Below are 55,228 nucleotides of genomic sequence, written 5' to 3'. Positions count from 1 at the left end.
CTGCGGCACGACGTCGTCGTCCTCGGCGGCGCCGTCGCGTCCGCGTCCGTCAGGCCCCTCTCCGCGCTGCCCCCCGGACCGGGCTTCACCAGCGCGTGCGTGCACCCGGACCTCGGCCCCCGGCCCGCGGCCGCCCCCTTCGTGGGCCGGAGCGAGGAGAGCGCGCAGTTGGCGGCCCTGCTGTCCGCCGCGGCCGCGGGGCGGCCCGGGTGGGCCGTGGTGAGCGGGGAGCAGGGGTCGGGCAAGACCCGGCTGCTGGAGGAGCTGGCCGAGCGGGCCGCGGCCGCCGGGTTCACCGTCGCCCGCACCCGGGCGGGTCAGGCGCTCAGCGGGAACCGCGGGATCGTCCAGACCTGCCCCACCGTCCAACTCCTGGACGCGCTACGGCAGGACGGCTCCGACTCCGCCCAGGACGACGTGGCGCAGAAGGATCCGCTCGGCACGGTCGTCCAGGAGCTCACGCAGGGGCCCACGCTGTGCGTCGTCGACGATCTCGACCAGGCGCCGCAGGGCTTCCACCGGCTGCTGAGGCGGCTCGCCAAGGTGCTGCGGGAGGGCCCGGTCCTGTTCGTGTGCGCCCTGCGCGACGGCGACAGCCCGGCGTCCAGCATGCTGCTCGCGGAGTTGGCGCTGCTCGGCGCGACCTGGCTGCCCCTGGAGCCGCTGACCGTCGACGACGTGGCCGAACTGCTCGCCGCGGGCGGCGCTTCCGAGGACGCGGCGGTCGAGAAAGCGGCGCACGAGGAGGCGGCGTCCGAGGAGGCGGTGGCGCTGCACCGGCGCGCCGAGGGGCATCCGTTCGCCCTGGCCGAGCTGCTCAAGCTGCCGCCCGGCCGGCGCACCGGACCGGAGGCGCAGGTGCCGGCCGCGGTGCGCAACGTCCTGCAGGCGAGACTCGTCGAGTTGCCCAGCGCGGCGCGCTCCATGCTCACCTACGCCGCGGCGGACGGCGAGTGGCTGGACGTCGGTCTGCTCGCCGCTGTGCAGGGCCTGGCGCCGGACGAGCTGCTGCCGTTGGTCGACGCCGCCGTGACGGCCCGGATCCTCGTCTGGGACCCGGACACGGGTGCGGACCTGGGCGCGGACCTGGGCGGGGACCTCGGCGGGGGCGGCCGCTACCGGTTGCCCGAGCTTGCTCGCGATGTGATGCTGAGCACACAGACTCCATCCTCCCGACAGCTTCGGCACGCGGCACTCGCCCGCGAACTGGCGGGGCGTGAGGACGCCGATCCGGCGCGTCTGGCGCGGCATCTGCGCGCGGCGGGCCCCATGGCGCCGGCCGCGGCCCCTATCCGCGCCCCAGGGCACTGATCCCCCTTTCGCACCCCCTTTTCCACCCCTTTCACCACCCCCTTTTTCCACCTCTCCTTCTTTCTCTCTGTCGTTGTCTACTCGTTCGCTTTTCTCCACGTAAGGAGTCTGTGATGAGCACCAAGACCGGACCTCAGCGATACCCCGGCGCGAGTCGGGCCAACTGGTACCAGGACGACTTCGGGGGTGACCCGATGCAGGTCGACGTCGTCGTCCTGCACACCACCGAGGGCCCCACCCTGCCCGGCTACGGCGGCGGCAGCTCCGCGCCGAACCTGACCGCGGTCCCCGACCTCGCCGCCAAGAAGCTGAAGTGGTACCAGCACTTCGACGTGGAGACCTCCTCCCGGGCGCTGGTCAATCTGAGCGGCGGCGTCGAGACGAACACCCAGAACGTGTGCCAGGTCGAGCTCGTCGGCACCTGCGACCCCAAGACGCACAAGAAGTGGACGACCGCGGGCAAGGCGCACATCTACTGGCCGGACGCCCCCGACTGGGCGCTGCAGGGCGTCGCCGCCTTCCTGGGCTGGATGCACGAGGAGCACGGCGTGCCGCTGGTCGGCGCGAAGAGCTGGCCCGCGTACCCGACGTCGTACGAGAACGGCGGCGGTCAGCGGATGACGGCCGCGCAGTGGAAGGCGTTCAAGGGGGTCTGCGGGCATATGCACGTGCCCGAGAACGTGCACGGCGACCCCGGCGCGATCGACTTCGCCAGGATCATCAAGTACGCGAAGGCCGACCTGGACCTGGACGACGACACCCCCGAGGCGACCACACCGCCCGCCAAGCCGACGGTCCCGGCGTTCCCCGGACGCAAGTACTTCGTGACCGGGGCCACGAACGCGCATGTCCTGAAACTCGGCAAGCAGTTGGTGAAGCGCGGCTTCGGCGACCACTACAAGGTCGGCCCGAGCAAGTCCTGGGGCGAGGCGGACCGGCTGAACGTGCGGGACTTCCAGAAGTCGCGCCCGGAGCTCCGCGGCGACGCCGACGGCAACCCCGGCCCGCTGACCTGGCGCCTGCTGTTCACCTGAGCCCAACTGAACCCAACTGAACCGAGCCTCCGTCGGGCGCCCGCCCGACAGAGGCTCGGTCACGTCAGCCCGAGCGGCCGCCGCGTGCTCCGGCGCCACCGCCGCCGTTGAGCAACTGGGCGCGCAGGGCGTTGAGTTGGTGGGAGTGCTCGACCGCCGAGGTCTCGTCCAAGGCGGTGAGGGCGAGGACGAGGACATCGGCGACGACGAGGCCAGTCAGGGACTCGTTGGTGTTGCCGGTGGGGGTGTAGGGGGCGAGGAGGACCGCCTCGACGCGGTCCGCGAACGCCTCGGCGAGATCAGACAGGAGACCGGCGTCGCCCTCGTCTTCGTCAGCCATGACCTGTCCGTCGTGCAGCACATCACCGACGAGACCCTGGTGATGCGCCGGGGCACGGTTGTCGAACAGGGCCCGACCGGACGGGTGCTGACCGCGCCCGAGCACCCGTACACCCGGCTGCTCCTCGACTCCGTGCCGCACGAGGGCTGGGACCCCGGGGAGGTGGCCGCAGCAGCGCGATCCGGCCCCGGAATGTGATCCCCGTCTCACCGAAAACGGCCCGAGGGTGATTGGCTGGCGGTCATGAGCCATGCCTACGCGTTCGAGTACAAGGTCGTCACCTTCCGGGAGTCGCTGATCGGCGACGCGCTGGACAGCGACAAGCTGGAGAAGGTCCTCAACAAGCACGCCGAGGACGGTTGGGCCCTCAAGGCCATCACCTCCGCCGACGTCAAGGGCCGCATCGGCCCCGGAGCCGTCGAGGGCCTGCTGCTGACCTTCGAGCGCCCTCGCGGCTGAGCCCCTGAGCCCCTGAGTCTTAGAGGTAGTCCTCCAGGCGGGCGACCGTGAAGCCCTGTTCCTGGATGTGACGGAGCATGTTCGCCGTCATCTCGGTCATCGTCGTGCCCTTGAGCTCGGACGGTCCGCGGAAGTGGGCCAGGATGACGTCGCCCGGGTGGAGCTTCTTGTCGCCGCGCTGGTACTGCATGTTCTTGATCTGCATGGACTCGCGCCACAGGACGATCGCCTCGGCGCCGCAGGACGCCGCGGCGGCCCGGGTGTTCTCGTCCCAGTTGCCGTAGGGCGGACGCATCAGCCGGGGCGTGGTGCCGTACTCGGCCTTCAGCTTGGTCTGCTGCCCGCAGATCTCCTGCTTCTGGGCCGCCGCGCCCAGGGTGCGCAGGTTCGGGTGGGTCAGCGTGTGGTTCTGGACGCCGGCGCCGAGTCCCTGGAGTTCCTTGAAGTAGCCGTAGTCGGAGCGTATGGCGGCGTCCGTCAGGAACATCGTGAAGGGGATCTTCAGCTCCTTCATCATCGTCACGAACTCCGGGTCCTTCTCGGCCCCGTCGTCGAACGTGAGGAAGACGATCTTCTCCTTGGTCGGTATGTCGCTGATCACCGGCACCGTGCCGTCGGCCGCCGGCAGCGTCACCGGCTTGGTCGCGGGCGGGGCGGGCGGAGCGGCCAGCGGTTCGAGGCCCCACTTGCGGTAGGCGGCCGCGGCGGCGACCTGCGCACCCGCGTCACCACGGGGAATCTGCGCCCCCGGCGCGGAGGAGGTCGGCGTGGCGGACGGGGACTTCCCGGAGCCGGCCTTCCCTGAATCGGCCTTCGCGGAGTCGGCGGAGTCCGCGGCGGATTCGGCCGCGCAGCCCGTCGCGAGGCTCGTCAAGAGAAGGAGACAGGCCAGGGCCGCCCTCCTGGACCGTGTGTTCAACGCGCGCCGCCCCTGTGCCGTCAATGTGTCTGAGCTGTTCACCCTCCTTGATGCCGAACGGGCGTCCGAGGTTGCACTCCTGTTCGGCATCCCCTTGTTCGACATCCCCGTTGTTTGACATCCCCGGGACCCCTCCACCATGCTTGTATTAATTCATTAATGGAAGCATGCTTGAACCTGGAAGGTGACGTGGTCGAGTACCGGATCGACCGGGGCAGTGGCGTACCCGCCTACGTGCAGATCGTCGAGCAGACCGAACGGGCGCTCCGGATGGGCACGTTGCAGATCGGGGACAAGCTGCCCACGGCCAGGGAAGTGGTGGCGGCGACCGCCATCAACCCCAACACCGTGCTCCGCGCCTACCGCGACATGGAGCAGGCCGGCCTGGTCGAACTGCGCCGCGGGCTGGGGACGTTCGTGACGCGGTCGCTCGCCCGGCCCGGCGCGGAGGACGACTCCCCGCTGCGCGCCGACCTCGCCGAGTGGACGGCACGCGCACGGACGGCCGGCCTCGAACGGGCCGACATCCTCGCGCTGGTCACAGCCGCCCTGGACAGCTACGACAACCACACAGAGGAGGACGCATGACCGGGCCTGACGCCCCGGCCGCCGCACTGCGCGCCACGGGACTCGGATTCCGGTACCGGGCACGGGGCGGCTGGGCCCTGCGGGACTGCGAGTTCACGGTGCCCGGCGGCCGGGTCACCGCCATCGTCGGACGCAACGGGGCCGGCAAGAGCACCCTGCTGCACCTGGCCGGCGGCCTGCTGCGGGCCCGCAGCGGGGAACTGCGCGTGCTGGGCGCCCTACCGGGCACGCCCGAGGCCCGCGCCCGGGTCGCCCTGCTCACCCAGGACAAGCCGCTCTACCCCCGCTTCACCGTGGCGGACACCCTGTTGCTGGGCGAGAAGCTGAACTCCTCGTGGGACCGGGCGACCGCCGAGCGGACCGTCGACGAGGGCGACATAGCGCACACCGCCCGGGTCGGCGAGCTGTCCCCCGGCCAACGCACCCGCGTCGCCCTCGCCCTGGCCCTCGGCAAACGGCCCGACCTGCTGCTGCTCGACGAGCCGATGGCCGACCTCGACCCCGTGGCCCGCGGCGAGATCATGGCGGCGCTGATGACCGACGCCGCCGAACGCGGCACGAGCATCGTGCTGTCCTCGCACGTCCTGCCGGAGCTGGAGCAGACCTGCGACTGGGTGCTGCTGCTGCGCGACGGCCGGGTCGAGCTGAGCGAGGACGCCGAAGCGCTGCGCGAGAGCCACGCCCTGCTGACCGGCCACGCCGACCGGGCCGACGCCCTGGCCGGGCAGCACGACGTCGTGCACAGCCGGGTCAGCGGCAGACAGCTGACCGCCCTGGTCCGCCGGCGCGGTCCGGTGCGCGGCGACTGGCACGTCGAGCGGCCCAGCCTGGAGGCCATCCTGATCGGCCACCTCCAGACCCCGGCCGCCGAGTCCTCCGACGCCTCCGCCGAGCCGACGGAGGTGGCCGCGTGAAGGGCTCCCTCTGGCTCGCCTGGCGGCAGCAGCGACTGCTGGTCGGCGTCGGCGCGGCCGTCCTCGTCGCCGCCGCCGCGATCGCCGCGTACTACCGCTCCGGCATGCTGGACGCGCTGCACAGCGGACTGTTCGACCACTGCGACCCCGGTCCGCTGTCCTGCACGCAGGGCGACACCGGCCCGCTCCTGCTGCTGGACGTCGAGCCGCTCCAGTACCTCGGCACGCTGAACCTCGTCCTGCCCGTCCTGATCGGCGTCTTCTGGGGCGCCCCGCTGCTGGGCCGCGACCGGGAACTGGGCACCCACCGCATGGTCCTCGCGCAGGGCGTGAGCCGCGGCCAGTGGTTCGCGTCCCGGTTCGCCCTCGCCGCGGCGGCCACGACGGCCGTCTCCGGCGTGCTCGCGGGGGTCTTCGCGTGGTGGTGGCGACCGGCCGCCGACCGGAGCTACGGCCTGTTCTGGTACGAGAACGCGGCCCTGAGCGGCTCGGGCCCGCGGGTCGTCGCGGCCGCCCTGTTCGGCCTGGCGGCCGGCACGCTGCTGGGTCTGCTGGCCCGCCGCGTCCTGTCCGCGATGGGCCTGGCCCTGCTGGTGACCGGGGCGACGACACTCCTGCTGGAGTGGGCGCACCGGACCCGACTGCTGGTCCCGCCGCACCGCTACGTCAGCGCCGGCGGCGTCCCCAAGGAGCCCATGGGCGACAAGTGGTCGACCGGCCACTACGGCCTGATCACCGCCTCCGGCCGCCGTGACGACGTACTGAGCTGCCCCTACCCGTCAGGCGCCGAGCTCGAGGCCTGCATGGCCCGGCACGGGTATGTGGCCCGCTTCTACGAGGCCAACCCGGTCGGCGACTACTGGGCCTTCCAGTGGACCGACACCGCCGTCCTCGGCGGGCTCGCCGTCCTGCTCACGGTCGCCACCGTGCTGGTCCTGCGCCGCCGCGTCTGACCTACTTCCCTCACTTCCTTCATTCCCTTCATCCGGGGTCCCCCCATGTCCGGGGTCCCGCTCTGCACGGAGGTCGATTCGTCATGCCTTCAGACGCCAAGTCGCCGAAGAAGCTGCGCAACAACCGCGCCGCCCTCACCCACAAGATCGGGTACGCGCTGCGCAACCCCGGCCGCGTCTCCCCGTATCTGCGCCGGGCCGGACGGGACGCCTGGCTGCGGCTGAGGCACCCCGACCACGTCGGCTACTACCGGGCCGTGATGGCCTCGGACACCCGCCGCAACCCCGAGGCCGCGGTCGGCAGCCAGACCCATGACCGCTGGCTGGCGCTCGGGCAGATGCAGTTCGAGTACCTCATGGAGCACGGGCTGCGCCCCGAGCACCGCATGCTCGACATCGGCTGCGGCAACCTGCGCGGCGGCTGGCGCTTCATCAGCCACCTCGACGCCGGCAACTACTACGGCATCGACATCTCGCCCGACATCCTGATCGCCGCCAAGAAGACGCTCACCGAGCGCGGGCTCCAGGACAAGCTGCCGCACCTCACCATCAGCGGCGACCTCACCCTGGACTTCCTGCCCGACGACCACTTCGACGTCATCCACGCGCACAGCGTCTTCTCCCACTCGCCGCTGGACGTCATCGACGAGTGCCTCGCGCACGTCGGCCGGGTGCTGACCGAGACCGGGTTCTTCGACTTCACCTTCGACCGCACCGAGGGCGCCGAACACCAGGTGCTGCGCGAGGACTTCTACTACCGCACCGAGACCCTGCTGGCCCTGGCGGCCGAGCACGGCCTGTACGCGCGCTTCATGGAGGACTGGGAGGAGCGCCCGCACGGCCAGTCGAAGATACGGGTCAGCCGCTCGCCGCTGCCCGCCACCGTCTGAGCAGGCCGTCCCCCATGGCACCCACGGCACCCACGATGACGTCCACCACGGTGTCCACCGGCATCCGGCCCCGGCCGCCCGTGCCACCGCGCGTCGCACGACGGCCGGGGCCGGGTCCGGGCCGGGCGGTCACGGCGGCCGTGCCCGCGGGCCTCGTGCTCGTCCTGGGCCTGTGGGGGATCACCCGGCAGGACAGCATGTGGCGCGACGAGGCCGCCACCTGGCAGGTCGCCCACCGCAGCCTGCCCGAGATCTGGCGGATGCTCGGCACCGTGGACGTCGTCCACGGCCTGTACTACGCGGTCATGCACCTGCTGTTCGAGGTCTTCGGCGACAGCCTGCTGACGCTGCGGGCGCCCTCCGTCGTCGCGATGGCCGCGGCGGCCGCCCTCACCGCCGACCTCGGCGCCCGGCTCGCGGGCCGCTGGAGCGGGCTCGGGGCCGGTCTCGCCGTCGCCCTGCTGCCCTTGTGCCAGGTGTTCGCGCAGGAAGGCCGCCCGTACGCGATGGTCACCGCGACTGTCGCGTACGCGACCTGGCTGCTGGTGGCCGCGATGCGCCGCCCGCGCGCCCGGACCTGGAGCGGATACGCGGTCGCCGTCCTGCTCGGGGCGCTGCTGAACTGGTTCTCGCTGCTCGCGCTCGCCGCCCACGCCGTCACGGTCGCCGTCGCCCGGCCGCACCGCGCGGTCCGGGCGGGCTGGCTGCTCGCCGCGGGCGCCGCCGTGCTCGGCGCGCTGCCCCTGATCCTGGCCAGCCGGGGCCAGTCCCGGCAGGTGTCCTGGATACCGCCCGTCTCCCCCGGGACGCTGGCCGTCGTCGTGGCCGGGGTGCTGGCGGCCGGCGGCTGCGCGCTCCTGCGCGGCGCGCGCGAACCCGCCCGTGCGCACCTGGTCCCGGCGGGGCGGCTGAGCCCGGCCGCGGTCGCCGTCCCGCTGTGCGTCCTCCCGCAGGTGACGCTCCTCGTGGTCTCGCTCACCGTGCAGCCCCTCTACGTCGGCCGTTATGTGCTGTTCTCCCACCTCGGCCTGGCCCTTCTCCTCGGGGTGGCGTCGGCCACGCTCGCCGGACGCGTGTCCGTCCGTCTCCGCCTCCGCCCGGCGGTCGCGCTCACGCTCGTGACCGCGCTCGCGTTCCTCGCCCTGCTCCCCGTCGAGCTGGACGTCCGCGCCGCCGACAGTCGCGTCGACGACGTGCTGACCGCGGCCGATGTGGTGGCGGCGGTGCGCGGACAGGGCGGCGCGGTCGTCTTCATCCCCTCCGCCCGGCGCGACACCGCCACGGTCACCCCGGGCGCCTTCCACGGACTGCGTGACATCGCCCTCGTCCACAGCCCGGCCGCCGCCGGCACCCTGCACGGCGTCGAGGCGGATCCGGCGGCCATCGCCCGCGCCCTGCTGCGGGAGAAACGTGTCATCGTCGTCGGCGACGCGGTGCGGCGACCCGCCCGCAACGCCCGCGACCGCGCGAAACAACGTGTCCTGCGCGAACACTTCACCGAGCGCTCCACGACGGTCCGCCGCGGACGCAGCGTCACCGTCTACGAACGGGTGCGGTAGCGGGCGGTGCGCCGGGGTTCCGTACCAGGTCAGCGGTGCCGTCCGGGCGGCCGGCGACCTGCGGATCGGCCCTCTCGCCGTGCCGGACACGGCCCGCGGCGGTGATCGTTCGTCCGAGCCGGTGCCGAACAGTGATGCGGACGGCCGCAGCGAACGGCCCCAAGCGGGCGCATACTGGTGGCAATGACAAAGCCAGCTGCACCGAAGCGTTATTTGCCTTCCAGCCCGTTCAAGGCACCGGTCGCGCCGCCGCCCAAGCACTTCGAGGTCGGTGACCAGGTCACACACGACATGTACGGCCTCGGCCGGGTCATCGGTATCGAGGAGGGGATCGCGGCGCTCGTGGATTTCGGTTCGGCGCAACAGCGGATCCTGAGTCCTTACTCGAAGATGAGCAAGCTGTAGGACCGCTGTGCCCGGTCACGGCACGCCAGGCGCCCTCACGGCCCTGTAACGATAGGGAGACCTCTCATCGAATCGACCTCGCTGTTCTCCGCCCCGGAGGGTGCGATCCGCTCCGCCACGGCAGCGTCGCCCCCTCCGACGACGAACCCCTTCCAGGCCCCGGACTTCGGAGAGATCGAGACCGAGTCCTTCCTTTCGGACTTGGACGAGGATCAGCTCAGGGCAAGCTAGCGCGACCAGCGACGTCCCCCGTCCGCCGCTTCCGTCCCCATCTCGATCACGTTCATCCCCGTACGAGCCCGTTCACCGCCGTACAGCCACCGCCCGGCGTACGGCGGTGATCGGTGTGACCCCTCAGGCTTCCTGCGCGGGCAGTCGGCCGGCGCTCACCGCGTCGAGGAGCGCCTGGTGGTCACGCTCGTTCTGGTCGGCGTACAGCTCGGCGAACGTCACCAGCGCCCGGTCGAAGGAGTCGCCGCCGCCGAGATAGGCGGCGATGGCGATCCGGTCGCCGGAGCGCGCATGGGCCCGGGCCAGCGTCGCGCCGCAGAGCTCGCCGAAGGTGCGCATGCCCCGCGGCACCATGTCCTCGGCCTCGGCGACGCCCTTCCAGTCGCGCAGCTGGCGCACATAGAAGTCGCGCCGTCGGCCGTCGATGCCCTCGACCCGCTCCCAGCCCAGGAAGATGTCGCTGGTCGCCTGCATCAGCCGCTGTCCGGAGACGACCCGCTCGCCCTGCGTCCGGTACTCGGAGGCGCCGACGTGGGGGGCCAGCACCGACTCGTCGGCCTCCTTGGCCTGGAGGAACAGCGGATCCTCGTCGTCCCGGCCGAGCAGCAGCACGATCCAGCAGCGGGTGCCCACGCTGCCGACCCCGACGACCTTGCGCGCCATGTCGGCGACCCGGTACTGGTCCAGCAGGAACCGCCGGTCCGACTGCACGGTCCGGCCGTAGCGTTCGAGCAGCCCGCGCAACGGCTGCTCCACCTCGCGGTACCCGGTGCCCGGCAGCAGGTCGCGGATCGGGACGATGAGCGGCGGGTCGGGGGCGATCTTGCGCTCACCGTCCACGACCCGGGTGAGCTTGTCGAACGCCTGGAGCGTGTCGTGCGAACGCGCCTTGGTCGCGGCCTTCGACCAGCGGTCACGGCCCCGCGCGGACAGGTCGGCACCGAACCGGTCACGCACCCAGTCCACGTCGAACCGGGTGTACCAGACCTCCAGGTTGCCGCTGCCGGCGAAGGTGCGCATGTGCTCGCGGTAGGACCGCACGGTCGCCAGGACGATCGTCCTGCGCTCCTTGGTGCTGAAGCCGTTCAGCCGGCCCGCGATGACCAGGCTGGCGGCCAGCCGCTTGACGTCCCACTCCCAGGGGCCCGGCAGCGTCTCGTCGAAGTCGTTGATGTCGAACATCAGCCGCCGCTCGGGAGACGCCAGCAGCCGGAAGTTCAGCATGTGGGCGTCGCCGCAGAGCTGGGTCCTGAACCCCGACCTCGGAGTGTCCGCGAGGTCCGACGCCATGATGGCGGCGGCCCCCCGGTAGAACCGGAACGGCGACTCGGACATCCTCCCGTAGCGAATCGGCACGAGGTCGGGCAGCCGCGTGGCCGACTGCTTCTCGATGATCTCCAGCGCGTCGGGCCGCTTCGGCCCGGGTGCGAACTCTGCGTGACTGGACCGGGGCACCGCGCTGCGCGCGGCCTTGCCGAGAGAGGCCCGCTCCTGCGGGGTGCGGTTGCGTATCTCGTGCCCGTCCGGGTGACGGCTCTGGGTCATGACGGCGGCTCCGGGAAGCTCATTGAACACCCGATTTGCTCATCAAATACTCAATTCAGCCTAGCCTCGGGGCGGGTTTCGAGCGAGCTCAGAACTTCCTCTCCTCCCCCTGTAAGAAATCACGGCTCCCGACCATTTCCAGGTGAGAGAGCCGAGACGAGGAGACGGTGCGTGACCGAAGTCCAACGCTTCCGTGACCTGTACGAGGAGTGCCAGCCCCGGGTGCTCGCCTATGTGTCGAGCCTGGTGGGCCGTCAGGTCGGGGAGGACATCGCCAGCGAGACCTTCACGGTCGCCTGGCGGCGGATGCGGGACATACCGTCGCCGCCGCTGCCGTGGCTGCTGGGCGTGGCCCGCAATCTGACCCATGAACTGCGGCGCCGCGACGGCAGACAGTACGCGGCGGCCGTCGAGGAGGCCCAGCGCATCATCACCTCGGGCGGCCAGGTCGACGACGTCGCCGCCGATGTGACCGAACGGGCGGCGGCGCTGCAGGCGCTGGCCGGGCTGTCGGCCGCCGACCGCGAGGTGCTGACGCTGGTCGCCTGGAACGGGCTCGCCCCGAGACAGGCCGCACGCGTCCTCGGCTGTTCCACCGCCACCTTCCAGGTGCGGCTGCACCGGGCGAGACGGCGGCTGGAACGAGCCGTCGACGAGGTCGCGGCCGGGCTCTCTCGTGACTCCCGCCCCAAGGTGACTGCGACTGTGAATGTGAAGGAGCACTGACATGGCACGCAAGCGGCCCGATGTCATGAAGACACTGGCCCAGGCGCGGCCCGCGGAGTTCGATCCGGCCCGGCTGGCCGGTTCCGAGCGCGCCCGGGACGACCTGATCGGCATCCTGGCGAGCACCCAGGACGAGCCCGAGACCCGAAGGGCGGTCCGCCCGGTCCGGCCCGTGCGCCCGTTCAGCTGGAGCTGGGCGCTGCCCGCCGCGGCGACCGCGGTGGTCGCGGCCGTGGTCGTCGGCACCCTGGCCGACAGCGGCGCGGGCACCGGCGTGGACGTCGGCGGCTCCCGGGCGAGTGCCGGGGCCTCGACGGACGGCACCGGATCCGGGCAGACCCCGGCGAACGGCCGCCTCGCGCTGCTGAACGTCGCCGCCCAGCTGGACCGCACGGCGCAGGACGGCACGTACTGGCAGCTGACCACGCGCTCGGCCTGGATCGGCGTGATCGCCGAGCCCGCGTCCGGCTTCTCCGTCGTCTCCACCGAGACGCAGGAGTGGTCCTACGGCGTGAAGTCCGGCGCCGAGAGCCTGTGGGTGTCGGGGATCGACGACTCCACCCAGCCCCGCACCGCACGCGACAGGCAGCGCTGGCAGGCGGCCGGTTCGCCGAAGGAGCTGACCCTCGCCGGCGGCGGCGTCTCGGGCGGCAGGCTCGGGCTGCGCATCGAGTCGGCGTCCGAGAGCCGGCCGACGACGACCCGGATCAACGACGGCGACGAGATCGCCGCGCTCGGCGCCGACAACGTCACCTACGCCGACCTGCAGAAGCTCCCCGGCGACAGCACGAAGCTGAAGGCCTACCTCGCCGACCTATACAAGGAGGACGGCGGCAGCGAGATCTCCGACCGCACCGAATGGATGTGGCAGCAGGCGGCCGGACTGATCGGGCTGCCGGTCAAGGCCGAGGTCAGGGCCGCCGCGTACCGCGTGATCGCGGACCTGCCCGGCATCCGGTCGCTCGGCGAGGTGACCGACCCGCTGGGCCGCAAGGGCGTCGGCTTCGCCCTGCCCGCCATCGACACGCCCGACTACGGGGCCGTGCGGTCCGAGCTGATCGTCGACCCGGACACCGGCGCCCTGCTCTCCGAGCAGCAGACGGTGACCGAGCCGAACGCCGCGGCCGCCGAGGCGGGCGTCACCGCGGGAACGCTGGTGAACTACACCGCCACGGAAAAGGCGGAGTGGAGCGACCGACAGCTGGAGACCCGCAAGTAGTCCGGTTCACGCAGACCGGGCCCGCGTAGACCGGGCTCACGCGCCGCGTCGCAGTGCACGCGCGCACCAGCCGATGACCGTGGCGTTGACCAGCGCCCCGACGACCACGGTGACGACGAACATCGCGTAGTGGTCCCCGAACGGCAGCAGGAGAAGGCTGACCGGGGCGGTGGCGAGCAGCGGGACGACCCCCGCCATGGACTCGCCCGAGTCGTCGACGACGGCCACCACGAACGCCCACCCGAGCAGGACGGCGCAGATCGCCAGATAGCCGAGGGCGAAGACGCTGCCGAGGACATGGCGCAGACGGGTCACGGGACAGGCTCCTTGATCGCGGTCTCAGTGGTGGTCGGTGATGGTCAGTGGTGGGTCGGATCAGAGGTGGGTCGGATCAGAGGTGGGCGCCCGGCGGGTTCGGGCGGGCGAGGCCCAGGTCGTAGGCGAGGATCGTGGCCTGCACCCGGTCGCGCAGCCCGAGTTTGCGCAGCAGCGCGTTCACATGGGACTTCACCGTGCCGACGGTGATGCCCAACTCCGCCGCGATCTCCGCGTTGTTGAGTCCGGTGGCGAGCAGTTCGAGGACGCCTCGCTGGCTGCCGGTCAGGCTGTCCAGCTCGCGGGGGTTGCTGCCGTCCCCGGTGTCGGCGACCGCCGTCCCCGACGCGTAGTGGCCGATGAGCCGGCGCGTCGCGGACGGCGCGAGCACGCTCTCGCCGGCGGCCACCACCCGGATGCCGTCCAGCAGTTCGGCGGGGCGGACGTCCTTGAGCAGGAAACCCGAGGCCCCGGCGCGCAGCGCGTCGAAGACATACACGTCGAGGTCGAAGGTGGTCAGCACCAGCACCCGGGGCGCGTTCTCCCGGCCGGTGATGATCCGGGTGGCGGCGATGCCGTCCAGTTCGGGCATCCGGACGTCCATGAGAACGACGTCCGGGGCCAGTTCGGCGGCCAGCCGCACCGCTTCCGCGCCGTCGCCGGCCTCGCCGACGACCGTCATGTCGTCCTCGGCGTCGATCACGGCGGCGAACCCCGCTCGCACGATGCCCTGGTCGTCGACGACCAGCACTCTGAGGCTCATGGCTGCCGCTCCTTCTTGTTCTCGTCGACCGGCGTGAGCGGAGCGAGCGGCAGCCGGAGGCTGACCGTGCCCTGCGGACCGGTGGTCAGGATGCCGCCGAGCGCCTCGACCCGCGCCGCCAGCCGCTCCTGTACGGCGGGACCGGCGGCGCGGGGCACTCCGGTGGCCGTGAGCGTCAACGTACTCGCGTCCGCGTCGAGTTCGAGCATCGCGGGCTCCTCGCCGCCGGCCGCGAGGATCGTCTCGGCGGCATGGTAGGCGGCCAGGTCCACCTCGGTGGGCAGTCGGCTCGGCACCCGGTCGGTCAGCCGTATCTCGACTTCGCGGCCGGTGGCCCGGAGCTGGTGGGCGAGCAGGTCGAGGGCCTGGAGGGTGGGCTGTGGCCGCAGTTCGGGGCCCGTGCCGCCCTTGCCCTCCTCCTCCCGGACCGCGTCGAGCAGGGCGCGCATCGCGGCGAGGGCCTCGCGGGCCCGTTCGGCGGTCTCGTCGAGCCGGCCCGCCTCCGCCTCCGTGACCATGTCGGCGGTGCGCGCCAGCACGGTCGTCTCCAGCCCGGCGGCGATACGACGGCGCTCGGCCCACGCGTCCCGGACGGCCTCCTCGGTCCAGCCGGCGAGACGTTCCTCCCGCGTGCCCCGTGCGGCCCGTTCGCGCCGCCCCCGCAGGACACCGCCCCACTGCGCCGCAGCCGCCGCCAGCCCCGCCCCGGCCGTCGCCGCACCGGCCACCGCCCAGAGGGGGACCGTCGTCCCCCGGTCCAGGACCGCGGCGGTCGCGGCCACCGCGTGCACGGCCGCCGCCAGGACGGGGAGCGCCGGCGTCGGCCTGCGCGCTGCCGTCGAGGCGAGCATCGCGCAGGTGGCGAGCATGCTCAGGGCGGGCGGCAGGGCGACCGGGCCGGTGTAGTCGCCCGCGGCCATCGCGACCGGCCAGAGCAGCGGCAGCCCGAGCAGGACGGTGTGCGCGGCGCGGGGCGCGCGGCGCAGCCACAGCAGCGCGACGGCCTGGGCCGCGGCCAGCAGCGCGAAGAGCACGCCCGCGGAGACCTGGGAGCCCGTCGACGCGCCGGCCGAGGTGGGCTCCGCCCGGATGACCAGCGCCGGGAGCAGCGGCTGAAGGACGAGGCCGAGGGCGGCCGTCAGCTGTGCCGGGCGGTAGCCGCGCGGCACGGTCCGCCGCACCTCGGCGGAGGTCCGGCCGGGCAGTTCCGCGCGCACCTGCCAACCGCCGTCCGCGGTGGGTCCGCTGGTCAGGGTGCCGCCCGCCTCCCGGGCCCGGGACCGCAGGAAGCCGGTTCCGCGTCCGCCGCCGAGGCCCGCGGCGTGCGCCGTCGCACCGGTCGGCGGGGCCGCGCTGGTGACCACGACCTCGGTGTGGCTGTCGCCGTACCGGCAGAGCACGCTCGTCGGCGCGCCCGGTGCGTGCCGGGCCACGTTGGTGAGCGCCTCGCGCACGATGCCGTACGCCGCGTCCGCGACGGCGCCGTCCGGCAGCGCGTCGATCTCGCACTCCACCCGCTGGTCCAGCCGCCGGAACCCCGCGACGAGGTCCAGCAACCGCTCCTGCGGCGAGGGCAGTTCCTCCCGTGAGGGCGTCGGAGCCCGTACCGCGCCGAGCGCCCGCGTCACCTCCCGCCCGGTCCCGACGGCGAACTCCAGGGCCTCCGCGGCGAGTTCGGGACGGCGCTCACGCAACCCGAGCGCGGCGCCCGCCGTGACCACCACGGCCGTCAGATGATGGGCGCTGACATCGTGCAACTCCCGTTCCATCCGGCGGCGTTCGGCCGCCGGAAGCCGGTGCCGCTCGGCCTCGGCCCGCTTCAGCAGCCGCTCGGCCGCGCGTCGGGCGCGCCTGGTGCGCCGGACGAGGAAGCCGGCGCCGCACGCGGCCGCGTACAGCAGGGCGGTCAGGACGAGGTCGAGGCCGTTGCGGTCGCTGAGTCCGTGCAGGGTGATGCCCTGCAGGAGTTGCCAGCCGGCGAGGGCCACGACGCACAGCACGGCGGTGAAGGGGTCGCGTTCGGTCGCCACGGTGAACAGCGCCAGCGCCACCCCGGCGGTCCCCAGCACCGCCACCGCCCCCACGGGCAGCGGCCCCGCGCCCAGCGCGCAGGCGGCGGCCACCACGACGACGGTCGTCACCGGGCGGGTCCGGCGCAGCGCGAGCGCGGCCGTCACCGGCCCGGCGACCAGGAGGGCCACGAGCAGCGCGGACGCGGCGGGGACGTCCCCGCGCACCAGCGCCGCCCCCGGCCACACCACGGCCTGGACGCAGATCAGCAGGACCGGGAGCAGCCGGTCGTCGGTTCGATTCATGGCTGATCCAGGCTAGGGCCGCAGGTGAGCGGCCCGATTCCCGCTGGAGGCTGATTCGCCTCTCTTACTTTGGTTGCAGACGCTCCACCTGTGGTGAGAGGCCGTGATCGTCCCTCAGCGCGAGGACTGCGCGGGGCCCCCGACCCTAGGCTCGTTCACATCAACTCGACCCAGTTCAGGGGGAATTCCCATGTCCAAGCGCATTGTCGTCTCCTCGCTCGTCGGCGCCGTCGTCCTCGGCGGAGTGGTCGCGGGCGGCCTCGCGATGGCCTCGGCGGCCACGAAGCTCACCGTGGAGAACGGCTCGGCCCGCTACGTCGCGCCGTCCGCCGGGGCCGCCGGTTCGCTCACCTTCACCGTGGACGTCAGCGACGACTCGGGCGTCCGTGACCTCAAGGTCGTGGCGTGGCCCGCGAGTTCGAAGCTCGACCCGACCGCGGCGGAGCTGCGGGACGCCGAGAGCGCCGAGTGCCGGAGCACCTCGGACGAGTCGTCCCGCTGCACCTACACCCTGAAGGTCACGCAGCAGGACGCCGCCGAGCCGGCCCAGGGCGCCTGGCATGTCTCGGCCCTGGCCACGGCCACGGACGGGGACACGCTGTTCGTGCCCCGCGCGGCCGCCTTCGACGTCGCCGGGTGACGTCAGCCGCTGACGTGAGCGGCTGACGTCCACCGCGGTCGTCAGCCGGCCTGTGACGGCGTCTGCTTGATGCCGTCGACGATGGCCCGGGTGATGACGGCGCTGGTGAAGGTGACCGTGCCGGGCTTGATCAGGACGCCTTCTTCCGTATAGCCCTTGACCTGGACCGAGCGGCCGCCGAGGAACACATGGGTCTTCTCGTTGAAGATCCACTCCTCGCGCTGCCCGCTCGTCTCGTCCAGCCGGGCCACCGCCACGCCGTGCCGGCCGATCGCGTCCACCGCGTCGTTCACGATCACCACACCGGGGATCTTCGCGGCGGTCTTGAACAGCGCCGAGTACAGCTCCGCCGGCGGATAGCTCTCGTTCAGCAGGTCGCCGATGGTGCTGAACGCCTGCTGGTCGGGGGTGTTGCCCTGCCCCTTCGTCTCCTTGTAGATCTTGGCGAGGAGTGCGTCGGGGTCGGTGGGCAGCTTGGTCAGGTAGTCGTAGGACGGCGCGCCCAGGTGCGCGGTGGGGGTGTTGCCCAGCTCGTCGGGGAGGCTCAGGGTCTCGCCCTCGGAGCTGTCGTTGACGGCGGGATCGATCAGCCAGCCCTGGGTGCCGTCCGCGGAGTCCCAGATCTGACGGCGGTGCAGCTCGTGGCTGGCCAGGGACGACTTGTCGTCGACCGTCCGCACGAAGGTGTCGGCCGTCTTCGACTCGATGTAGACGAACTGGCCGGGCTCGAGGTCCGGGTGGGGCGCCTCGGCCGCCGCGAGCGCGATCTGGTCGAGCAGCTGCGGCACTCCCTTGGTGGTCGGGGTGCCGAGGGTCGTGGTCAGGGCGGGCCCGGTGGCGAGACCGCCGTCCCTGACCCCGGAGCCGCCGTTGGTCACCACTCCGGCGACGACCGCCGCGGCCACGGCGGCGGCCATCGCGGGCAGTGCGATCGCCAGGCGCGGCATCCGGAACCGCCGGACCTTGGCGGGGGCCGGGGTCTCTTCTGCCTGCCGCATGTCGTGGATCTGGGCCATCAGACGCTCCTTGTGGAACTGGTGACGGCCCGTAGGCAGGTCACGTGCCGTCGCGGCGAAGAGCTCTGCGGCGTCGTCCGTGTTCGCGTTCATCGGTTTCCTCCCTGCGCGGGCCGGACCACGTTTGTGTGATCGCCTCTTGTCTGTCGGGCCGGACGCCCGCCTTCCCGAATTCCGCCAACTCTTTTGAATTCTCTGCCGGATTCCCGGCGGGCCTCATGGCCGGACTCACGGCCGGACTCTCGGGTGGGCTCGTCCCCGGCGAGCGCGCGCAGCTTCTTGCGTGCCCGGGAGAGACGGGAGGCGACGGTGCCGACCGGGATCCCGAGCGCTTCGGCCGCGGCCTCGTAGTCGAGCCCCTCCCCCAGGCAGAGCGCGACGACCTCGCGCTCCGGTCTGCGCAGGGTGGCGAGGGCGGTGAGAGCCTTCGCGAGGCGCTGCCGGTCGTCGATCCGGTCGGCGACCTCGTCGGCGTGGTCGGGCACGGCCGACTCGGCGGCCGCGGCGGCGCCGGCCGCGGCCCGGTAGCGCCGGTTGCTCCGGAACTGGTTGCGCGCGGTGTTGGTGGCGATGCCCAGCAGCCAGGGCCGCAGCGAGCCGCCCTCGGGCTCCACCCGGTCACGCAGCCGCCACGCCTCCATGAAGGTCGCGGCCATCACGTCCTCGGCCGTCGACCAGTCCGCCGTCAGCCGGAAGGCGTGGTTGTAGACCGCGCGGGAGTAGCTGTCGAACAGCTCCGCGAACGCGCCCGACTCCCCGGCCCGTACCCGGGTACGCATATGTGTGCTCACCTCCATGAGCTGTCCGGCACCCCACCCCGCCTTCCCGTGACCTGCGTCACAGGACTTTCGGCAGTGTTCGGCGGCGGCAGGCAGTGTAGGGCTGAGCATGGCGAGCCGGTTCAGGCCAGGAGCAGATCGGCCCCCGTCCGCCTCCGATGATCGTCGGGCTTGACACCACTCTCGACACCCCTACGGATTGAGGACGACCTTCCCGACGACCGTGCCGGACTCGGCCAGCCGTACCGCGTCCGCGACCTCGGCGAGCGGCAGCCGGCCGGCGATCCGAGGGGTGACGTCGCCACGCTGCAGGGCGGCGAAGACCTGCGTGAGGTCGGCGCGCAGCCGGGCCCGGAACCGGTCCTTGGCCAGGGCCCGACCCGCCCAGACGTTGAAGAAGTAGGCGCGGCGACGGTTGGGCAGGGCGTTCCACAGCCACAGTCGGCCGAGCAGCTTGAGCACGGGCCACTGCTTGGACCCTTCGTCGTCCCGCGTCGAGGCGGTGCCGTAGGACACGAGCGTGCCGCCGGGTGCGAGGAGCCTCCAGGAGTCGACGATGCCCCGCCCGCCGACATGGTCGAAGACGGCGTCCGCACCGGCGGCCGGGGCGAGTTCGCGAATCCGCGCGGCGAGGTCCTGGGCGCGGTAGTCGACCGGGACGACCCCCTGCTCGCGGAGGGCGTCGTGATGGCGGGCGGAGGCGGTGCCGATCACCGTCGCACCGGCCGCCAGCGCCAGCTGAACGAGCACCGAGCCGACGCCCCCGTTGGCGCCGTGCACCACGACGGTCTGGCCCGCGCGGATCCGCGCCTTGCGGTACAGCATCTGCCAGGCGGTGATGCCGTTGAGGATCAGGGTCTCCGCCTCCGCCGCGTCGATCCCGTCGGGCACCGGCACCGCGTCGGCCGCGTCGACGAGCACATGGCTGGCCCAGCCGCCGACCTTGACCAGCGCGGCCACCCGGGTGCCGGCCAGGCCGGGGTCGACGCCCTCGCCGGTCGTCAGCACCGTGCCGACCAGGTCGTAGCCGGGCACGAAGGGGAAGGGCGGCTGATCGTAGTACCGGCCGCGGCGCATCTGCTGCTCGGCGAAGGAGACTCCGGTCGCCTCCATCCGGACCAGCACCTGCCCGGGCCCCGGGACGGGCACGACCCCGTACCGGATCCGCAGCCCTTCGGGCTCGACCTTCCCCGGCAGGACGACCTCGACGAGTTCGGTGGATCCTTCGGCGTTCATGATGACCTCCAGCGGTCGCTACTTGCGCTTGCGTTCGTTAGAAGTTGTAACGCAACCGAATGGAGGGTGTCAATAACCTTCGTGATAGCCTCTAACTAAATCTTGGGGATATAGGCACCCCTGCGGAGAGGTGGCGGCAGGCCATGGCGGAGACGGGCACGACGACCCCGCGCGAGCGCTATCGCGCCCAGGTGCGGGCGGAGGTCAAGGAACGGGCGTGGGAGCAGATCGCCACGGCGGGGGCCTCGGCCCTCTCCCTCAACGCGATCGCCAAGCAGATGGGGATGAGCGGGCCCGCGCTGTACCGGTACTTCGCCGGCCGCGACGAGCTGATCACCGAGCTGGTCCGGGACGCGTACCGAAGCCTCGCCGACACCTTCCGCGCCACCTCGGCCGCAGGCGGCGGCCTGACCGAGCTCGCGCACGCGCTACGCGCCTGGGCCCTGGCCGACCCCCACCGCTACTTCCTCGTCTACGGCACACCCGTCCCCGGCTACCACGCGCCCGACGACGTCACCACGATCGCGTCCGAGATCATGACGTCCCTGCTCGACGCCTGCGCCGACCTGCCCGCGGACGGTCCGCCGACCCCGCTCACCGCCCGACTCGAAGGCCTCGGCGACCAGTGGACCGCCGGCCACCCCGCCCCACCCGCCACCCTCCACAGGGCCCTGACCTGCTGGACCCGCCTCCACGGCGTCCTCTCCCTCGAACTGGCGGGCCACTTCACAGACATGGGCTTCGACCCCGCGCTGCTCTACACCGCCGAACTGAACACCCTGACGAGCCAGTCCCCGAACTGACCGCCGCCCCGGCGAGCCGACACTCGGGCCGCCACCCCACCGTTCCCGTCCCTACCGTCCCCACCGCGTGATCGCTAGCATCCCTGCCATGCCCTTACCCCGGAGTCAGGAAGACAGCCTCTCGGGGCTTCCCCGTGATCCGCGTGCGGACGTGTATCCGATGCCGGTCGTGCCGTTCGGGTGGTATGCCGTGTTGCGGAGCGTCGAGCTTCGGCGGGGCAAGGTCGTCAGCCTGCACTACTTCGGGCGGGCGCTCATCGCCTTCCGCGGGGCCGACGGGCAGGCGGCCGTACGGGACGCGCACTGCCCGCACTACGGCGCACACCTGGGCGCCGGCGGGAAGGTCGTGGACGGGACGGTGCAGTGCCCGTTCCACGGGTGGCGGTTCGGGACCGACGGGCGGTGCGTGGAAGCTCCCTTCGCGGTCCGCACCCCCAAAGCGGTCCTCGGCGGCTTCCCGGTCCGCGAGCACAGCGGGCTCGTCTTCGTGTACGTCGGACCCGACGAGCCCTCCTGGGAAGTCCCCGACATCCCGGAGGCCACCTCCCGGGACTTCGCCAGCCCGGTCGACGACACCTGCCGCGCCCGGATCCACATCCAGGAGATGCGCGAGAACATCGTCGACGAGTCCCACTTCCACTTCATCCACGGTCAGAGCGAACCCCCCGTCCAGGACTGGCAGGTGGACGGCCCCTTCGCCGAGGTGCGCGGGCGGATCCGGCGGCGCGTCCTCGGCTGGGACATCGACAACACCTTCGACGCGTTCATGTACGGCCCGGGGGTCATGGTGGTCCGCACCCATGGACCCGTGCTCTCCGTGACCGCCGTCGCCCTCTCCACCCCCGTCGACGACCACACCAGCGAACTGCGGATGCTCTACTACCTGCGCAAACCGTCCCGGGCCCGCTTCCTGACCCCCGCGCTCAAACTCGTGTTCCGCGCGGAGGCGCTGGGCGAGGTGCGCGAGGAGGTCCGGATCTGGGACCACAAGATCCATCAGTCGCGGCCGGTCCTGCTCCCGCACGAGAAGGGCATCAGAGCGCTGCGCCGCTGGTACGCGCAGTTCTATCCCCCGGCGTGACGAAGACGGCCCGGGTCGGAATCTCCGAGACCCGGGCCTTCCTCACTTCAGTACTTCCGTCGGGTCCGACCTCAGGTCGGCTAGAGCGTCACCACCTTGCCTCCCAGCGTCACCACCAGCTTCCCGTCCGTGGCGAAGGACCAGGCCAGCGCGCCCGAGTACGAGGCGCAGCGGGAGCCGTTGGCGCCGGTCCAGAACTGGTTCGTGGTGTCGGCGTCGCCGATCGTCTTGTCGTTCGAACCGGTCACCGAGAAGCGGCACGACGTGTTGGTGCGGAAGACCGAAGTCCCCGCGTCCCACGAGTAGTTGCGGGTGGTGTTGTCGATGCTCAGGTTGTTCGACACCGCCATGGAGCCGGGGTTGCTGTTGTACGTGAAGCCGTGTTTGCCGTTGTGGTAGGCGATGCTGCGCCGCACGACGTGGTTGACGGCGATGTCGTCGCCGCCGAGCTTGTAGCCGTTGCGGTCGCCGTTGGAGTTCACGGTGCCGTCGCTGAGGGTGCCGTTGCCGTAGGAGAGGGAGTCCTCGATCGTCACCGGGCCGATCGCGCCCGTGTCGGTCTTCGTGTAGAGGTCCCAGCCGTCGTCGATGTTGTTGTGGGCGACGGCGTAACGGAAGACGTTGCCCGTGCCGGTGGTGAGCTTCGCGGCGAAGCCGTCCGCGTCCTCGCCGTCGGAGTCGGCGTTGTCGTGCGACTCGGCCGAGACGATCAGGTTGTCGGACGGCCACTGCGCGACCGGGGTGCTGGAGGAGATCCGGCCCAGTTGCAGCCCCGTGTCGTGGTTGTAGCGGGTCACCGTGCGCTCGATGACGTTGTCGCTGCCGCCGACGTAGATCCCGTTGTCACCGGCTCGTTCGACGACGATGCCGTACACATGCCAGTACGAGCCGAACAGCTGGAGCCCGCGGTTCGACGAACTCTCGCTCTGCGCCGAGAAGTTGAGGACCGGCGTCTCACCCGGGTAGGCGGACAGGGTGGTGCGCGCGCTCGCCGTGCCGCTGCTGGTCGCCGGGACGGTGACCGTCGACGACTGCGCGTACGTCCCGCCGCGCAGGTAGATCGTGCCGCCGGCCGTCACCCTGCTGATCGCCGACGTGAGCGTCGTCGGGGCGGACTGGGTGCCCGCCGCGCCGTCCGTGCCGCTCGGCGAGACGTAGATCGCGCCGGTCGTGGGGGGTGTGGTGCCGCCGTCGGCGGTCGTCGCCTCGAGGTGGTCGACGTTGGGCAGGCCCTCCGCCGTGGTCGGGCTCAGGCGGACGGTGTTGCTGCCCGCGTTCAGCGTCACGGTGAGCGTCTTGGTGACCCAGGTCGACCAGGCGCCGGTGGCCTCGAAGGACGGCGTCTGCACCGTCGTGCCGTTGACGACGAGCGAGGCCGGGCGGGCCGTGGCAGTGCCGTTCGCGAAGCGGACGTCGATCGTCGCCGTGCCGGCCGTCGCCGCGTTCACGGTGAACTGGGCGTATCCGCCGGTCGAGTTGGTGCCGTTGCAGAATCCGGTGCCGGAGTAACCGGTCCAGTCGGAGTCGATGGTGCCGGTGCAGACCGCCGGGGACGTCTCCGCCTCGTAGCGGACGGTGGCGGCCTGCGCCGTGGTGCCGGACAACGCGACGAGCGCGCCTGCCACCAGGCCGACGCATGCGATGACGGGTCTCAGAAGCATCCTTGACATCGTTGATCTCTCCATCTCCAGGACGGTGCGGGTCGTCTGCCAGAGGTGCGGAAAGCGCTTTCTAGCGGAAGCTAGGGGTACGGCCCCGAGCGCGTCAATAGTCACGTACTTGATTCATATTCATGTGGATGGACGAACGGGGTCGCGGAGGCGGCCTCCGCCCACACCCCTCAAGGGATTCGCGACGGATCTACGACGGATCCGCGCAGGAGCATCACACAGGCTGCACACAGTCGTTCGAAGGACTCGTTAGCGTGCCGCAGATGGACTACTGCTCCTCGTGTCGTCGGCATCTCAACGGCGCCCTGGTGTGTCCCGGGTGCGGCGCCTACGCCCCGGACATCGCCCCGGTCGCGCTCCGGCCCGCGCAGACGACGACGTACGCCACCGTGGAGGCCGTTGCGTACATCGAGCCGCCCACGCCGCCGGTGCGGCCCGATGTGCCCGAGCTGCCCGAGCTGTCCGACCCGTATGCGCCGCCCGTGGCGTCCGCGCCGCCGGGGCGGGCCGCACGGCGACGGCAGTTGGCGCGCTGGAAGAAGAACCAGCGCCGGGCCGTGGTCGCGACGGCCGTCGCCCTCGTCGGCGGCGGTCTGACCGTCGCCGCGCTGGACCGGCAGGGCGGGGACCGCGCCCAGGCCGCCACCGCGCCGGAGAACCCCACCACGTACGGGGGCGAGGTACCGACCTCGGAGCACACCCGCCCGACGGTCGACCGGTCCGACGCGCACCGGCCCTCGACCGCCCCCACCGCCCCGACGCAGCCGCAGTCCCCGGCGACCGAACTCGGGGGCGAGCGCTACACCCCGTCCAACGCCGACCCGGACGCCGCCGCGCCCTCCGCGCCCCGTACGAGCGCCTCGCTCACCGCCGCACAACAGGCAACCGGCACCTCCTCGTACGCGGGAGCCGTCACCACCCCCACCGACACGTCGGCCACATCCGACACATCGTCCGGACAGCAGTCGTCCACGTCCGCCGCGAGCGACAGCGCCACCGACTCGTCGAGTTCGACATCTACGTCTACGTCTACGTCTACGTCGGGTTCGACGTCCGGGAGCAGCTCCGCAGCCGCGTCGACCTCGCCGTCGGACGTCTGTCTGCTGGGCCTGATCTGCCTCGGCTGAGCCGAGTTCCAGGAACGGAGAACGGAACGGAAAACGGAGCGGAGTACGGAGCCGAAACGGAACCGGCGGGAACCAATCCGGACGATCGTTAGTTCCAACTTCGGATCCGTACCGACCTTCTGGAGTTCTCATGGCCCTGTGGGATCGCATCAAAGAGTCCGCGTCGACGATGCAGACCCAGCTCGAGGCGAAGAAGAACGACCTCAAGAGCGGCGCCTTCCGCGACGCGAGCATGGCCATGTGCGCCCTGGTCGCCGCGGCGGACGGCAGCATCGACCCGGCCGAACGGCAGCGGGTGGCCCAGTTGATCGCCACCAACGAGGTGCTGAAGAACTTCGACGCCACGGACCTTCAGCGGCGCTTCGACGCCAACCTCGACAAGCTGACGGCCGACTTCGCGTTCGGCAAGGTCAGCGTGTTGCAGGAGATCGCCAAGGCGAAGAAGAAGCCTGCCGAGGCGCGGGCCGTCATCCAGATCGGCATCGTCATCGGCGGCGCGGACGGCGACTTCGACAAGACCGAGCAGGCCGTGGTCCGCGAAGCCTGCTTCACCCTCGAACTGCCCCCGCACGAGTTCGACCTCTGACGAGTCCGGCCTTCTGGCAAGGGCAAGTCACCTCTGCCAAGTCACCTCTGGCAAGTCCGAAGGGCGCACCGGGGCACCGCACCTGCGGTGCGTCGGTGCGCCCTTCGGCTCAGCGACGGTCCGTCAGGCCGACGGCGCGGCCCTCCGCGTCCCAGCGGACCTCCAGGACGCGGGCCACGGCGTCACGGTCGAGCGGTCCGAAGACATGCGGGAACAGCGTGCCCTCGGCGACCCCGGGCGGCGGGGCGGGGGCGGCGGCCTCCCACTCGCACCTCGCGGTGAGCCGCTCCTCGTCGATGACCAGCGCCAGCAGCGGCCGGGGCGTGCTCCGGTAGAACGCGTTGACGACGGCGAGCGTGGTCGCCTCGTCGGGTGAACAGTGGACGAACCCCTCCTGTACGAGGGAGGCGGGCGCGTAGGGCCGGTCGGGGCCGGCGGCGTGCGCCGCGTCCCATTCCGCGAGCGTTACGACGTGATAAATCATCATCGGATCATCATCAGGTCGGCCGGACGTGAGGGCGCCCGCAGGGGTTGCCTCCCTGCTCCACGGGCCCCTCCTGCGTTCCTGTGCTACCGTGATAAAAGTGGCAGTTTCGGTTACCAGAGGCTTGTGAGTGCTCTTCGACCATCCGTCGACGAGCACTCTTTTTGTTTCCGGGGCTTTCTGATCCTGCGACGCCGGGTCCGCAAGGTGCGGACACCGGGCACTGCCCCAAGGGAGATTCAATATGGCATCTGGCACCGTGAAGTGGTTCAACGCGGAAAAGGGCTTCGGCTTCATCGAGCAGGAGGGTGGCGGCCCGGACGTCTTCGCCCACTACTCCAACATCGCCACCCAGGGCTTCCGCGAGCTTCAGGAAGGCCAGAAGGTGACCTTCGACGTCACGCAGGGCCAGAAGGGCCCGCAGGCCGAGAACATCGTTCCCGCCTGAACCGCCTGACGTCCACGAGACGCTGAGATCCGCGCGCTTTTCACGCGGATCCCGTGGCCGGGGCCCGTACTCCTGAGTACGGGCCCCGGCTCATGGCTTTTTGCCCTTTCGAGGAAGGTTCCGAATGAACCGCAACAGCTCCGTCCGCTCCCGTTCGGACAGGCGCCAGGGCGCCCCCGCCCGTTCGGCCAAGCCAGGGCGGAGCGGACGCGGGAGTCGTCCCGCCGCGTCCGGCGGTGAATTCGCGCTGCCCGTCACCCTCACCCCTGGGCTGCCGGCCGTCGAGGCGTTCACCGAACTCGACATGCCCAAGCCGCTGCTGGCCGCCCTCGGCGCCGAAGGCGTCACCACCCCCTTTCCCATCCAGGCCGCGACGCTGCCGAACTCGCTGGCCGGCCGGGACGTCCTGGGCCGTGGCCGCACCGGCTCCGGCAAGACCCTCGCCTTCGGCCTCGCCATGCTGGCCCGTACGGCGGGACAGCGCGCCGAACCCCGGCAGCCGCTGGCCCTGGTCCTCGTCCCCACCCGGGAACTGGCCCAGCAGGTCAACGACGCCCTCTCTCCTTACGCCCGCGCGCTGCGGCTGCGGATCGCCACGGTCGTCGGCGGACTGTCGATCGGCCGACAGGCGAGCGCCCTGCGCGGCGGCGCCGAGGTCGTCGTGGCCACGCCCGGCCGGCTGAAGGACCTCATCGACCGCGGCGACTGCCGACTGGACCGGGTCGAGATCACCGTCCTCGACGAGGCCGACCAGATGGCCGACATGGGCTTCATGCCGCAGGTGACACAGCTGCTCGACCAGGTGCGTCCCGACGGCCAGCGCATGCTGTTCTCGGCGACCCTGGACCGTAACGTCGACCGGCTGGTGCGCAACTATCTGCACGACCCCGTCGTCCACTCGGTCGACCCGTCCGCGGGTGCGGTCACCACGATGGAGCACCACGTGCTGCATGTGGAGGACGAGGACAAGCAGGCCACGACCACGGAGATCGCCGCCCGCGACGGACGCGTGATCATGTTCCTGGACACCAAGCACGCGGCGGACCGGCTGGCCAAGAAGCTGCTGGCCGTCGGGGTGCGCGCCGCGTCCCTGCACGGCGGCAAGTCCCAGAACCAGCGCACCCGCACCCTGGCCCAGTTCAAGGACGGCCATGTCACGGTGCTGGTGGCGACCAACGTCGCGGCCCGCGGCATCCACGTCGACAACCTCGACCTCGTGGTCAACGTCGACCCGCCCGCCGACCACAAGGACTATCTGCACCGGGGCGGCCGCACGGCGCGCGCCGGCGAGTCCGGCACGGTCGTCACCCTCGTCCTGCCGAACCAGCGCCGGGAGATGACGCGTCTGATGGCGGACGCCGGCATCACCCCGCAGACCACCCGGGTCCGCTCGGGCGGCGCCGAGCTGAGCCGTATCACCGGTGCGCAGGCGCCGTCGGGAGTGCCCGTCGTCCTGGCCCCTCCGGTCCCCGCCGAGAGCCGTCCCGCACGCGGTGGCTCGGGGCGTGGCGGCGGCGAGCGCAACGGCTCCGCCTCTCGCGCCCGGCGCGGCCGTCCCGCCGCCGCTGCCGCCTCCGGCTCCGGCTCCGGGCAGGGCCGTCGCCGGACCCCCGCCAAGGGCAACGGCACGACCGGCGGCCGCTAGGACAGGTCCTAAGGGCCAAGGCTCACGCGCCGGCGGTCTCCGCCAGCGTGTGGGCCACCAGGGCGTTGGCGTGGCCGTGGCCCAGGCCGTGCTCGGTCTTCAGCCAGGCGACGAGCTCCATGTGCCGGGTCAGCGGCGAGGCGCGGATCAGCGTCTTCCACTCGTCGATCGGGCGGCCGTACTTCTTCTCGATCGACGGGAAGTAACTGGCGGGGCCCTTCACAGGTGCGGTCATCTCGGTCGTTCCCCTTGGTCTCGGTCCTCGGCCGCCTTCGGCTTCCGTCGGCTTCCATGGCTTCCGTCTGCTTCCTTCGGCTTTCTGACCGGCCGAGGGGAGGGAACTGATCGGTCGCAGACGTGATCTGCGTCACCGTCCGGCGACCGCCGCGCACACCCCTCCGTCGACGAGGACGTCGATGCCGTTCAGGAAGCTCGCGTCGTCCGACAGGATGAAGGCGGCGACCGCGGCGACCTCCTCCGAACGGCCGGTGCGGCCCAGCGGGGTCGCCTCGACGAGCTTGCGCATCGACTCGTGCTCGGTCGCCTCCTGACGGCCCTGCGGGGTGTCGATGACGCCCGGGGCGAGCGAGCACACCCGGCCGCCGACCGGCCCCAGCCGTACCGCCTCCCGGCGGGCGAAGCGGGCCACACCGTGCTTGGCCCACGGGTAGGCGAGCGTGGACTCCTCGAGGCCCGGGCCGATCGCCGCCCGGATCCGGTCGAGGAACCCCGCCCGCAGCGGGTCCTCGAGCAGTTCGGCGACGTCCGGGTCGGGGTCGACGCCGGCGAGCAGCGGGGCCATCGACGAGAAGTACACGTGCGCCGTCCCGGCGGTGGCCAGCGGGCGCAACGCCTCGGCGAGGAGCGCGGTCCCGATCAGGTCGACCTCGAAGATGCGCCGCCAGTCGGCCATGGTCGGCGAGATGCCGGCGGCGTGGGCGACCGCGCGGAGCGTGCCGAGCTCCTCGACCCGGTCGGCGAGCCGGGCCAGTCCGTCGCGGTCGGTGACGTCGAGGGCGAAGGGCTGGGCGACGGCCCGGGCGGTGGAGGCGTTCAGGTCGTCGGCGACCGCCGTCACGCTGTCCTCGTCCAGGTCGACGAGCAGCAGCACGTCCACCATGTCGGCCATCCGCCGCGCGCAGGCCTCCCCCATCCCGCGCCCGGCGCCGGTGACGACGCCGACGGTGCGTGCGCCACGGCCTGCGGGGCTTGGGCTTGCAGTCGTCATGTGGTGCTCCTTGTCTCGGTTCACACGTACTCGGTTCACGCGTACTCGGTCCATACGCGTGGGGAATGCGGGCTCACTGCGCGGACCAGAGCCGCTCCAGGGTCGGCCGGACCGCGCTGCTGACCAGCTCGACCCGGAAGCCGGTCACCTCGCCGGCGCGCAGGAACGCGAAGAACGGTGTGCCGTCGGGGCCCCTGCGGGTCGCCTCGACCACGTAGCCGTCGCATTCGAGGTCGGCCGTGTCGGCGGCCACGTCGTCGGACCAGTAGCCGATGTGGTGGATCCCGGAGCCGGGCGTCGGCTCCCAGAGGGTGCCGGGAAGGGGCCGTACGACCTCGATCCTGGGCGTCGACTTCGAGTACGCGCAGCGGAAGTCGAGGACGGCGGTGCCGGTGGGCAGCTCCACCTCGACGGGGCCGCCCATCTCGTCGTGCCACTCCAGGCCGAACGACCGGGAGAGCCGGTCCGTCGTCGCCCGGAGGTCCTCCGCGACGATACCCACGTGGAACTGGTCCTCGGGCTTCAGCATGGCGTCTCCTCATAAGTCGGCGCGGCCCAGCCAGTAGCCGAAGCCGCGGCGGGTGTGGATGAGCGCGGGTCCCTCCCGGTCCACCAGCAGCACGGCGACCCGGGCGAGCAGCTCGGCGATCCGGAGCGGCTTGGTGACGTAGTCCTCCTGCTCGGCCGCGAGTTCGGGCACGAGCCGGGGGAGCGCGTCGCAGGTGGCGAGGAAGAGCAGCGGCGGACCGTCGGCGGGGGCCGCGCGGCGGCGCCGGGCCGGGTACGCGTTCTCGCGCAGGGCGGCGTCCCACACCAGGAGGTCGAACCGCTGGCTGTCGAGCCGGACCATGCCCTCGGCGCCGCTGCCCGCCGTGCCGACCCGGTAGCCGGCCAACTCCAGGGCGGTGCTGACCAGTTCGCTGTCTGCGGGGTCGGCGACGACCAGGACCTGCTGCCCGTCCCCGCGGGGCGGGGACACGGGCGGGGACACGGACATGACGGCACCCTTCGTGCGGGACTCCCCCACGGTAGCAGCTACTTGCCTAAGTTAAGCAAGGTTCCTGCGAGTGGGCGGTGCGGACGTCGCTCCGTCGTCGCCCCGGCCGGGATGTGCACCAGGAACGACGGCAGGCAGCCGCGCAGGGCGCCGAGTGCGGTGCTCATCCGGCCACTGCACCAGGAGGGTGATCATCCGGCCGGGACGGAAGCCACACCTCCGGTCACGGGCCTGTCACACCTGCCTCCGCCCGTGCTCTGCCGGGAACAGCGCGCGGACCCGCCATCCGTGGGCGGGCAGCTGGGTGCCGCCGGGGAGAGCTCGCCACGTCAGTCCTCCCCCAGCGAGCCCCGCAGCTCCGCCCGCCGTCGGATCCCCAGCTTGCGATAGGTGCTGGTCAGGTGGGTTTCCACGGTGCGGCGGGCCACATGCAGAAGTTCCGCTATCTCCGTGTTGGTACGGCCCGCCGCCGCGAGGTCCGCTATCCGGCGTTCGCTGCCGGTGAGGGACCCGGAGCCGGTGTGGGCGGGGGTGGTGCGGCGGGCCCCGGCCGTGCGCAGGACCTGCTCGGCGTGGGTCAACAGGCGGACGCTGCCCAGGCGTTCGGCGCGTTCGGCGCCCTCGCGCAGATGCTCGCGGCCCCGGCTGCGTTCGCCGGCGTCGATCAACTGGCGGCCGTGCGCGAGGAGCGAGGCCACCAGTTCCGCCTCGGCCGGGGAGTCCCGCAGGACGGCCACCGCCTCCTCGCCCAGCTCCAGACCCCGCCGCCCGCGGGTCGCCCGGCCCAGGACACGCAGCGCCCGTCCCTTCGTGCGCGGGGTGTCCCACACCTGGGCCAGCCGGAGTTCCTCCGTCGCCAGCGCCAGCGCCTCCTGCGGGTTGCCCAGCTCCAGCCGGCACTCCGCGGCCGCCGTCCGCCACGGGGTGACGACCGGGCTGAGGACGGCGCGCGCGGACTGCCGGCGGCCGCACTCCAGGAAGTCGTGGAGGGCGCCGGCGACGTCCCCCTCGGTGAACCGCAGCACGCCCCGCGCGTAGAGGAAGCGGTTGAGTGCCCAGGAGTCCGGGGCGTCGCGCAGGTCGAAGCTGTCGGCTAGGCGTCGTGCGTCGGGTGTGCGGCCCGTCTCGACCAGGGCGAGCAGGGCGTGCGCGTCGACGTTGGCGGGGCCGCAGCCGGTGTGCCGCGCCCGGGCCCCGGGGTGCGCGGCGAGCAGGGTCCCGTAGGCGCCGCGCGCCGCCGCGATGTCCCAGTCGGTGTCCATCAGCGCCTGTTCCATCGGGTGCAGCAGCGCCGGGTGCTGACCGGCCAGGCCGCGCTCCACCAGGCGTTCCGCCTCGTCGAGTTCGTCGGCCCACTGGGCCACCGCCGCGGCCGTGCCCAGCAGGAACGGCTCGGCGAGGGAGTCGGCGGGCTCGGTCAGCAGGGTGCGCATCCGGCGCATCGCCTCCCGGGCCGCGATGTCCCCCGCGGTCGCCGCGTAGCGGACCAGGAGCGCCCGGCCGGACGCGCCCACCAGCTCCGGGGTGCGTTCGGCGGTGTCGGTGAGCCAGCGGTAGGCCTCCCGGCGGACCGCCTGGTCCTGGTCGGACAGGAGCGCGGACGCGGTCTGCAGGGTGCGGGCCAGGTCGGGGTGGCCGGACAGCCGGGTCTCCAGGCCGCGCAGCGCCTCCACCGCCGTCCGGACCTCGCCGCGGCCGGCGAGCGCGGTGCCCAGCGCGATGGCCGTGCGGACCTGGTCGCGGGGCTGGGCCGGCAGGTCGAGCGCCTCGGCGAGCCGTGGGATGCCCGCCGGGGCGTCGGTGGAGGCGTACTCCAGGGAGCCGAGCTCGGTGAGGAGGCGCTGGCGCAGATCGTCGGGCAGCGGTTCCTGGAGGGCCCGGCGCAGATAGCGGACGGCGTCGCCCTGGCGGCCGTCCCGGACGGCGACGGTGCCGGCGTCGCGCAGCACGCGCAGCGCCCAGGGCAGGCCGGCGGGCGCGCTGCCCAGCAACTGCCGGGCCACCGCGTCGACATGGTCGCCCCGGCGCAGCATCGCCTGGGCCACCGCCCGGTGCGCGTCCTGACGGCGGGCGGTGGACCAGCCGCCGAGCACGGCGTCGCGCAGGAGCGGGTGGGCGTAGCGGGGGCGGCCGGCGGGGTCGGGACGCAGCACGCCGAGCCGTGTCATCGCGGTGAACCAGCCGGAGACACGGACGGGGTCGGCGCCGGAGGCCTCGGCGACGAGGGCGGCGAGACCGTCGACGGTGGCAGGGACGCCGGGGCCGTCAGGGGTGGCAAGGCTGTCATCAGGGGCGTCTGCGGTGTCGAAACCGTCTGCGCTGTCGGCGGTGTCCGGGGCCGTCGGGGTTTCCAGGGGGGTTTCCAGGGCGGCGAGCGTCCGGGCCACCTCCGCGGTCGCCGCTCCCGCGCTGTCCAGCCACCAGGACACGGCCGCCGGGTAGGAGCCCGGGTACAGCGCGGCGCACGTCCTCGGGACGACCGTCGGCCGTGGGGCGCCGTCGAGGTCGTCGAGGAGGGCGTGCAGAAGCAGCGGGCTGCCGGCGCTCGCGCGCACGCAGTCCGCGACAGCCTGGTCGGAGGCCTTCGGGAGGGCGGTCCGGACCAGGTCGGCCGAGGCGTCGTCGGTGAGGGGGGCGAGGGTGTGGGTGCGGAACAGGGACGGGGTGAGGGCGTGGGTGAGACCGGTGGGGCGCGGGGCGATGTCGTACTGACTGCGCTCGGTGGCCACCAGCAGTACCGGTAATCGGTCGATACGGCGGGCCGCCTCCACGAACCAGCGGCGCGAGGCCTCGTCGGCGAGGTGGACGTCGTCCACGGCGACCATGAGCGGCGTCTCGTCCGTGTACGAACGCAGCAGCCGCCACAGCCGGGCCGCGCTGCCGCGGTCCTCGCCGCCCGGCGAGAAGTCGGCGAACTCCGGTACGGGGCCGAGGAGATGGAGGACGGCGGAGAACGGCAGCGCGGTGTCCTCGGGGGAGCAGCGGGCACGCAGGACGCGCAGCCCGAGATGGGTCGCGTGGGCGGCGGCGGCCTCCAGGACGGCGGAGCGGCCGGTGCCCGTGGCCCCGCGCAGCAGTACGAGCCGGCCGGCTCCGGCCCGGGCCCGCTCGGCCTCCGCGGCAAGGAGTGCGCTCGCGTCCTCGCGTTCCCGCAACGGTCCGGTCATCCCAGTTTCCTGCTTTCGCGGTCGGGTACGTCGGACATCTGGTCGGGTATGTACAGGTAGAGGCCGTGCTGTGGGGCACGGGTCCGCGCGGCCGTTGTGGCGAGGCTCACGAAAGCGCGGCGCGCACCGATCATCACGCCTCTGACTTGCAAAAATGTTGGCGAACTGTGGTGCCGGAGGGCTTGCTCTCGTGGTCCGCCTCGTGGTGCTCCACGATTGCGCGAGCCCCAGGAGTCGCAGAAGTGTGGACCGTACCCACCCGTCACGGCTCCCCGCCGAGCGGCGGGCCCGTGAACATGGGGGAAACGGTTGCTCAGCACACCTCGGACACCAGAGACCGCCGCCGCAGGCACGGCAGGCGTCACCGCAGTCGGCGCGGCCGCGGCGGGCAGCTCTGCCGCGGGCAGCTCCCTCGCCGCCCGGCGACGGGTTCCGGTGGCCGTCCAGGCGCCGGACCCGATCTCCCGCGAGGGCGCGGTCAGCCAGTTGCGCGGGCGTCCGGAGATCGAGGTCCGCGAGGAGCTCTCGGCCGCCGCGGGCACGGTGGCGCTGCTGATCGAGGACACCCTCGACGAAGCGGCGCTGACCCGGCTGCGGCGGATCGTGCGCAGCGAGGGGGCGCAGGCGGTCCTCGTCGTGAACACGATCCGCGAGACCGAGCTGCTGGACGTCATCGAGTGCGGGGTCGGGGCCATCGTCTGGCGTCGCGAGGCGACCGCGCACCGGCTGGTGCAGGCGGTGCTCGCCGCCCACCGCGGCGACGGCGACCTGCCCTCCGACCTGCTCGGCCGGCTGATCAGCCAGGTGGGCACACTGCATCGCGGTGCGGCGGGCAGGCCCGGCGCCCCCTCCCTGGGTCTCACCCCGAGGGAGGTCGACGTGCTGCGGCTGGTGGCCGAGGGCCTGGACACCGGAGAGATCGCCAGCAAGCTGTCCTACTCCGAACGAACCGTCAAGAACGTCATGCACGGACTCACGACGCGGTTGCATCTGCGCAACCGGGCGCACGCGGTGGCATATGCCCTCCGGGAAGGCTACATCTGACCGAACGGGCAATCGAAGGAGGACACGCGGGCAGCATGCGCTGCCCGTCCACAGGTCCCGCGGCGCGTGCGCAAACCGGCCCGCGACGGGCAGGATGAACAGGCGACCGCTGTCGCCGACCACGCGATCGCCAGGTAAACGCAAGGCAATTGAGGAGCACGACGGTGATCCACGAGGTGGACGAGGTCCTCAAGAGCCTGCTCGAAGGCGGCGCGCTCGCCGGCTCCGGCATCGACGTCTCCTTCGAGGCGCCCACCCGGGACTGGGCCGCCCGCCGCAACGCCCCTGTGATCAACACCTACTTGTACGACATCCGCGAGGACGTGTCCCGTCGGCAGCGCGGCCAGATGGCGGTGCGCGACGAACGTGACGTCGTCGTCAAGCGCCGTCAACCCCCGCGCTGGTTCCGGCTGTCGTACCTGGTGACCGCCTGGACGCGGACCCCGCAGGACGAACACCGGCTGCTGTCGGCCGTGCTGGCGACGCTGCTGCCCCGCGAGATGCTCGCGGCCGACGAACTCCCCGGTTCTCTCGGCGCGTTGGGCTTCGCGGTGCCGGTGACCGTGGCCGGCATCCAGACCGAGTCCCGTTCCCTCGCCGAGATCTGGTCCGCCCTGGGCGGCGAGCTCAAGCCCTCCCTGGACCTGGTGGTGACGGCGCCCTTCCCGGCGTACCCCGAGTACGACGCCGGGCCGCCGGTCACGGAGGGCGCGGCGGTCCGGCTGCGCGGGATGGACGGCGACCCGCCGGAGTCCGGCGAGCGCGCCCACCGCCCCCACCAGGTGGCCGCGGCCCGCGCCGCCCGTGAGGCCGCGACCCGCCCGCCGGGCAAGCGGTGACCGGCGCGTACACCGGGGAATCCGCGATCGTCGCCGAGTCGGCGGGGCTGCTCACCCGCCTCGCCGGGCTGCGCGAGCGGGTCGCCGCCCTCGTCGACCGCCGCGCCGCCACCGACCCCACGGCCGCCGACCCGCTCCGCGGTCTGTACCTCTCCGAGGACGCGGTACGCCGCCTGCTGGCCGGCGCGCCACAGCCCCCCGCGGACGGCCTCACCCCCGCGCTCGACCCGCCCGACACCCTCACCGCCCTCTGCGCCCGTCTCCGCCTGACCGAGTTCGACGCCGCGATCCTCCTCATCGCCCTCGCGCCCGATCTCGACCGCTCCTTCGAGCCGCTGTACGGCTATCTCAACGACGACGTGAGCAGACGGCGGGCCACGGTGGGGCTGGCCCTCGACCTGTGCGGGGCGCCCGCGCACCTGGCCGCGGCCCGGGCCCGTTTCCATGCCTCGGCGCCCCTGCACGCATACGGTCTGCTGGAGCTGGAGGAGCCCGAACGGCCCTTCCTGTCCCGCCTGTTGCGCGTCCCGGACCGGCTGCTCGCCCATCTCCTCGGCGACGACACCCCGGACGCGGCCCTGCACGGCCTCCTCCATGAACTCCCTCCGCCCCTCCCCGCCGCCGACGACGACTTCGTCGACCGGCTGGCGCACCGGCTGCGGGACGGCGGCCCGCTCACCGTCTATCTGCGCGAGCACCGCGAGGGCGACGGCCTGGCCGCGATCGCCTCGGCGCTCGGCGCCGCCGGCCTCGAAGCGCTGCGCTTCACCGGCCCCGACGACCGCGTCCCCGACCTCCTGCGCGAGGCACGCCTCGCCCGCCGGGCGGTGGTCCTGTCCGGCCTGCCGGACAAACCGGGCCGGCTGATCGGCGCGCTGACCGACGCCCCGGACGTCACCGTCCTCCTCACGGACCCGCGCCCCTACGACCCGCACTGGTCCACCCACGATCCGCTGGTCCTGGACGCACCGCGCCGCAGGACGGGCGGGACGGCGGCCTGGGCGGTGGCGCTCGGCGGGGCGGAACCGGGGTTCGACCTCGCCACCACCGTCGCCCCCTACCGCCTCGGCGGCGAGCGGATCGCGCGGGCCGCGCACGCCGCCACCGCGCTGGCCGCCTTCGAGGGCGGGCCGCTCACCGCCGACCACGTCCGCTTGGCCGCCCGCCAGCAGTCGGCGTCCGGCCTGGAACGGCACGCACGGCGGATCCGCCCCGACGTCGGCTGGGCGGACCTGGTCCTGCCCGACCGCCCGCTGACCCAACTGCACGAACTCGCCCTGCGCGCCCGGCACCGCGACCGCGTCCTGGGCGACTGGCGGCTGAGCGCGGGCGGCGGCCGCGGCAGAGGAGTGCTCGGTCTGTTCGCGGGCGAGTCCGGCACCGGCAAAACGCTCTCCGCCGAGGTCGTGGCCGCCGAACTCGGCCTGGACCTCTACGTCGTCCAGCTCTCCTCGGTCGTCGACAAGTACGTCGGCGAGACCGAGAAGAACCTGGAGCGCATCTTCACCGAGGCCGACCGCACCGACGCCGTGCTGCTCTTCGACGAGGCCGACGCCGTCTTCGGCAAACGGTCCGAGGTCAAGGACGCGCACGACAAGTACGCCAACATGGAGAGCGCCTACCTGCTCCAGCGGCTGGAGTCCTTCGACGGCATCGCGCTGCTCACCACCAACCTGCGCGCCAACATCGACGAGGCGTTCACCCGGCGCCTGGACCTGGTCGTCGACTTCCCGTTCCCCGACCCCGGCCAACGGCTCGCGCTGTGGCGGCACGGCCTGGCCCATGTCCCGTGCGCCGCCGACCTCGACCTCGAGCCGCTGGCCAAGGACTTCGAACTCGCCGGCGGCTCGATCCGCAGCGCGGTCGTCACCGCCGCCTACCTCGCCGCGGGCCGCGACGCGCCGGTGGCCGACGGCGACCTCCTGGAGGGCGCCCGCCGCGAATACCGCAAGGCGGGCCGCCTGGTCCCGGGCGAGGCGAACTGGTAGTTCCCGCCCCTACGGCTCACCCCCGGAGACAGGCGTCAGCCCCGCCGCGCGGCTCCCGTCGGCCAGACGACGTCGACGGGCAGACCCGCCGCACGGGCCTCCGACACCGCGTCGGCCGTGCCACCGCCCTTGCCGCTCGGGGGCTCACCGTTCCAGACGGCGACGAGCCGCTCGGCGCGACCCAGGAGCACGCGGTTGGCGTCCTCGTACGCCGCCCGGTTCGCGCTCGGATGGTCCAGGACGAGCACCTCGTCGGCGGCCTCGGCCAGCCGGTCGAAGACGACGGCGTGCTCGGGCTCGACCTGCTCCTGCCGGTAGTCCCGAGCGGGGACGACGACGACCAGCCGGCCGCCGAGCTCCAGCACGACCTCGGCGAACAGGGAGTCGGCGCCCTGTGCGATGCACGAGACGCCCGTCAACCCGCCCTCGTCGCCCGCGAAGGGCCGCAGCACCTCCCGCAACGCGTCGCGCACCAGCGGCACACTGGCCTCGGTCAGGTCCAGGTGTCCGGTCACGGCAATGGCGATCACGTCACTCCTCGCTGCACGTCACTCCTACCTGCACGTCACTCCTCGCTGCGGAAACCGGAGTCCCTACTTCGCCGTCCACTTCTGGTTCGGGGTGCCCGAGCAGGTCCACAGTTGGAGCTTCGTGCCGTTGCCGGTGCCGTTGTCCTTGGCGTCGATGCACTTGTCGGCCTGGGGGTTGACCAGGTCGCCGGCCTGGCTCAGCACCCACTGCTGGGCGGGGTTGCCGCTGCAGTTGGCGAGCTGGATGACCGCGCCGTCGTCCCGCGAGCCCCAGGCGACGTCCATGCACAGGCCGAGCGAGCGCACCGTGCCGTCGCTCTTGAAGATCCACTTCTGGTTCGCCGACCCGGCGCAGTCCCACAGCTGGAGCGGGGTGCCGTCCTTGCCCTTGCCGTTCTGGGCGTCGGTGACGTCGATGCAGCGCTTCGAGCCCGTGCCGATGATGATGGCGCCGGGCACCGCGACCGGCGGCTTCGTGGTGCTCGTACCGCCCCCGGCGCTGCTGCCGCTGCCGCTGCCGCTGCCACTGCCCGACCCCGAGCCGCCGCCGGAGCCGGAACCGCCGGTGCCGTTGTCCTGGGCCGGTGCGGAGGGCGTCTGCACGGGCAGCGGGTCGGCGGAGGCGTCCACCCTCGGCGCGGACGGCGCGGAGACGGAGGGGCTGGGCAACGCGGTGGCGCCGGCCTCCTCGGTCTTCGGCTGGGCCAGGGACCGCACCTGCGGCTTGTACGTCAGCCAGATCATCACGAACGCGATCGCGACGGCGAGCATCAGGCTGAGCGCCGTCGCCAGCCAGCGGGGCAGGAAGCCGCGCTGCACGAACGTGCCGTCCACCGAGAGCGGGACCGCGCCCGAGCGCTGCACGTTCAGCGCGTACGGGCGCTGCTCCTTCGAGCCGAACCAGATGATCTGGCGCGGGCGGAGGGTCGTGTCGACGAACACCGCCCGCCCCGGCTCGATCTGCACGCTGCCGGGGCTGAACTCGTAGCCCAGGTGGTCGCCCATGTCGGCGCCCGCGACGGACGCCGTCACGCGTGTGTTGCCGAGGTTGTCGATGGCGAGGCGGGGGCGGCCCCGGAACCGCCCCTTCACCGTCGGCGGCACCAACTCGGCCCGCACCTCGGTGAACGGCGTGATCGTCAGGTTCCCCTCGGGAACCGTCACCGCCTCCGGATGCTCCGTCGGCGTGATGCGCACCGCAAAGGGGTTCGGGCCGGCCGTCGCGTCCGGAGTACGAGGCGGCGCGAACGTCAGCTCGACCGTCCCCGTCGTACCCGGGAAGAGACGCAGGGTCGGCGGCTCCACCGTCGTCCAGGGCGCGACATTCCCCACCGGCTCGAAGCGGTACTCGTCGACGACGTCACCGGTGTTGCGCACCCGCAGCCGTACGGTCGTGCTGCTGCCGGGTTCCACGGTTGCCGCGGCCGGTTCCAGAGAAGTCCACAGAGTCACCTGGCGACGTTATGACGCGGGCCGCGGGGCCGTCAGCAGGCCGCGGGGCACGACCACTGCCCGAAAGGGACGAACGGCCGTGCCCGTTCACACGGTTTCGGACGTGGATCCGGCGGAGTCTCAGACGTCAGGCCTCAGACCGTGAAGCGGACGGCTTCGAGTTGGAGGCCCGCCCCCATGACGCTGCCGCCGTAGATCCAGTCAGCCGGCTTGGTGCAGCCGACGCCCAGCCAGCCGCGGTCCTGGACATGCGGGTTCTGGCAGACGGACCCGTCCGTGACCCCGATGGTGAAGCCCTCCATCGGCGAGACGGCCTCCTTGGTCTGGCCGATGTACATGTCGACCCCGTCGGCCGCGCTCGACCACTTGTCCTTGGTGTACCAGCCCTCGACGACGTGCGCGCCGTTGCCCCTTACTCCGCCGGTTCCCGCGGTGGCGATGTTGAGGGCCTTGATGGGCAGGGTCTTGCCGGTCGTGCCCGCGATCGCCCCGTCGCAGACGGGGTCCTGCCAGCCGTTGTCCGCCACGTAGGCGCGGTAGCAGATGTGCCGCCCGTCGCTGCGCGCCGCCAGTTTCAGCACGGCGTCGGCCGCCGTCTCCTGCTTGGGCTCCGCAGGGGCCTTCGACTCGCCCCCACCACCGCTGTCCCCGCTGCCGCCGCCACTGCCGCCGGCCGGGGCCTGGCTGCTGGCGGGCGCCTCGACCACGGCGGGAGCCGTCGGGGTGGGCACCAGGGCCGGGGCGCTGGGCGTCGCCGAAGGGCTGGGCGCCAGGGTGCTGACGCCGGCCTCCTCGGTCTTCGGCTGGGCCAGGGACCGCACCTGCGGCTTGTACGTCAGCCAGATCATCACGAACGCGATCGCGACGGCGAGCATCAGGCTGAGCGCCGTCGCCAGCCAGCGGGGCAGAAAGCCGCGCTGCACGAACGTGCCGTCCACGGACAGCGGGACCGCGCCCGAGCGCTGCACGTTCAGCGCGTACGGCTGCTCCTCCTTCGAGCCGAACCAGATGATCTGGCGCGGGCGGAGCGTGGTGTTCACGAACACCGCCCGCCCCGGCTCGATCTGCACATTGCCCGGCTGGAGCTCGTACGACAGCCGGTCCCCGTTGTCGCTGCCGCTCAGCGAGGCGGTGAGCTTGGTGTTGCCGATGTTGTCGATGGCGAGGCGCGGGCGGCCCCGGAACCGTCCCTTCACCGTCGGCGGCACCAACTCGGCCCGCACCTCGGTGAACGGCGTGATCGTCAGGTTCCCCTCGGGAACCGTCACCGCCTCCGGATGCTCCGTCGGCGTGATGCGCACCGCGAAGGGGTTCGGGCCGGCCGTCGCGTCCGGAGTACGAGGCGGCGCGAACGTCAGCTCGACCGTCCCCGTCGTACCCGGGAAGAGACGCAGGGTCGGCGGCTCCACCGTCGTCCAGGGCGCCGCACTCCCCACCGGCTCGAAGCGGTACTCGTCGACGACGTCACCGGTGTTGCGCACCCGCAGCCGTACGGTCGCCCGGCTGCCGGGGTCGACGGTGACGGACGAGGGTTCGAGGGAAGTCCACAGGCTCACATGCCGACGTTACGGTGCCGGCCGAGGGGAAGATCAGAAGCCCCGGGGCAGAGCGGGTGCCCGGCAGGGCCGCCCCGGCTGCCCTTCCGTCCGGACGCGGCCGGAGGGTGCCCCCCGGTCTGCCCCCACGGCCCTGCCGGATCCGGCGACGGCGCGGTAAGGATGGGAATTTGCCACCGGTTCACCGGCTCCGTCTCACCGTCGCCGATTCACCGTCTCCGTGCCGTTTCAGGGGTTCCCATGCGCAGCCAGGACCAGCCGAAGGATTCGAGCGTGCGCGGGGCGGGCGGTGCACGGGCCCCTCGGACATCGGGCTCCGCGGTTCCCCCGCAGCACGCTCTCGCCACCCGCTCGCCCGATGCGATCCTCGCCCTCCAACGGACCGCGGGCAACGCGGTGATGGCCCAGCTGGTGGCGCAACGCAGCGCCGGACAGGACCCCGACACCGTCCAGCGAGCCGCCGACTCCGTGCAGTCGGTGATCCGCTCGGCGGGCGCCCCGCTCGACGGGGCCGTGCGCCAGGACATGGAGGCCCGGCTCGGCGCCGACTTCGGCGACGTACGGCTGCACACGGACGCCGCCGCCCGGCAGTCGGCCGCGGCGGTCGGCGCCCGCGCCTACACCTCCGGCAGCCATGTCGTGATCGGCGACGGCGGCGGCGACCGGCACACCCTCGCCCACGAGCTGACGCATGTGATCCAGCAGCGGCAGGGCCCGGTCGCGGGCACCGACCACGGCGACGGACTGCGGGTCAGCGACCCCTCCGACAGGTACGAACGGGCCGCGGAGGAGAACGCCCGCCGGGTACTGACCGGCTCCGCGCCCACGCCCGCGCCGTCACACGACCACGACCACGGTCACAGCGCGCATGCTCACGCGGCGGAGTCGGCGTCCGGGGTGCAGCGCGCTCCCGCGCCCGGCGCCGCGCCCACCGTCCAGCGCGCGCGGACCGGCGGCATCGACGGCGTGGGGGCACTGGACGCCACCTACTTCACGACCCAGTCCCCGGAGGGCGTCCTGCGCCAGGGCCGGTCGCCGAACGGCCTGATCAACGCCGAGGTGGACCACATGGGCGTCAAGGATCACCACCCGGCCGGCGTCACCCTGCGGTACTCGGACGACGGCACGCTCGCCGTCCACGACACCGACCGGGAGCCGAAGGAGTTCTACGCGACGGACACCGTCTTCCAGCAGGCGGTCGCCCAGCTGGCGCAGGCGGGCAGCCAGTACACGCTCGTCCAGGCCGGAGCACAGATCAGGACCCCGGGCGGGACCCTGACCAAGGTCACCCCGGTCACGGCGAACACCGCCACCCAGCAGATGGCCGGCGGCTTCGCCGACCTGATCAAGGTGCAGTGCATCGACGTGGCGCGGCAGGTCGTCGGCAGCTACCAGATGCAGCTGGTCATGGCGGGCAACGGCGGCACGGCCCCGTGGGGCCAGAACGTGGGCGTTCCCCTGGCCGACCACCTCACCCACACCGCGGCCTTCGGCGGGACCACGAACGCGACGAACGCCGCGAACGCCGCGGGGACCGCCAACAACCCGGGCGGCCGCGGCGAACGGGACGTGGCCCGCGACTACGGCACCATGCTGCGCGAACACCCCGCCCAGGCGGACGCGGCGGCGCTGAACATGGGCATCAACCGGCACGCCCGGCCCGAGGTGGGCGAGGGCTTCGCCACCCTCTCCATCGGCCACGACGACAAGATCGACTTCGCGACGGCGGCCCCGGGACAGAACTCCACCGACCGCAGCCATGTCGACGTGTGGAACTACCACTTCGCCGGGGTCGTGGCGCGCAGTCTCAACGGCGCGGACTGGGTGACGCTGGAGAACTACACCCGCAACCAGAACGCCCAGAAGGCGCTGAAGGACCTGGAGAGCAAGCTGCTCGACACCTACCGGGAGAAGACCAAGTCGATCTTCAACAGGTACACGCCCCAGGAGCCCAAGAGCACCATGGAGAGCGAGCGGATCATCGAGATGCTCCAGAAGATCGCCCACACCACCCGCGCCAAGGCGATGGCGGAGTACCAGGCCCTCGGCATCGACCAGACGGCGTGGAAGGGCAAGTGGTTCTTCCGTCTCTACGGCTCCCAGGTGGGCGAGACCTTCCACGACAAGCAGTACGCGGGCGGCGCCGGCGACTTCGTGAACCCGCTGACCGTGCGGGTGCGCCGCGCCTGACCCGCCGACCCGCGCACGGACGTCGGGGATCCGGTTTGCCCTCGCGGCCACCGGGTCTGCCCGCAGCTGTGCACCGGAGGCCGTTTCGGGGGCCGCGCTTCGCGCGTGACGGTGAAAGAGTCCTGACGCGTACCCCGAGGAGAGCACAGCATGCCGTCCTACCTGTCGCCCGGCGTATACGTCGAGGAGGTGGCCAGCGGCTCCCGCCCGATCGAGGGGGTGGGCACCTCGGTGGCGGCCTTCGTCGGGCTCGCCCCGACCGGCCCCCTGAACGAGCCGACCCTGGTGACCAACTGGACCCAGTACGTGGCGGCGTTCGGTGACTTCACCGACGGCTACTACCTGGCGCACTCCGTCTACGGCTTCTTCAACAACGGCGGTTCGGCGGCGTACGTCGTGCGCGTCGGCGGCACCGCGGCGGGCGCGAGCGGCGACGCCAAGTCCCCTGCCGCGGTGGGCGGTTCCGCTGCCCAGGCGGCGCTGCCGGCCGGTGAGCCGAAGCAGCTCGGCACGTTCACCGTGACGGCCCTCGCGGCCGGCGCGAGCGGCGGCCCGCTGAGCGTCGAGGTCGCGGACGCGGAGGGCGAAGGCCCCGCCGAGCGCTTCAAGCTGATCGTCAAGGACGGCGACAAGGCCGTCGAGACGTTCGACGTGTCGGCGAAGAAGGGCAACCGCTCCTACGTCGTCACCCAGGTCAAGGAGCGCTCCAAGCTCATCGCCGTGGCCGAGGCCGCGCCGGCCGCACAGCTGGCCCGCCCCGAGAACCAGACGGTCGCGCTGGCCGCGCCGTCCGCCTCGGCCCCCGCCGTCCCGGGCGGCGCCCCCGACGACATCGCCTCCGTCGGCCCCGCGCAGTACCTGGGCGACAGCTCCGACCGCACCGGCTTCGGCGGCCTGGAGGCCGTCGACGAGGTGTCCATGGTCGCGGTGCCCGACCTGATGGCCGCCTACCAGCGCGGCGCGATCGACCTGGAGCAGGTCAAGGCCGTGCAGCTGGGCCTGATCGCGCACTGCGAGCTGATGGGCGACCGCGTCGCGATCATCGACCCGCCGCCGAGCCTGAACGCCCGCCAGATTCGCGTCTGGCGCCAGGAGACGGCCGGCTACGACTCCAAGTACGCGGCCCTGTACTACCCCTGGATCAAGTCCTTCGACCCGGCCTCCGGCCAGGCCCGGCTGATCCCGCCGAGCGGTCATGTGGCCGGCGTGTGGGCCCGCAACGACTCCGAGCGCGGCGTCCACAAGGCCCCCGCGAACGAGGTCGTGCGCGGCGCGGTGGACCTGGAGATCCAGATCACCCGCGGCGAGCAGGACCTGCTCAACCCGATCGGCGTGAACTGCATCCGGGCGTTCCCGGGCCGGGGCATCCGCATCTGGGGCGCCCGCACCCTCTCCTCCGACCCGGCCTGGCGCTACCTGAACGTCCGCCGGTACTTCAACTACCTGGAGGAGTCGATCCTGATCGGCACCCAGTGGGTGGTGTTCGAGCCGAACGACCACGCCCTGTGGGCCCGGATCCGGCGCAACGTCTCCGCGTTCCTCGTGAACGAGTGGCGCTCGGGCGCCCTCTTCGGCGCCCGCCCCGAAGAGGCGTACTACGTCAAGTGTGACGAGGAGTCCAACCCGCCGGAGTCGGTCGACCTCGGCCGCGTCATCTGCGAGATCGGCATCGCGCCGGTCAAGCCCGCCGAGTTCGTGATCTTCCGGCTGGCCCAGTTCTCCAGCGGGAGCGGTGAGTTGGAGGAGTAGGCCTCCCCAGCTCCGTATCCCTCTCCGCAACTCCCTCAGATCACTTAGAAGGAAAGCCAGATGAGTCTCCAGCCGGGTGACGCCCTTACTTCACACAATTTCGGCCTGCAGATCGACGGCGTGATGGTCGAGTACCTCGCCGAGGTCAGCGGCCTCAGCATCGAACAGGACGTCATCGAGTACCAGCAGGTCTCCGCGCAGGGCAAGCCGGTCACCAAGAAGCTGCCCGGCGTGAAGAAGGCGGGCACCTGCACGGTCGTGCGCGGTATGACCCAGTCCGCGGCGTTCAACCAGTGGATCACCGAGTCGATCAACGGCGTGATGGGCACCGCCCGCAAGAACGCCACGATCATGGTGATGGACTACCAGAACAACCCGGTCAAGCGGTACAACATGCGCAACGCCTGGTGCAGCAAGATCGACACCAGCTCGGTGAAGGCCGGCGAGGCCTCCGCGCTGACCGAGACCGTGACGATCACGTTCGAAGAACTGGTCATCGAGTAATGCGGCGTACGGCTGTCCGGGCGGCGGCGGCGAGCGGGGAGCCGCATGAGGCGCTCCCGCCCGCGACCGCCGTGCCCGAGTCCACCTTCGCGGGGCAGGCGGCTCCCGCATCTGCTCCGGCTCCGGCTCCCGCCCAGGTGGCGTACCGGCTCCAGACGGAGTTCCCCTTCGAACTGCCGCGCGGTTACGTCGACGACGCGGGCACGGTCCACCGCGACGGCGTGATGCGGCTGGCGACGGCGCGGGACGAACTCGTCCCGCTCCGCGACATCCGCGTCCAGGAGAACCCGGCGTATCTGTCGGTGGTGCTGCTGGGCCGGGTCATCACCCGGCTCGGCAGCCTGCCGCTGGTCCACGACGGCGTCGTGGAGAGCATGTTCGCCTCCGACCTGGCGTTCCTCCAGGACTTCTACCGCCAGATCAACGCCGAGGGGCACACCCGCGCCTCGGTGCAGTGCCCCCACTGCTCGGAACCCTTCGAGGTGGAACTCGGCGGGAGCCGCCTGGGGGAATCGTGACGTACGCGACCGACCGGATGCACGAGGAGATCGCGTACGTCGCCTACCACTTCCACTGGAGCCAGGACGAGATCCTGGACCTGGAACACCACGACCGGCGCCGTTACGCCGACCAGATCGCGTCCCTGGTGACCCGGGGCGGGGCGGAGGGCTGAGGCATGGGGTTCCTGGAACGGCTACGGGGCGGACGCGGGGCCCGCGAGGGGCGCGCAGACGGCTCGGGTACGCCGTCGGTGACGCCGACAACGCCGGCCACGGCGGGCGGCCGGACGGACACGACATCGGCATCGACGCCGACTCCGGCCTCGGCCCCGGCTCCGACCTCGGCGCCGCGTGTCGTGACGGCCGCGTGGTCGTCGCTGCCGCCCATCCAGCGGACGGCGGCCGGGGGCACGTCGGGGGTCGCCGACGCCGGTTTCGGCGGCCGACTGGCCACCTGGCAGAACCCTTCCTTCACCGCCACCGGCTCCCCCGCGGTCCTGGACTCGGGGCCGGGCGGCCGGATGAGCAGCCTGCGGGTCGCTCCACCGGTCGAACAACCCCAGCGGATGGCCGCGCCGCCTCGGGCCACGCCTCTGCAGCGGGCGGTTCCTGCAACTCCTTCGGCTCCGCCGACTCCTTCGGTCGGGATACCGGTGCCGCCGTCCGTGCAGGGGGCTCCCGCGTACCCGACGGCGGCCTCGGTTCCGACGCCTCAGGCCTCGGTTCCTGCTCCGGCTCCGGCTCCGGCTCCGGCTCCAGTTTCGGCTCCAGTTTCGACTCCTGCTCCGGTCGCCTCCGCCGCGCCGACCGTGCCTGTGGTGACGGCACGATCGACGACGCCTGCGACTCCCGCTCCCGCCGCCTTCCCGACGCGGGGCATCCGGGTGTCCCCGGCGAGCCCCGGCCCGGCGACGGCACCGGCCTCGGCCCCGTTGACCAGGTCCACGTCGGCACCGGTGCAGCGCCGTACGCTGCCCGCCCGGCCGACGCCCGCACCCGCGTCGACGTCCGCCTCCACCGGCTCCGCGCAGGCTTCCGGCCGGGGCACGGCCACCGAGGCCGGAGGCACCCCGCCGGCCAAGGAACCCGCGCCGGGCCCGCGACCGGCCCCCTCGGCCCCACCCACCTCTCCGACCTCTCCCACCTCTTCGGCTCCTTCGACCTCGTCCACCTCAGCGGGACCGACAGCCGCGAGGGCGGGCGGCACGCCGTCCCCGGCCCCGGCGTCCGGCGGGCAGCCGGTTGGGATTCAGCGGGCGGTACCGCGCCATGAGCAGGCCGTGCCCGACGGCTCCCGTCCGACGACGCCCGGTCCGGACCCGGTCCGGGTGCAGCGTGCGGCACCGGTACCGGTACTGGTACCGGTCGCGGGTGACGCCGGCCCCTCGCCGGTAGCCGGTGGCACGCCCGCTACGCCCATCACGCCCGCCGTGCCGACCGGTCCCGCCCGGCCGTTCCCTACGACAACGGCGACCACGGCGACCACGGCTGCCTCGCCTCCCGCGCCTCCCTCGCCGGGAAGTTCACCGTCTCCGGGGACGTCGAGAACGGCGCCGACTCCGCCCGTCGCCTCCGCGGGATCCCCCGCGACGAGCACCGCGCCCAGCGTGCAGCGGGCCGTCACGGGGCGGACGGCATCGTCGCCCCCGAGCAGCCCGCCACCGACTCCCACCGCGATCACACCTCACCCCGTGAGCAGCCGCCCCGCCCCCGCCGACACCCGCACCGGGTCGTCGGCCGCCCGCGCTTCCGGCCCCGTTCCCGCGCGCGGCGCTGACGCCACCCCGGCGACGGCACCGCCCGCCTCGGCCGCTGGCCTCAACTCGCCCTCGGGCGACGGCGGTCGGACGTCGCCCCCCGCCGTGCAACGCGCGGCAACACCACCTGCCCCGGCCCCTGCCGCCACCCCTGCCTCCACCGACGGCGGTCGCACCTCGCCCCCGGCCGTGCAACGCGCAACGACGGCACCCCGTCCGACTTCGGGCCCGACCTCGCACCCGGTCTCGACCCCCGCCGTACAGCGGACGGCACCGGCACCCGGCCCGACCTCGAGCCCGGCCTCAGCCCCGCGTGCGGCCTCGGGCCCGGCCTCCAGCGACGCCGGTCGGACGTCGTCCCCGTCCGTACAGCGGACGGCACCGGCGACCAGCTCCGCCTCCGCCCCCGCCCCCGGTGCGCCCCCGTCCTCGACCTCGTCCTCGACCCCGTCCTCAAACGTGCAGCGCGCAGCGACCGCACCCAGCGCGCCCACTCCGCCCGCCCCCGTCGGCCCGGTCGCCCCCACCCGACCCGTCGCCGCGAGCGGTTCGACGCCGCCGCCCCCCACTCGCCCGGCCGCCAACTCCCCTGCCGCCGACACCGGTTCCGCGCCGCCGTCGTCCGCGACGAGCGTCCAGCGGGCGGTCGGTCCCAGCGCGGCCGCCCCCCGACGTCGCGCAGGCCTCGGCGCCCCCACGAGCCTCCCCCCGGACCGACCGCGTCCGACGACACCCGCCAACGCCCCGGTGCCCGCACCCCGTACGACCACCGCGACGCCCCCCGCGAACCTCGCCGGCCCCGCGTCCACCCCCGGCACCCCGAGTTCACGGACGGAGCCGCTCCCCCCGCTCCAGCGCTACACCCCCCTCGGCGCCCCCGTACAGCGCGCCGCGGCGGCACCGACGCCTCCCGTGCAGCCCTCCCGCCCCGCGCCCGCGCGCCCCGCACTGGGCAGCCCCCTCCCCGCCCGCCCCGCCGACGCCAGGCCGCTCGCCGCGCCGAGCGCCACCCCCGTCGCGCGCCAGGCCGACGCCCCCCGTACGACGACGTCCCCCACGCCCCCCGTCGTACAACGCGCCACCGCAACACCCACGGCCCCTCGACTCCCGCGGCCCGCTTCCGCCTCCCCTGCCGCACCAGCCGCCCCCGTCGCCCTGCCGCTGCCCACCGCGCTGCCGCTGCCGCCGTCACTGCCGCTGCCGCTGCCCGCCCCGGCGACACCAGCCACCCTCGTTTCCCCCACCACTTCCCCCGCCACCTCTCCCGCCACTTCCCTCACGACTGCCCCTCTCCGCTCCGTCACCCGCGCAGTCCGCCCGACGACGACAACCGCCAAGTCCCCGGGATCCCCTTCCTCACCCGCCGTCGTGCAGCGTCGCGCGGCCACCGCAGCGCCCGTACCACTCCGCCGCCCCACACCCGGCGCACCCGCAGGCCTCCCCGTGGCCCGCCCGTACCCCACGCCCTCGGTCGCGACCGCCGCCCCCACAACCCCTCTCCCGGGCATCGCACCGCTCCCCCCGGGCGCCCATCTCCCCGCCACACCCCGCCCGTCCACGCAACCCACTGCCCCCACTGCCCCCACTCCCCCCACGATCCAGCGGCGTGCCGCAGTCGCCCCCACCCTCCCGGCCGCCCCCGCCGCGCCGCCCGCCGGGGTGCCGAAGACCCCCCGCCCCGCCACCGCCGGCCCGCCTCCCGGTTCCGGCGGCGCCCAGAGCTCCTCGAACTCCGCAAGCCCGGCGCACGCCGAGCCGCACCCGGGGTTCGACCCCCGCTCGCTCACCGACTTCCAGCTCGACGAGCTGACGCACCGTCTGACCGGTCGCATCACCCGGCTCCTGCGCACCGAACTGCGACTCGACCGCGAACGGATCGGCAGGCTCCGCGACCCCCGCCGCTGACCCGACAGACGCCCCTCCCGCCCCACTTCCCCTCCGCACTCCCAGAAAGGCCAGGCGGCTCCGATGCCCTCCGATCTCGACCCGGGCTCCACGATCTTCTTCACCCTGACCATCGACGGCGAGAGCCTCGGTTACTTCAACGGGTGTGAGGGACTCTCGTCCCAGGTGGAGATCGAGCACCGCCAGGAGGGCGGGAACAACGGCTTCGTCTGGGCGCTGCCGTCCCGTGTGACGTTCTCCAACATCCGGCTGACCCGGCCGCTCACCCCGGACACCACCAAGGTCGCCAAGTGGATCTCCTCGGTGACCACCGGGGTGACCCGGCCGACCGCCCAGATCGCGGCCCTGCGCGCGGACGGTTCGGAGGTCGCCCGGTGGGGCCTGATCGACGTGCTGCCGGTCAGCTGGCAGGGGCCGTCGCTCAACCCGGACAGCCCGGGCGTGGCGACGGAGGTCCTGGAGATCACCCACCACGGCTTCACCGACTGACCACCAGGACGACCACAGCGAGCACAGCGAGCACGACGACCAGCACAAGGCAGGGAGTGACAGGCCATGGCCAAGGGAAGCAAAGGCGGTGCCGGCAAGAGCCTGGTCCGTGCCACCCTCGCGATCCACGAACCGCCGGTGGGCACCAGCACGACGCCCGGCGGGCTGATCAAGTCGTTCGGGTTCGACTTCAACCCGTCGCAGCTGCAGCTCGGCCGCAAGGCCCAGTGGAAGGTCACGCCGACCGCGGCCGTCCGCGACGGCTCCGTACCGGAGTTCATGGGTCCGGAACCGCGCCAGATGACCGTGGAGATCTTCCTCGACTCCTCCGACCAGCCCGGCAGCAACACCGTCCTGAAGAAGGTCGAGTCGCTGCTGGAGTGCTGTGAGGTGACGACGAAGAGCATCGCCGCCAAGCAGCCCTCACCGCCGTGGGTGGTGTTCCAGTGGGGTTCGTTCTCGACGGCCCGCTTCACCGCCTACGTGAGCAGCATCGACGTCACGTACTCGCTGTTCGGCACGACCGGCGTCCCGATCCGTGCCACGGCACAGGTGCATCTGCACGAGATCCCGAGCAAGACGAAGGGCCAGAACCCGACCTCGGGCGCTCTCACGGCCCAGCGCGTGCACCGCGTCGTCGCCGGCGACTCGCTCCAGTCGCTCGCCTGGCGCGAGTACGGCGACGCGTCCGCCTGGCGGTCGATCGCCGAGGTCAACGGCATCGACGACCCCTCCCGACTGCCGACCGGCATCGAGCTCGTCATGCCGGCCGCAGAGGAGGTGCGCTACTAGTGGTCCAGTCCGCGTTCTCCAGCGTCATCCAGGTCACGCTGGGCGGCCGTCCGCTCCCCGTCGACTTCGCGCCGCTGCTCGTCGAGGGCTGGGTGGACCAGGGTCTCGGGGTGCCGGCCGCCTTCCGGCTGACGTTCCGCGACCCGTACCGCCAGGTCCTCGGCAAACTGGGCGTCAGGTTCGGCACCCCGGTGATCCTCGCGCCGATCGCGGACGGCAAGGGCGCGGCCGACCCGCTCCTCACGGGCGAGGTCTGCGGCATGGAGGCGGACTACGACGGCACCGGCACCTTCACCGTCATCCGGGGCTACGACTTCGGCCACCGGCTGATGCGCCAGCGCCGGGTCGCCGCGTACCGCAACCAGAGCGCCTCGGACATCGCCCGCAAGCTGGCCGCGCAGGCAGGCGTGCCCGTCGGGAAGATCCAGTCGACCAAGACCGTCTACGAGTTCATCAGCCAGGCCAACGTCACCGACTGGGACTTCCTCGCCCGGCTCGCCGACGAGAACGAGATGGTCATGTCGGTCGACTCCAAGGGGAAGTTCCAGTTCCTCAAGCCCGACCCGGCCTCGGGCGCGCCGCCCACCTCCACCCCCGGCGAGAAGAGCCCCTTCGTCATGGAGGCGGGCACCGACATCCTGCGGCTGCGGGCCGCCGTCACCGCCGCCGAGCAGGTCGGCACCGTCGAGGCGCGCGGCTGGGACGTCACGACGAAGAAGAAGCTCACCGCGACCGCGCCCGCGAAGACCAACCCCGGCATCAGCATCGGGACGACCCCCGGCGAGGCCTCCGCCAAGTTCAAGCCGGCCAAGCTGGTCGACGCGCAGACGCCGTACGACCGGCAGTCGGAGGTGAAGTTCGCCGCCGAGGCGCTCGCCGACGACGTCACCGGCTCGTTCGCCGAGCTGGAGGTCATCGCGCGCGGCACCCCGAAGCTCCGCCCGGGCCTGCCCGTCACGCTCGCGGACGTCGGCGCCCCCTTCGAGGGCAAGTACACCGCGACCTCCGTACGGCACGTGTTCGGCGACGGCAAGCACTACGAGGCCTGGGTCACCGTCAGCGGACGGCAGTGGCGGTCGCTGTTCGGCCTGACCTCCGGAGGCGGGGGAGGCGGCGCGGCGAGCGGCCTGAACCTCCCCGGCACGACCAACGCGCTCGTCACGGACGTCCAGGACCCGCTCAAGCAGGGCAGGGTGAAGCTCCAGTTCCCCTGGCTCGACGACCTCTACATCAGCGACTGGACGCGGGTCGTGCAGTGGGGCGGCAAGGCCGGCGGCTCCATCTTCCCGCTCGACGTCGGCGACGAGGTGCTGGTCGGCTTCGACCGGGGCGCCCTCGACCATCCGTACGTCATCGGCGGCCTCTACAACGGCAAGGACAAGCCGACCCCGGTCAAGGACGTGCCGCTGCACGACGGGGCCCGGCGGCGCGCCGTCCGGCACACCCTCTCCGACCGCGACGGCAACCGCGTCGACCTGCTCAGCCAGACCACCGGCGGCCGCAAGCAGGGCGTCCGGGTCACCTCCGGCGACGACCGGCTCGTCATCAACCTGGACCGGACGAAGACCGAGATCACCATCGACAGCAAGGGCACGGTCAGCATCAAGGGCAGCCGGGCGGTGTCCGTCGAGGCCGGCACCGACCTCACGCTCAGCGCGCGCCGCAACCTCACCATCAAGAGCGGCGCCCTGCTGACCATCCGGGGCAGCTCGGTCAACGTCAAGTCGCTGACGGGCGTGCTGTCGGTGGACTCGGCCGGGCTGCTCAGCCTGAAGTCGGCCGGCGCCGCGATGGTCAGCTCGCTCGGCACCGTCCAGGTCAACGCCACCGCCAACGTCGGCATCAGGGCCGCGACCCTCATGCTCCAGGGCGTGGTGATGGTCAACAGCAAGCCGTACCCGCTGCCATGACGGCCCGCATCACCGAAAAGAGAAGAAGGCAGGTGGCCGTCTGATGGCCGAGCAATTCGTCGGATCGGGCTGGGCGTTCCCGCTGCGCATCGGCCCCACCGGTGGCATCGCCATGGTCAGCGGCGAACGCGAGATCGAGGAGGCCATCCGGCTGATCCTCGCCACCGCCCCGGGCGAGCGCCCGATGCGCCCGGAGTACGGCTGCGCCATCCATGACCTGGTCTTCGCCCCGGTCAACGAGGCGACGGCCGGCCGGATCCAGCACGAGGTGTACACCTGCCTGGACCGCTGGGAGCCGCGCATCGAGGTCAACGACGTCGAGGTCACGGCCGGCGCCGAACAGGGCGTGCTCTTCATCGACGTCCGCTACTCGATCCGCGGCACCAACAACCCGCGCAGTCTCGTCTTCCCGTTCTACGTCATTCCGTCCCACGACGAGCCGGATCTCCCCGGCTCCTCCGGTACGGCTTCCGAAAGCGACCGCTGATGGCCCTGCCCTCCCCGAACCTGGACGACCGCCGCTTCCAGCAGTTCGTCGACGACGCCAAGCGCTACATCCAGCAGCGCGCACCGGAGTGGACCGACCACAACGTCTCCGACCCGGGCGTGACCCTCGTCGAGACGGTCGCCCACATGGCCGACCAGATCGTCTACCGCCTCAACCGCGTCCCCGAGAAGAACCATCTGGCCTTCCTGGACCTGGTCGGCATCCGGCTCTTCCCGCCGTCCGCCGCGCGCACGGAGGTGACGTTCTGGCTGTCCGCGCCGCAGGAGGAGCCGGTCCTGCTGCCGGTGGGCACGGAGGTGGCGACGGTCCGCACGGAGAGCGAGGAGGCGGTCGTGTTCGCGACGGAACGCGAACTCGTCGTCGTCCCCTCCTGGTTGAAACACCTCGTCGTGCAGCACCGGGGCGAGCCCGTCACCGACCGGACCACCGACCTGACCGAGGGCAAGGACCTGCTCTGCTTCTCGGAGGCTCCGCAGCCCGGCGACTGCATGCTGTTCGGCCTGAGCGCCGCCGTCCCGCACTGCGCGGTGGCCCTGGAGCTGGACAGCCGCGTCGACGGCGTCGGCGTCGACCCGCGCCAGCCCCCGCTCGTCTGGGAGGCCTGGACGGAGGACGGCTGGCAGGAGTGCGAGATCGACCGCGACGGCACCGGCGGCCTCAACCGCCCCGGCGAGGTCGTCCTGCACATCCCCGGCGGACATGTGCTGTCCCGCTCGGGCGGCCAGGAGGCGGGCTGGCTGCGCTGCCGCGTCACCGAGCCCCTCCCCGCCCAGCCCTTCTACACCACCTCCCCGACCGTGCGCTCCGCCGAGGTCTTCACGGTCGGCGGCACCGCCCCCGCCGTGCACGCCGAGACGGTCGAGGACGAGGCCCTCGGCGAGTCGACGGGCCTGCCCGGCCAGCGCCTGGCCCTCGTCCACACCCCCGTGGTCGGCGACGACCCGCCGCTCCTCCTCCAGACCGCCGAGCACGAGGGCTGGATCGACTGGCAGGTGGTCCCCCACTTCGCCGCCTCCGGACCGGAGGACCGGCACATCACCCTCGACGCGGCCACCGGCGAGATCGCCTTCGGCCCGGCCGTCCGCGAACCCGACGGCCGGCTCCGCCAGTACGGGGCCGTCGCCCCCAAGGGCTCGGTCATCCGCGCCCGCCGCTACCGCACGGGCGGCGGCCGGGCCGGCAACGTGGCCCGGGGCACGGTCCAGGTGCTGCGCACCTCCGTCCCGTACGTCTCGGAGGTCGTCAACCGCGAGGCCGCGCGCGGCGGCGTCGACGGGGAGACGGTGGAGGAGGCGAAACTCCGGGCCCCGATCACGCTCCGCGCCCAGGAGCGGGCGGTGACCCTGCGCGACTACGAGGAGTTGGCGCGCCGCGCGGCCCCGGAGACGGCCCGCATCACCTGCCTGGAGGGCGAGCCGGACGAGCACGGCTCCTACGCCGTACGGGTGCTGGTGGTCCCGCAGGCGGTCCCGGACCCCGGCGGCCGACTGCGCTTCGAGCAACTGGTCCCCGGCGACTCCCTGTTGGACCGCATCACCCGCCATCTCGACGAACGCCGCCTGATCGGCACGAGGTTGGCGGTGGGCCCTCCGTACTACCAGGGCGTGACGGTCGTCGCGACGGTCCATGCCTTCCGGGGCGTCGACACCGACCGCGTCCGCCGCCAGGCGCACGACGCCCTGTACCGGCACATCGACCCGCTGACCGGCGGCGCGGACGGCAAGGGCTGGCCGTTCGGCCGCCCGGTGCAGGCGGGCGAGATCTTCGCGGTCCTGCAACGCGTCCCGGGCGTCGAACTGGTCGACCAGGTCATGCTCCACCCCGCCGACCCCCTGACGGGCAAGCGCGGCGAGGCGACCGACCGCATCGACCTGGCCGCCCCGGCCCTCGTCTTCTCCTACGACCACCGGGTCCGAGTGATCGGGGACGGCGCATGAGGGGCTCGATCGACGGCCTCGGCTCGTCCACCCCCCTCGGCGCGATGCTGCCGGCCGTCTTCGCGGACGACGACCTGGCGCAACGCTTCGTGGCGGGCCTGGACGAGGTCATGGCCCCCATCCTCAACGTCCTCGACTGTCTGCCCGCCTACTTCGACCCGGCCCTCGCCCCGGTCGACTTCACC

54 protein-coding genes and 2 pseudogenes (2 of these 56 cut by a window edge) are annotated in these 55,228 nt (G+C 72.5%); 34 read left to right on the top strand and 22 right to left on the bottom strand.

The window, feature by feature from the left end:
• Together ABZ725_RS11210 and ABZ725_RS11205 are read left to right on the top strand one after the other, a co-directional pair.
• Positions 1-1,311, top strand: partial view of a BTAD domain-containing putative transcriptional regulator gene (locus ABZ725_RS11210; protein ID WP_358802421.1) — the 3' portion only. The gene continues 765 nt to the left of window position 1, outside the view; 1,311 of the gene's 2,076 nt are visible here — the last part of the coding sequence; the start codon falls outside the window, past its left edge; its stop codon occupies positions 1,309-1,311.
• Between the two features lie 113 nt (positions 1,312-1,424).
• A complete protein-coding gene (locus tag ABZ725_RS11205; RefSeq protein WP_358802420.1) occupies positions 1,425-2,345 on the top strand; it encodes a peptidoglycan-binding protein in 921 nt (306 codons plus the stop codon).
• A gap of 64 nt (positions 2,346-2,409) precedes the next feature.
• Here the strand turns inward: ABZ725_RS11205 and ABZ725_RS11200 are convergent, their stop codons facing one another.
• Entirely contained in the window at positions 2,410-2,685 is a 276-nt protein-coding gene (locus tag ABZ725_RS11200; RefSeq protein WP_358802773.1) for a hypothetical protein, read from the bottom strand.
• On the opposite strand from ABZ725_RS11200, the pseudogene ABZ725_RS11195 reads away from it, so the two are divergent.
• Together ABZ725_RS11195 and ABZ725_RS11190 are read left to right on the top strand one after the other, a co-directional pair.
• Positions 2,635-2,883: pseudogene (locus ABZ725_RS11195) on the top strand (ABC transporter ATP-binding protein); the annotation flags it as partial. The gene ABZ725_RS11200 and the pseudogene ABZ725_RS11195 overlap by 51 nt on opposite strands.
• 45 nt (positions 2,884-2,928) lie before the next feature.
• Positions 2,929-3,144, top strand: a complete 216-nt coding sequence (locus ABZ725_RS11190) for a DUF4177 domain-containing protein (protein ID WP_351906117.1) — start codon at positions 2,929-2,931, stop codon at positions 3,142-3,144.
• Positions 3,145-3,163: 19 nt separating this feature from the next.
• Here the strand turns inward: ABZ725_RS11190 and ABZ725_RS11185 are convergent, their stop codons facing one another.
• Positions 3,164-4,018 (bottom strand): polysaccharide deacetylase family protein, encoded by an 855-nt coding sequence (locus ABZ725_RS11185; RefSeq protein WP_358802419.1) that lies wholly within the window; start codon positions 4,016-4,018, stop codon positions 3,164-3,166.
• A 222-nt stretch (positions 4,019-4,240) separates the two neighbouring features.
• Here ABZ725_RS11185 and ABZ725_RS11180 point away from each other — a divergent pair, with 222 nt between their 5' ends.
• From ABZ725_RS11180 to ABZ725_RS11155, 6 genes are all read left to right on the top strand, one after another.
• Positions 4,241-4,651: a GntR family transcriptional regulator gene (locus ABZ725_RS11180; protein ID WP_358802755.1), complete on the top strand. Its 411-nt coding sequence runs from the start codon at positions 4,241-4,243 to the stop codon at positions 4,649-4,651.
• Positions 4,648-5,565 (top strand): ABC transporter ATP-binding protein, encoded by a 918-nt coding sequence (locus tag ABZ725_RS11175; RefSeq protein WP_358802418.1) that lies wholly within the window; start codon positions 4,648-4,650, stop codon positions 5,563-5,565. Before ABZ725_RS11180 ends, ABZ725_RS11175 begins: the two co-directional genes overlap by 4 nt.
• Positions 5,562-6,518 (top strand): transporter, encoded by a 957-nt coding sequence (locus ABZ725_RS11170; RefSeq protein WP_358802417.1) that lies wholly within the window; start codon positions 5,562-5,564, stop codon positions 6,516-6,518. The genes ABZ725_RS11175 and ABZ725_RS11170 overlap by 4 nt, the downstream gene beginning before the upstream one ends.
• Positions 6,519-6,601: 83 nt before the next feature.
• On the top strand, positions 6,602-7,408 hold the full coding sequence (locus ABZ725_RS11165) for a class I SAM-dependent methyltransferase (RefSeq protein ID WP_358802416.1): 807 nt from the start codon (positions 6,602-6,604) through the stop codon (positions 7,406-7,408).
• Between the two features lie 14 nt (positions 7,409-7,422).
• Positions 7,423-8,967: a glycosyltransferase family 39 protein gene (locus ABZ725_RS11160; protein WP_358802415.1), complete on the top strand. Its 1,545-nt coding sequence runs from the start codon at positions 7,423-7,425 to the stop codon at positions 8,965-8,967.
• Between the two features lie 183 nt (positions 8,968-9,150).
• A complete protein-coding gene (locus ABZ725_RS11155; RefSeq protein WP_351906099.1) occupies positions 9,151-9,372 on the top strand; it encodes a CarD family transcriptional regulator in 222 nt (73 codons plus the stop codon).
• Between the two features lie 354 nt (positions 9,373-9,726).
• Here ABZ725_RS11155 and ABZ725_RS11150 read toward each other — a convergent pair whose 3' ends face one another.
• Positions 9,727-11,148: a DUF2252 domain-containing protein gene (locus ABZ725_RS11150; protein ID WP_358802414.1), complete on the bottom strand. Its 1,422-nt coding sequence runs from the start codon at positions 11,146-11,148 to the stop codon at positions 9,727-9,729.
• A gap of 171 nt (positions 11,149-11,319) precedes the next feature.
• Here ABZ725_RS11150 and ABZ725_RS11145 point away from each other — a divergent pair, with 171 nt between their 5' ends.
• Together ABZ725_RS11145 and ABZ725_RS11140 are read left to right on the top strand one after the other, a co-directional pair.
• On the top strand, positions 11,320-11,874 hold the full coding sequence (locus tag ABZ725_RS11145) for an RNA polymerase sigma factor (protein WP_358802413.1): 555 nt from the start codon (positions 11,320-11,322) through the stop codon (positions 11,872-11,874).
• A gap of 1 nt (position 11,875) precedes the next feature.
• Positions 11,876-13,093, top strand: coding sequence for a CU044_5270 family protein (locus ABZ725_RS11140; protein ID WP_358802412.1), 1,218 nt, complete (start codon positions 11,876-11,878; stop codon positions 13,091-13,093).
• Between the two features lie 36 nt (positions 13,094-13,129).
• On the opposite strand, the gene ABZ725_RS11135 is transcribed toward ABZ725_RS11140, so the two are convergent.
• From ABZ725_RS11135 to ABZ725_RS11125, 3 genes are all read right to left on the bottom strand, one after another.
• Positions 13,130-13,408, bottom strand: a complete 279-nt coding sequence (locus ABZ725_RS11135) for a hypothetical protein (RefSeq protein WP_358802411.1) — start codon at positions 13,406-13,408, stop codon at positions 13,130-13,132.
• 76 nt (positions 13,409-13,484) lie between these two features.
• Entirely contained in the window at positions 13,485-14,171 is a 687-nt protein-coding gene (locus tag ABZ725_RS11130; protein ID WP_358802410.1) for a response regulator transcription factor, read from the bottom strand.
• A complete protein-coding gene (locus tag ABZ725_RS11125; protein WP_358802409.1) occupies positions 14,168-16,486 on the bottom strand; it encodes a histidine kinase in 2,319 nt (772 codons plus the stop codon). The genes ABZ725_RS11130 and ABZ725_RS11125 overlap by 4 nt, the downstream gene beginning before the upstream one ends.
• A 190-nt stretch (positions 16,487-16,676) precedes the next feature.
• On the opposite strand from ABZ725_RS11125, the gene ABZ725_RS11120 reads away from it, so the two are divergent.
• Entirely contained in the window at positions 16,677-17,126 is a 450-nt protein-coding gene (locus tag ABZ725_RS11120; RefSeq protein WP_358802408.1) for a DUF5707 domain-containing protein, read from the top strand.
• Positions 17,127-17,167: 41 nt separating this feature from the next.
• Here ABZ725_RS11120 and ABZ725_RS11115 read toward each other — a convergent pair whose 3' ends face one another.
• From ABZ725_RS11115 to ABZ725_RS11105, 3 genes are all read right to left on the bottom strand, one after another.
• Positions 17,168-18,235: a CU044_5270 family protein gene (locus ABZ725_RS11115; protein ID WP_358802407.1), complete on the bottom strand. Its 1,068-nt coding sequence runs from the start codon at positions 18,233-18,235 to the stop codon at positions 17,168-17,170.
• A complete protein-coding gene (locus ABZ725_RS11110; RefSeq protein WP_358802406.1) occupies positions 18,232-18,921 on the bottom strand; it encodes a sigma-70 family RNA polymerase sigma factor in 690 nt (229 codons plus the stop codon). The genes ABZ725_RS11115 and ABZ725_RS11110 overlap by 4 nt, the downstream gene beginning before the upstream one ends.
• A gap of 192 nt (positions 18,922-19,113) precedes the next feature.
• Positions 19,114-20,157: a medium chain dehydrogenase/reductase family protein gene (locus ABZ725_RS11105; protein ID WP_358802405.1), complete on the bottom strand. Its 1,044-nt coding sequence runs from the start codon at positions 20,155-20,157 to the stop codon at positions 19,114-19,116.
• Between the two features lie 143 nt (positions 20,158-20,300).
• Here ABZ725_RS11105 and ABZ725_RS11100 point away from each other — a divergent pair, with 143 nt between their 5' ends.
• Complete coding sequence (locus ABZ725_RS11100) at positions 20,301-20,960, top strand: TetR/AcrR family transcriptional regulator (protein ID WP_358802404.1); 660 nt, start codon at positions 20,301-20,303, stop codon at positions 20,958-20,960.
• An 88-nt stretch (positions 20,961-21,048) separates the two neighbouring features.
• Positions 21,049-22,041: a Rieske 2Fe-2S domain-containing protein gene (locus tag ABZ725_RS11095; protein WP_358802403.1), complete on the top strand. Its 993-nt coding sequence runs from the start codon at positions 21,049-21,051 to the stop codon at positions 22,039-22,041.
• An 80-nt stretch (positions 22,042-22,121) separates the two neighbouring features.
• Here the strand turns inward: ABZ725_RS11095 and ABZ725_RS11090 are convergent, their stop codons facing one another.
• Positions 22,122-23,702: a carbohydrate-binding protein gene (locus tag ABZ725_RS11090; RefSeq protein WP_358802402.1), complete on the bottom strand. Its 1,581-nt coding sequence runs from the start codon at positions 23,700-23,702 to the stop codon at positions 22,122-22,124.
• A 272-nt stretch (positions 23,703-23,974) separates the two neighbouring features.
• On the opposite strand from ABZ725_RS11090, the gene ABZ725_RS11085 reads away from it, so the two are divergent.
• The gene (locus ABZ725_RS11085; protein WP_358802754.1) at positions 23,975-24,838 is read left to right on the top strand and encodes a hypothetical protein; all 864 of its coding nucleotides are present in this window, start codon (positions 23,975-23,977) and stop codon (positions 24,836-24,838) included.
• A 130-nt stretch (positions 24,839-24,968) separates the two neighbouring features.
• Positions 24,969-25,424, top strand: a complete 456-nt coding sequence (locus ABZ725_RS11080) for a TerB family tellurite resistance protein (RefSeq protein ID WP_351906058.1) — start codon at positions 24,969-24,971, stop codon at positions 25,422-25,424.
• A gap of 109 nt (positions 25,425-25,533) precedes the next feature.
• Here the strand turns inward: ABZ725_RS11080 and ABZ725_RS11075 are convergent, their stop codons facing one another.
• Entirely contained in the window at positions 25,534-25,908 is a 375-nt protein-coding gene (locus ABZ725_RS11075; RefSeq protein WP_358802753.1) for a DUF952 domain-containing protein, read from the bottom strand.
• Between the two features lie 244 nt (positions 25,909-26,152).
• Here ABZ725_RS11075 and ABZ725_RS11070 point away from each other — a divergent pair, with 244 nt between their 5' ends.
• Entirely contained in the window at positions 26,153-26,356 is a 204-nt protein-coding gene (locus ABZ725_RS11070) for a cold-shock protein (protein WP_031482971.1), read from the top strand.
• Between the two features lie 124 nt (positions 26,357-26,480).
• Entirely contained in the window at positions 26,481-28,001 is a 1,521-nt protein-coding gene (locus ABZ725_RS11065) for a DEAD/DEAH box helicase (protein WP_358802401.1), read from the top strand.
• A 22-nt stretch (positions 28,002-28,023) separates the two neighbouring features.
• On the opposite strand, the gene ABZ725_RS11060 is transcribed toward ABZ725_RS11065, so the two are convergent.
• The 5 genes from ABZ725_RS11060 to ABZ725_RS11040 form a co-directional block, all read right to left on the bottom strand.
• Positions 28,024-28,236 (bottom strand): DUF4287 domain-containing protein, encoded by a 213-nt coding sequence (locus tag ABZ725_RS11060; protein WP_358802400.1) that lies wholly within the window; start codon positions 28,234-28,236, stop codon positions 28,024-28,026.
• A 132-nt stretch (positions 28,237-28,368) separates the two neighbouring features.
• Positions 28,369-29,229 (bottom strand): SDR family oxidoreductase, encoded by an 861-nt coding sequence (locus tag ABZ725_RS11055; RefSeq protein WP_358802399.1) that lies wholly within the window; start codon positions 29,227-29,229, stop codon positions 28,369-28,371.
• Between the two features lie 73 nt (positions 29,230-29,302).
• Entirely contained in the window at positions 29,303-29,758 is a 456-nt protein-coding gene (locus ABZ725_RS11050; protein WP_358802398.1) for a VOC family protein, read from the bottom strand.
• A gap of 9 nt (positions 29,759-29,767) precedes the next feature.
• Positions 29,768-30,226: a response regulator gene (locus tag ABZ725_RS11045; RefSeq protein WP_358802397.1), complete on the bottom strand. Its 459-nt coding sequence runs from the start codon at positions 30,224-30,226 to the stop codon at positions 29,768-29,770.
• 329 nt (positions 30,227-30,555) lie between these two features.
• Complete coding sequence (locus tag ABZ725_RS11040) at positions 30,556-33,393, bottom strand: AAA family ATPase (RefSeq protein WP_358802396.1); 2,838 nt, start codon at positions 33,391-33,393, stop codon at positions 30,556-30,558.
• 435 nt (positions 33,394-33,828) lie between these two features.
• Here ABZ725_RS11040 and ABZ725_RS11035 point away from each other — a divergent pair, with 435 nt between their 5' ends.
• The 3 genes from ABZ725_RS11035 to ABZ725_RS11025 all read left to right on the top strand — a co-directional run bounded on the left by ABZ725_RS11035 (position 33,829) and on the right by ABZ725_RS11025 (position 37,264).
• Positions 33,829-34,437: a response regulator transcription factor gene (locus tag ABZ725_RS11035; protein WP_358802752.1), complete on the top strand. Its 609-nt coding sequence runs from the start codon at positions 33,829-33,831 to the stop codon at positions 34,435-34,437.
• A gap of 164 nt (positions 34,438-34,601) precedes the next feature.
• On the top strand, positions 34,602-35,276 hold the full coding sequence (locus ABZ725_RS11030) for a DUF4255 domain-containing protein (protein WP_358802395.1): 675 nt from the start codon (positions 34,602-34,604) through the stop codon (positions 35,274-35,276).
• Entirely contained in the window at positions 35,273-37,264 is a 1,992-nt protein-coding gene (locus ABZ725_RS11025) for an ATP-binding protein (protein ID WP_358802394.1), read from the top strand. Before ABZ725_RS11030 ends, ABZ725_RS11025 begins: the two co-directional genes overlap by 4 nt.
• 35 nt (positions 37,265-37,299) lie before the next feature.
• Here the strand turns inward: ABZ725_RS11025 and ABZ725_RS11020 are convergent, their stop codons facing one another.
• From ABZ725_RS11020 to ABZ725_RS11010, 3 genes are all read right to left on the bottom strand, one after another.
• Complete coding sequence (locus tag ABZ725_RS11020) at positions 37,300-37,794, bottom strand: hypothetical protein (protein ID WP_358802393.1); 495 nt, start codon at positions 37,792-37,794, stop codon at positions 37,300-37,302.
• Positions 37,795-37,857: 63 nt separating this feature from the next.
• A complete protein-coding gene (locus ABZ725_RS11015) occupies positions 37,858-39,246 on the bottom strand; it encodes an RICIN domain-containing protein (protein WP_358802392.1) in 1,389 nt (462 codons plus the stop codon).
• 134 nt (positions 39,247-39,380) lie between these two features.
• Positions 39,381-40,802: a hydrolase gene (locus ABZ725_RS11010; protein ID WP_358802391.1), complete on the bottom strand. Its 1,422-nt coding sequence runs from the start codon at positions 40,800-40,802 to the stop codon at positions 39,381-39,383.
• A gap of 354 nt (positions 40,803-41,156) precedes the next feature.
• Between ABZ725_RS11010 and ABZ725_RS11005 the strand changes: the two are divergent.
• From ABZ725_RS11005 to ABZ725_RS10985, 5 genes and pseudogenes are all read left to right on the top strand, one after another.
• Positions 41,157-41,615: pseudogene (locus ABZ725_RS11005) on the top strand (DUF4157 domain-containing protein); the annotation flags it as partial.
• A 1,527-nt stretch (positions 41,616-43,142) separates the two neighbouring features.
• The gene (locus ABZ725_RS11000) at positions 43,143-44,741 is read left to right on the top strand and encodes a phage tail sheath subtilisin-like domain-containing protein (protein ID WP_358802390.1); all 1,599 of its coding nucleotides are present in this window, start codon (positions 43,143-43,145) and stop codon (positions 44,739-44,741) included.
• Between the two features lie 60 nt (positions 44,742-44,801).
• Positions 44,802-45,245: a phage tail protein gene (locus tag ABZ725_RS10995; protein ID WP_351906013.1), complete on the top strand. Its 444-nt coding sequence runs from the start codon at positions 44,802-44,804 to the stop codon at positions 45,243-45,245.
• The gene (locus tag ABZ725_RS10990; protein ID WP_358802389.1) at positions 45,245-45,763 is read left to right on the top strand and encodes a hypothetical protein; all 519 of its coding nucleotides are present in this window, start codon (positions 45,245-45,247) and stop codon (positions 45,761-45,763) included. The genes ABZ725_RS10995 and ABZ725_RS10990 overlap by 1 nt, the downstream gene beginning before the upstream one ends.
• Entirely contained in the window at positions 45,760-45,918 is a 159-nt protein-coding gene (locus tag ABZ725_RS10985; RefSeq protein WP_351906007.1) for a DUF6760 family protein, read from the top strand. The genes ABZ725_RS10990 and ABZ725_RS10985 overlap by 4 nt, the downstream gene beginning before the upstream one ends.
• 539 nt (positions 45,919-46,457) lie before the next feature.
• Here ABZ725_RS10985 and ABZ725_RS10980 read toward each other — a convergent pair.
• The 3 genes from ABZ725_RS10980 to ABZ725_RS10970 all read right to left on the bottom strand — a co-directional run bounded on the left by ABZ725_RS10980 (position 46,458) and on the right by ABZ725_RS10970 (position 48,200).
• Positions 46,458-46,889, bottom strand: a complete 432-nt coding sequence (locus ABZ725_RS10980; RefSeq protein WP_358802388.1) for a hypothetical protein — start codon at positions 46,887-46,889, stop codon at positions 46,458-46,460.
• Positions 46,890-46,994: 105 nt separating this feature from the next.
• Positions 46,995-47,426 (bottom strand): hypothetical protein, encoded by a 432-nt coding sequence (locus ABZ725_RS10975; protein WP_358802387.1) that lies wholly within the window; start codon positions 47,424-47,426, stop codon positions 46,995-46,997.
• A gap of 3 nt (positions 47,427-47,429) precedes the next feature.
• The gene (locus tag ABZ725_RS10970; protein ID WP_358802386.1) at positions 47,430-48,200 is read right to left on the bottom strand and encodes a hypothetical protein; all 771 of its coding nucleotides are present in this window, start codon (positions 48,198-48,200) and stop codon (positions 47,430-47,432) included.
• Between the two features lie 49 nt (positions 48,201-48,249).
• Here ABZ725_RS10970 and ABZ725_RS10965 point away from each other — a divergent pair, with 49 nt between their 5' ends.
• The 7 genes from ABZ725_RS10965 to ABZ725_RS10935 form a co-directional block, all read left to right on the top strand.
• Positions 48,250-49,407, top strand: a complete 1,158-nt coding sequence (locus tag ABZ725_RS10965; RefSeq protein ID WP_358802385.1) for a hypothetical protein — start codon at positions 48,250-48,252, stop codon at positions 49,405-49,407.
• A 63-nt stretch (positions 49,408-49,470) separates the two neighbouring features.
• Positions 49,471-49,896, top strand: coding sequence for a phage tail protein (locus tag ABZ725_RS10960; RefSeq protein ID WP_358802384.1), 426 nt, complete (start codon positions 49,471-49,473; stop codon positions 49,894-49,896).
• A gap of 66 nt (positions 49,897-49,962) precedes the next feature.
• On the top strand, positions 49,963-50,688 hold the full coding sequence (locus ABZ725_RS10955; protein ID WP_351905990.1) for a peptidase M23: 726 nt from the start codon (positions 49,963-49,965) through the stop codon (positions 50,686-50,688).
• The gene (locus tag ABZ725_RS10950) at positions 50,688-52,598 is read left to right on the top strand and encodes a VgrG-related protein (RefSeq protein ID WP_358802383.1); all 1,911 of its coding nucleotides are present in this window, start codon (positions 50,688-50,690) and stop codon (positions 52,596-52,598) included. The genes ABZ725_RS10955 and ABZ725_RS10950 overlap by 1 nt, the downstream gene beginning before the upstream one ends.
• 43 nt (positions 52,599-52,641) lie before the next feature.
• Positions 52,642-53,085, top strand: coding sequence for a GPW/gp25 family protein (locus ABZ725_RS10945; RefSeq protein WP_351905984.1), 444 nt, complete (start codon positions 52,642-52,644; stop codon positions 53,083-53,085).
• Positions 53,085-55,043 carry a putative baseplate assembly protein gene (locus ABZ725_RS10940; RefSeq protein WP_358802382.1) on the top strand — a complete coding sequence of 653 codons (1,959 nt, stop codon included), beginning with the start codon at positions 53,085-53,087 and terminating at the stop codon, positions 55,041-55,043. The genes ABZ725_RS10945 and ABZ725_RS10940 overlap by 1 nt, the downstream gene beginning before the upstream one ends.
• Positions 55,040-55,228, top strand: partial view of a phage tail protein gene (locus tag ABZ725_RS10935; protein ID WP_358802381.1) — the 5' portion only. It continues 369 nt past the right edge of the window; only the first 189 of its 558 coding nucleotides appear in the window; the start codon lies at positions 55,040-55,042; the stop codon falls past the right edge of the window. Before ABZ725_RS10940 ends, ABZ725_RS10935 begins: the two co-directional genes overlap by 4 nt.

This window comes from Streptomyces sp. NPDC006872, assembly GCF_040635845.1.
Classification (GTDB): Bacteria; Actinomycetota; Actinomycetes; order Streptomycetales; family Streptomycetaceae; genus Streptomyces.
Note: the sequence above shows the minus strand (reverse complement) of the source record. Positions and strands in the feature narration are given on the sequence as shown.

What these genes read in the sequence shown, in the direction of transcription:
- ABZ725_RS11095 (WP_358802403.1), top strand. Translation starts at nt 21,049, where the DNA reads ATGCCCTTACCCCGGAGTCAGGAAGACAGCCTCTCGGGGCTTCCCCGT.
- ABZ725_RS11065 (WP_358802401.1), top strand. Translation starts at nt 26,481, where the DNA reads ATGAACCGCAACAGCTCCGTCCGCTCCCGTTCGGACAGGCGCCAGGGC.
- ABZ725_RS11130 (WP_358802410.1), bottom strand. Translation starts at nt 14,171, where the DNA reads ATGAGCCTCAGAGTGCTGGTCGTCGACGACCAGGGCATCGTGCGAGCG.
- ABZ725_RS11200 (WP_358802773.1), bottom strand. Translation starts at nt 2,685, where the DNA reads ATGGCTGACGAAGACGAGGGCGACGCCGGTCTCCTGTCTGATCTCGCC.
- ABZ725_RS11115 (WP_358802407.1), bottom strand. Translation starts at nt 18,235, where the DNA reads ATGAACGCGAACACGGACGACGCCGCAGAGCTCTTCGCCGCGACGGCA.
- ABZ725_RS11175 (WP_358802418.1), top strand. Translation starts at nt 4,648, where the DNA reads ATGACCGGGCCTGACGCCCCGGCCGCCGCACTGCGCGCCACGGGACTC.
- ABZ725_RS11110 (WP_358802406.1), bottom strand. Translation starts at nt 18,921, where the DNA reads ATGCGTACCCGGGTACGGGCCGGGGAGTCGGGCGCGTTCGCGGAGCTG.
- ABZ725_RS10995 (WP_351906013.1), top strand. Translation starts at nt 44,802, where the DNA reads ATGAGTCTCCAGCCGGGTGACGCCCTTACTTCACACAATTTCGGCCTG.
- ABZ725_RS11085 (WP_358802754.1), top strand. Translation starts at nt 23,975, where the DNA reads ATGGACTACTGCTCCTCGTGTCGTCGGCATCTCAACGGCGCCCTGGTG.
- ABZ725_RS11050 (WP_358802398.1), bottom strand. Translation starts at nt 29,758, where the DNA reads ATGCTGAAGCCCGAGGACCAGTTCCACGTGGGTATCGTCGCGGAGGAC.
- ABZ725_RS11205 (WP_358802420.1), top strand. Translation starts at nt 1,425, where the DNA reads ATGAGCACCAAGACCGGACCTCAGCGATACCCCGGCGCGAGTCGGGCC.
- ABZ725_RS11060 (WP_358802400.1), bottom strand. Translation starts at nt 28,236, where the DNA reads ATGACCGCACCTGTGAAGGGCCCCGCCAGTTACTTCCCGTCGATCGAG.
- ABZ725_RS11150 (WP_358802414.1), bottom strand. Translation starts at nt 11,148, where the DNA reads ATGACCCAGAGCCGTCACCCGGACGGGCACGAGATACGCAACCGCACC.
- ABZ725_RS11000 (WP_358802390.1), top strand. Translation starts at nt 43,143, where the DNA reads ATGCCGTCCTACCTGTCGCCCGGCGTATACGTCGAGGAGGTGGCCAGC.
- ABZ725_RS10990 (WP_358802389.1), top strand. Translation starts at nt 45,245, where the DNA reads ATGCGGCGTACGGCTGTCCGGGCGGCGGCGGCGAGCGGGGAGCCGCAT.
- ABZ725_RS11190 (WP_351906117.1), top strand. Translation starts at nt 2,929, where the DNA reads ATGAGCCATGCCTACGCGTTCGAGTACAAGGTCGTCACCTTCCGGGAG.
- ABZ725_RS11125 (WP_358802409.1), bottom strand. Translation starts at nt 16,486, where the DNA reads ATGAATCGAACCGACGACCGGCTGCTCCCGGTCCTGCTGATCTGCGTC.
- ABZ725_RS11105 (WP_358802405.1), bottom strand. Translation starts at nt 20,157, where the DNA reads ATGAACGCCGAAGGATCCACCGAACTCGTCGAGGTCGTCCTGCCGGGG.
- ABZ725_RS11040 (WP_358802396.1), bottom strand. Translation starts at nt 33,393, where the DNA reads ATGACCGGACCGTTGCGGGAACGCGAGGACGCGAGCGCACTCCTTGCC.
- ABZ725_RS11120 (WP_358802408.1), top strand. Translation starts at nt 16,677, where the DNA reads ATGTCCAAGCGCATTGTCGTCTCCTCGCTCGTCGGCGCCGTCGTCCTC.
- ABZ725_RS11075 (WP_358802753.1), bottom strand. Translation starts at nt 25,908, where the DNA reads ATGATTTATCACGTCGTAACGCTCGCGGAATGGGACGCGGCGCACGCC.
- ABZ725_RS11155 (WP_351906099.1), top strand. Translation starts at nt 9,151, where the DNA reads ATGACAAAGCCAGCTGCACCGAAGCGTTATTTGCCTTCCAGCCCGTTC.
- ABZ725_RS11100 (WP_358802404.1), top strand. Translation starts at nt 20,301, where the DNA reads ATGGCGGAGACGGGCACGACGACCCCGCGCGAGCGCTATCGCGCCCAG.
- ABZ725_RS11080 (WP_351906058.1), top strand. Translation starts at nt 24,969, where the DNA reads ATGGCCCTGTGGGATCGCATCAAAGAGTCCGCGTCGACGATGCAGACC.
- ABZ725_RS10955 (WP_351905990.1), top strand. Translation starts at nt 49,963, where the DNA reads ATGGCCAAGGGAAGCAAAGGCGGTGCCGGCAAGAGCCTGGTCCGTGCC.
- ABZ725_RS11165 (WP_358802416.1), top strand. Translation starts at nt 6,602, where the DNA reads ATGCCTTCAGACGCCAAGTCGCCGAAGAAGCTGCGCAACAACCGCGCC.
- ABZ725_RS11045 (WP_358802397.1), bottom strand. Translation starts at nt 30,226, where the DNA reads ATGTCCGTGTCCCCGCCCGTGTCCCCGCCCCGCGGGGACGGGCAGCAG.
- ABZ725_RS11160 (WP_358802415.1), top strand. Translation starts at nt 7,423, where the DNA reads ATGGCACCCACGGCACCCACGATGACGTCCACCACGGTGTCCACCGGC.
- ABZ725_RS11070 (WP_031482971.1), top strand. Translation starts at nt 26,153, where the DNA reads ATGGCATCTGGCACCGTGAAGTGGTTCAACGCGGAAAAGGGCTTCGGC.
- ABZ725_RS10940 (WP_358802382.1), top strand. Translation starts at nt 53,085, where the DNA reads ATGGCCCTGCCCTCCCCGAACCTGGACGACCGCCGCTTCCAGCAGTTC.
- ABZ725_RS11140 (WP_358802412.1), top strand. Translation starts at nt 11,876, where the DNA reads ATGGCACGCAAGCGGCCCGATGTCATGAAGACACTGGCCCAGGCGCGG.
- ABZ725_RS10945 (WP_351905984.1), top strand. Translation starts at nt 52,642, where the DNA reads ATGGCCGAGCAATTCGTCGGATCGGGCTGGGCGTTCCCGCTGCGCATC.
- ABZ725_RS11090 (WP_358802402.1), bottom strand. Translation starts at nt 23,702, where the DNA reads ATGCTTCTGAGACCCGTCATCGCATGCGTCGGCCTGGTGGCAGGCGCG.
- ABZ725_RS11055 (WP_358802399.1), bottom strand. Translation starts at nt 29,229, where the DNA reads ATGACGACTGCAAGCCCAAGCCCCGCAGGCCGTGGCGCACGCACCGTC.
- ABZ725_RS10960 (WP_358802384.1), top strand. Translation starts at nt 49,471, where the DNA reads ATGCCCTCCGATCTCGACCCGGGCTCCACGATCTTCTTCACCCTGACC.